Source organism: Rhizobium sp. SRI_017 (assembly GCF_057586295.1).
On sequence record NZ_JBYCZP010000015.1, the window covers coordinates 112,756 to 168,657 of the forward strand.

Annotated in this window: 57 protein-coding genes, 1 tRNA gene and 1 pseudogene (2 of these 59 cut by a window edge); 17 read left to right on the top strand and 42 right to left on the bottom strand. The window is 60.8% G+C overall.

Annotated features, from left to right (window positions below; translation table 11 throughout):
• Nucleotides 1-432 carry the start of a ComEC/Rec2 family competence protein gene (locus AC2YI2_RS26570; protein ID WP_487389542.1) on the bottom strand. The gene continues 1,986 nt to the left of window position 1, outside the view, so only the first 432 of its 2,418 coding nucleotides appear in the window; it begins with the start codon at nucleotides 430-432; its stop codon lies beyond the left edge, outside the window.
• A 301-nt stretch (nucleotides 433-733) separates the two neighbouring features.
• Between AC2YI2_RS26570 and gltA the strand changes: the two genes are divergently transcribed.
• Nucleotides 734-2,026, top strand: coding sequence for a citrate synthase (gene gltA / locus AC2YI2_RS26575; protein WP_487389543.1), 1,293 nt, complete (start codon nucleotides 734-736; stop codon nucleotides 2,024-2,026).
• Between the two features lie 30 nt (nucleotides 2,027-2,056).
• Here gltA and lpxB read toward each other — a convergent pair whose 3' ends face one another.
• The 14 genes from lpxB to AC2YI2_RS26645 form a co-directional block, all read right to left on the bottom strand.
• Nucleotides 2,057-3,211 (bottom strand): lipid-A-disaccharide synthase, encoded by a 1,155-nt coding sequence (gene lpxB / locus AC2YI2_RS26580; RefSeq protein WP_487389544.1) that lies wholly within the window; start codon nucleotides 3,209-3,211, stop codon nucleotides 2,057-2,059.
• The gene (locus tag AC2YI2_RS26585) at nucleotides 3,208-4,083 is read right to left on the bottom strand and encodes an LpxI family protein (protein ID WP_487389545.1); all 876 of its coding nucleotides are present in this window, start codon (nucleotides 4,081-4,083) and stop codon (nucleotides 3,208-3,210) included. Before AC2YI2_RS26585 ends, lpxB begins: the two co-directional genes overlap by 4 nt.
• A 6-nt stretch (nucleotides 4,084-4,089) precedes the next feature.
• Entirely contained in the window at nucleotides 4,090-4,902 is an 813-nt protein-coding gene (gene lpxA, locus AC2YI2_RS26590) for an acyl-ACP--UDP-N-acetylglucosamine O-acyltransferase (RefSeq protein ID WP_487389546.1), read from the bottom strand.
• Nucleotides 4,902-5,369 carry a 3-hydroxyacyl-ACP dehydratase FabZ gene (gene fabZ, locus AC2YI2_RS26595; RefSeq protein WP_487389547.1) on the bottom strand — a complete coding sequence of 156 codons (468 nt, stop codon included), beginning with the start codon at nucleotides 5,367-5,369 and terminating at the stop codon, nucleotides 4,902-4,904. The genes lpxA and fabZ overlap by 1 nt, the downstream gene beginning before the upstream one ends.
• The gene (gene lpxD / locus AC2YI2_RS26600) at nucleotides 5,362-6,423 is read right to left on the bottom strand and encodes a UDP-3-O-(3-hydroxymyristoyl)glucosamine N-acyltransferase (RefSeq protein ID WP_487389548.1); all 1,062 of its coding nucleotides are present in this window, start codon (nucleotides 6,421-6,423) and stop codon (nucleotides 5,362-5,364) included. Before lpxD ends, fabZ begins: the two co-directional genes overlap by 8 nt.
• 45 nt (nucleotides 6,424-6,468) lie before the next feature.
• Nucleotides 6,469-8,796, bottom strand: coding sequence for an outer membrane protein assembly factor BamA (gene bamA / locus AC2YI2_RS26605; RefSeq protein WP_487389606.1), 2,328 nt, complete (start codon nucleotides 8,794-8,796; stop codon nucleotides 6,469-6,471).
• A gap of 195 nt (nucleotides 8,797-8,991) precedes the next feature.
• A complete protein-coding gene (gene rseP / locus AC2YI2_RS26610; protein WP_487389549.1) occupies nucleotides 8,992-10,131 on the bottom strand; it encodes an RIP metalloprotease RseP in 1,140 nt (379 codons plus the stop codon).
• A 27-nt stretch (nucleotides 10,132-10,158) separates the two neighbouring features.
• Nucleotides 10,159-11,004, bottom strand: a complete 846-nt coding sequence (locus AC2YI2_RS26615; RefSeq protein ID WP_487389550.1) for a phosphatidate cytidylyltransferase — start codon at nucleotides 11,002-11,004, stop codon at nucleotides 10,159-10,161.
• A complete protein-coding gene (locus AC2YI2_RS26620; protein ID WP_487389551.1) occupies nucleotides 11,004-11,744 on the bottom strand; it encodes an isoprenyl transferase in 741 nt (246 codons plus the stop codon). Before AC2YI2_RS26620 ends, AC2YI2_RS26615 begins: the two co-directional genes overlap by 1 nt.
• Before the next feature lie 77 nt (nucleotides 11,745-11,821).
• On the bottom strand, nucleotides 11,822-12,379 hold the full coding sequence (frr, locus tag AC2YI2_RS26625) for a ribosome recycling factor (RefSeq protein ID WP_487389552.1): 558 nt from the start codon (nucleotides 12,377-12,379) through the stop codon (nucleotides 11,822-11,824).
• Between the two features lie 59 nt (nucleotides 12,380-12,438).
• The gene (gene pyrH / locus AC2YI2_RS26630; RefSeq protein ID WP_487389553.1) at nucleotides 12,439-13,161 is read right to left on the bottom strand and encodes a UMP kinase; all 723 of its coding nucleotides are present in this window, start codon (nucleotides 13,159-13,161) and stop codon (nucleotides 12,439-12,441) included.
• Nucleotides 13,162-13,386: 225 nt separating this feature from the next.
• The gene (tsf, locus tag AC2YI2_RS26635) at nucleotides 13,387-14,313 is read right to left on the bottom strand and encodes a translation elongation factor Ts (RefSeq protein ID WP_487389554.1); all 927 of its coding nucleotides are present in this window, start codon (nucleotides 14,311-14,313) and stop codon (nucleotides 13,387-13,389) included.
• 189 nt (nucleotides 14,314-14,502) lie between these two features.
• Entirely contained in the window at nucleotides 14,503-15,264 is a 762-nt protein-coding gene (gene rpsB / locus AC2YI2_RS26640) for a 30S ribosomal protein S2 (protein WP_487389555.1), read from the bottom strand.
• 186 nt (nucleotides 15,265-15,450) lie between these two features.
• Nucleotides 15,451-16,278, bottom strand: coding sequence for a cell envelope integrity EipB family protein (locus tag AC2YI2_RS26645; protein ID WP_487389556.1), 828 nt, complete (start codon nucleotides 16,276-16,278; stop codon nucleotides 15,451-15,453).
• A 125-nt stretch (nucleotides 16,279-16,403) separates the two neighbouring features.
• Between AC2YI2_RS26645 and AC2YI2_RS26650 the strand changes: the two genes are divergently transcribed.
• From AC2YI2_RS26650 to AC2YI2_RS26670, 5 genes are all read left to right on the top strand, one after another.
• Nucleotides 16,404-16,868: a RidA family protein gene (locus AC2YI2_RS26650; protein ID WP_487389557.1), complete on the top strand. Its 465-nt coding sequence runs from the start codon at nucleotides 16,404-16,406 to the stop codon at nucleotides 16,866-16,868.
• On the top strand, nucleotides 16,868-17,581 hold the full coding sequence (locus AC2YI2_RS26655; RefSeq protein ID WP_487389558.1) for a glycerophosphodiester phosphodiesterase family protein: 714 nt from the start codon (nucleotides 16,868-16,870) through the stop codon (nucleotides 17,579-17,581). The genes AC2YI2_RS26650 and AC2YI2_RS26655 overlap by 1 nt, the downstream gene beginning before the upstream one ends.
• Nucleotides 17,578-18,765 (top strand): GNAT family N-acetyltransferase, encoded by a 1,188-nt coding sequence (locus tag AC2YI2_RS26660; RefSeq protein WP_487389607.1) that lies wholly within the window; start codon nucleotides 17,578-17,580, stop codon nucleotides 18,763-18,765. The genes AC2YI2_RS26655 and AC2YI2_RS26660 overlap by 4 nt, the downstream gene beginning before the upstream one ends.
• Before the next feature lie 92 nt (nucleotides 18,766-18,857).
• Complete coding sequence (locus AC2YI2_RS26665; RefSeq protein ID WP_487389559.1) at nucleotides 18,858-19,295, top strand: HIT family protein; 438 nt, start codon at nucleotides 18,858-18,860, stop codon at nucleotides 19,293-19,295.
• A 52-nt stretch (nucleotides 19,296-19,347) separates the two neighbouring features.
• Nucleotides 19,348-19,776, top strand: coding sequence for a hypothetical protein (locus AC2YI2_RS26670; protein ID WP_487389560.1), 429 nt, complete (start codon nucleotides 19,348-19,350; stop codon nucleotides 19,774-19,776).
• Here AC2YI2_RS26670 and AC2YI2_RS26675 read toward each other — a convergent pair.
• From AC2YI2_RS26675 to AC2YI2_RS26685, 3 genes are all read right to left on the bottom strand, one after another.
• A complete protein-coding gene (locus AC2YI2_RS26675) occupies nucleotides 19,773-20,909 on the bottom strand; it encodes a DUF2336 domain-containing protein (RefSeq protein WP_487389561.1) in 1,137 nt (378 codons plus the stop codon). The two genes, AC2YI2_RS26670 and AC2YI2_RS26675, sit on opposite strands and share 4 nt — an antisense overlap.
• A 94-nt stretch (nucleotides 20,910-21,003) precedes the next feature.
• Complete coding sequence (locus tag AC2YI2_RS26680) at nucleotides 21,004-21,621, bottom strand: flavin reductase family protein (protein WP_487389562.1); 618 nt, start codon at nucleotides 21,619-21,621, stop codon at nucleotides 21,004-21,006.
• 3 nt (nucleotides 21,622-21,624) lie between these two features.
• Nucleotides 21,625-22,200 (bottom strand): nitroreductase family protein, encoded by a 576-nt coding sequence (locus AC2YI2_RS26685; protein WP_487389563.1) that lies wholly within the window; start codon nucleotides 22,198-22,200, stop codon nucleotides 21,625-21,627.
• Between the two features lie 107 nt (nucleotides 22,201-22,307).
• Between AC2YI2_RS26685 and AC2YI2_RS26690 the strand changes: the two genes are divergently transcribed.
• A complete protein-coding gene (locus AC2YI2_RS26690; RefSeq protein ID WP_487389564.1) occupies nucleotides 22,308-23,252 on the top strand; it encodes a hypothetical protein in 945 nt (314 codons plus the stop codon).
• Nucleotides 23,253-23,255: 3 nt separating this feature from the next.
• Here the strand turns inward: AC2YI2_RS26690 and AC2YI2_RS26695 are convergent, their stop codons facing one another.
• Nucleotides 23,256-24,089 (bottom strand): lysophospholipid acyltransferase family protein, encoded by an 834-nt coding sequence (locus tag AC2YI2_RS26695; RefSeq protein WP_487389565.1) that lies wholly within the window; start codon nucleotides 24,087-24,089, stop codon nucleotides 23,256-23,258.
• Nucleotides 24,090-24,190: 101 nt separating this feature from the next.
• Nucleotides 24,191-26,164, bottom strand: a complete 1,974-nt coding sequence (gene thrS, locus AC2YI2_RS26700; RefSeq protein ID WP_487389566.1) for a threonine--tRNA ligase — start codon at nucleotides 26,162-26,164, stop codon at nucleotides 24,191-24,193.
• Nucleotides 26,165-26,424: 260 nt separating this feature from the next.
• Between thrS and AC2YI2_RS26705 the strand changes: the two genes are divergently transcribed.
• Nucleotides 26,425-27,681: a sensor domain-containing diguanylate cyclase gene (locus AC2YI2_RS26705; RefSeq protein ID WP_487389567.1), complete on the top strand. Its 1,257-nt coding sequence runs from the start codon at nucleotides 26,425-26,427 to the stop codon at nucleotides 27,679-27,681.
• 3 nt (nucleotides 27,682-27,684) lie between these two features.
• On the opposite strand, the gene AC2YI2_RS26710 is transcribed toward AC2YI2_RS26705, so the two are convergent.
• Together AC2YI2_RS26710 and AC2YI2_RS26715 are read right to left on the bottom strand one after the other, a co-directional pair.
• Entirely contained in the window at nucleotides 27,685-28,647 is a 963-nt protein-coding gene (locus tag AC2YI2_RS26710) for an MJ1477/TM1410 family putative glycoside hydrolase (RefSeq protein ID WP_487389568.1), read from the bottom strand.
• A gap of 155 nt (nucleotides 28,648-28,802) precedes the next feature.
• Complete coding sequence (locus AC2YI2_RS26715; protein WP_487389569.1) at nucleotides 28,803-29,144, bottom strand: hypothetical protein; 342 nt, start codon at nucleotides 29,142-29,144, stop codon at nucleotides 28,803-28,805.
• A gap of 865 nt (nucleotides 29,145-30,009) precedes the next feature.
• Between AC2YI2_RS26715 and AC2YI2_RS26720 the strand changes: the two genes are divergently transcribed.
• Nucleotides 30,010-32,433 (top strand): putative Ig domain-containing protein, encoded by a 2,424-nt coding sequence (locus AC2YI2_RS26720; RefSeq protein ID WP_487389570.1) that lies wholly within the window; start codon nucleotides 30,010-30,012, stop codon nucleotides 32,431-32,433.
• Nucleotides 32,434-32,529: 96 nt separating this feature from the next.
• On the opposite strand, the pseudogene AC2YI2_RS26725 reads toward AC2YI2_RS26720, so the two are convergent.
• From AC2YI2_RS26725 to AC2YI2_RS26750, 6 genes and pseudogenes are all read right to left on the bottom strand, one after another.
• Nucleotides 32,530-32,949, bottom strand: a pseudogene (locus AC2YI2_RS26725) (N-acetyltransferase family protein); the annotation flags it as partial.
• 11 nt (nucleotides 32,950-32,960) lie between these two features.
• On the bottom strand, nucleotides 32,961-34,184 hold the full coding sequence (locus AC2YI2_RS26730; protein WP_487389571.1) for an adenylate/guanylate cyclase domain-containing protein: 1,224 nt from the start codon (nucleotides 34,182-34,184) through the stop codon (nucleotides 32,961-32,963).
• A 72-nt stretch (nucleotides 34,185-34,256) separates the two neighbouring features.
• The gene (locus AC2YI2_RS26735) at nucleotides 34,257-35,510 is read right to left on the bottom strand and encodes a cyclopropane fatty acid synthase (protein ID WP_487389572.1); all 1,254 of its coding nucleotides are present in this window, start codon (nucleotides 35,508-35,510) and stop codon (nucleotides 34,257-34,259) included.
• A 101-nt stretch (nucleotides 35,511-35,611) separates the two neighbouring features.
• Nucleotides 35,612-36,151, bottom strand: a complete 540-nt coding sequence (locus tag AC2YI2_RS26740) for a DUF1697 domain-containing protein (protein ID WP_487389573.1) — start codon at nucleotides 36,149-36,151, stop codon at nucleotides 35,612-35,614.
• Complete coding sequence (gene yidD / locus AC2YI2_RS26745; protein WP_487389574.1) at nucleotides 36,148-36,528, bottom strand: membrane protein insertion efficiency factor YidD; 381 nt, start codon at nucleotides 36,526-36,528, stop codon at nucleotides 36,148-36,150. Before yidD ends, AC2YI2_RS26740 begins: the two co-directional genes overlap by 4 nt.
• Nucleotides 36,529-36,536: 8 nt before the next feature.
• Complete coding sequence (locus AC2YI2_RS26750) at nucleotides 36,537-36,980, bottom strand: iron-sulfur cluster assembly scaffold protein (RefSeq protein WP_487389575.1); 444 nt, start codon at nucleotides 36,978-36,980, stop codon at nucleotides 36,537-36,539.
• Between the two features lie 329 nt (nucleotides 36,981-37,309).
• Here AC2YI2_RS26750 and folE point away from each other — a divergent pair, with 329 nt between their 5' ends.
• The 3 genes from folE (at nucleotide 37,310) to AC2YI2_RS26765 (ending at nucleotide 39,491) form a co-directional block, all read left to right on the top strand.
• A complete protein-coding gene (gene folE, locus AC2YI2_RS26755) occupies nucleotides 37,310-37,936 on the top strand; it encodes a GTP cyclohydrolase I FolE (protein ID WP_487389576.1) in 627 nt (208 codons plus the stop codon).
• Entirely contained in the window at nucleotides 37,933-38,382 is a 450-nt protein-coding gene (gene hisI / locus AC2YI2_RS26760; protein ID WP_487389577.1) for a phosphoribosyl-AMP cyclohydrolase, read from the top strand. The genes folE and hisI overlap by 4 nt, the downstream gene beginning before the upstream one ends.
• Before the next feature lie 110 nt (nucleotides 38,383-38,492).
• Nucleotides 38,493-39,491, top strand: coding sequence for a patatin-like phospholipase family protein (locus tag AC2YI2_RS26765; protein ID WP_487389578.1), 999 nt, complete (start codon nucleotides 38,493-38,495; stop codon nucleotides 39,489-39,491).
• 24 nt (nucleotides 39,492-39,515) lie between these two features.
• Here the strand turns inward: AC2YI2_RS26765 and AC2YI2_RS26770 are convergent, their stop codons facing one another.
• Nucleotides 39,516-39,950, bottom strand: a complete 435-nt coding sequence (locus AC2YI2_RS26770; RefSeq protein ID WP_487389579.1) for a CBS domain-containing protein — start codon at nucleotides 39,948-39,950, stop codon at nucleotides 39,516-39,518.
• 129 nt (nucleotides 39,951-40,079) lie between these two features.
• Nucleotides 40,080-40,796 carry a rhomboid family intramembrane serine protease gene (locus AC2YI2_RS26775; protein ID WP_487389580.1) on the bottom strand — a complete coding sequence of 239 codons (717 nt, stop codon included), beginning with the start codon at nucleotides 40,794-40,796 and terminating at the stop codon, nucleotides 40,080-40,082.
• Between the two features lie 333 nt (nucleotides 40,797-41,129).
• Here AC2YI2_RS26775 and AC2YI2_RS26780 point away from each other — a divergent pair, with 333 nt between their 5' ends.
• Nucleotides 41,130-41,735 (top strand): PAS domain-containing protein, encoded by a 606-nt coding sequence (locus tag AC2YI2_RS26780; protein WP_487389581.1) that lies wholly within the window; start codon nucleotides 41,130-41,132, stop codon nucleotides 41,733-41,735.
• Between the two features lie 124 nt (nucleotides 41,736-41,859).
• Complete coding sequence (locus tag AC2YI2_RS26785; protein ID WP_487389582.1) at nucleotides 41,860-43,071, top strand: UbiH/UbiF family hydroxylase; 1,212 nt, start codon at nucleotides 41,860-41,862, stop codon at nucleotides 43,069-43,071.
• Here the strand turns inward: AC2YI2_RS26785 and AC2YI2_RS26790 are convergent.
• Nucleotides 43,039-44,001, bottom strand: coding sequence for an AEC family transporter (locus tag AC2YI2_RS26790; protein ID WP_487389583.1), 963 nt, complete (start codon nucleotides 43,999-44,001; stop codon nucleotides 43,039-43,041). The genes AC2YI2_RS26785 and AC2YI2_RS26790 overlap by 33 nt on opposite strands.
• Nucleotides 44,002-44,112: 111 nt before the next feature.
• Nucleotides 44,113-44,865, bottom strand: a complete 753-nt coding sequence (locus tag AC2YI2_RS26795) for a cytochrome c biogenesis CcdA family protein (RefSeq protein WP_487389584.1) — start codon at nucleotides 44,863-44,865, stop codon at nucleotides 44,113-44,115.
• Between the two features lie 197 nt (nucleotides 44,866-45,062).
• Between AC2YI2_RS26795 and AC2YI2_RS26800 the strand changes: the two genes are divergently transcribed.
• A tRNA-Lys gene (locus AC2YI2_RS26800) sits at nucleotides 45,063-45,138 on the top strand.
• 119 nt (nucleotides 45,139-45,257) lie between these two features.
• Here the strand turns inward: AC2YI2_RS26800 and AC2YI2_RS26805 are convergent.
• Nucleotides 45,258-45,884 (bottom strand): hypothetical protein, encoded by a 627-nt coding sequence (locus AC2YI2_RS26805; RefSeq protein ID WP_487389585.1) that lies wholly within the window; start codon nucleotides 45,882-45,884, stop codon nucleotides 45,258-45,260.
• Nucleotides 45,885-45,995: 111 nt separating this feature from the next.
• Between AC2YI2_RS26805 and AC2YI2_RS26810 the strand changes: the two genes are divergently transcribed.
• Nucleotides 45,996-46,649: a hypothetical protein gene (locus AC2YI2_RS26810; RefSeq protein WP_487389586.1), complete on the top strand. Its 654-nt coding sequence runs from the start codon at nucleotides 45,996-45,998 to the stop codon at nucleotides 46,647-46,649.
• Nucleotides 46,650-46,814: 165 nt separating this feature from the next.
• Here the strand turns inward: AC2YI2_RS26810 and AC2YI2_RS26815 are convergent, their stop codons facing one another.
• The 5 genes from AC2YI2_RS26815 to AC2YI2_RS26835 all read right to left on the bottom strand — a co-directional run bounded on the left by AC2YI2_RS26815 (nucleotide 46,815) and on the right by AC2YI2_RS26835 (nucleotide 53,025).
• Complete coding sequence (locus AC2YI2_RS26815; RefSeq protein ID WP_487389587.1) at nucleotides 46,815-47,171, bottom strand: hypothetical protein; 357 nt, start codon at nucleotides 47,169-47,171, stop codon at nucleotides 46,815-46,817.
• A 667-nt stretch (nucleotides 47,172-47,838) separates the two neighbouring features.
• A complete protein-coding gene (locus tag AC2YI2_RS26820; protein WP_487389588.1) occupies nucleotides 47,839-49,905 on the bottom strand; it encodes an FG-GAP-like repeat-containing protein in 2,067 nt (688 codons plus the stop codon).
• 184 nt (nucleotides 49,906-50,089) lie between these two features.
• Nucleotides 50,090-50,290 (bottom strand): hypothetical protein, encoded by a 201-nt coding sequence (locus tag AC2YI2_RS26825; RefSeq protein ID WP_487389589.1) that lies wholly within the window; start codon nucleotides 50,288-50,290, stop codon nucleotides 50,090-50,092.
• 107 nt (nucleotides 50,291-50,397) lie between these two features.
• On the bottom strand, nucleotides 50,398-52,626 hold the full coding sequence (locus AC2YI2_RS26830; RefSeq protein ID WP_487389590.1) for a hypothetical protein: 2,229 nt from the start codon (nucleotides 52,624-52,626) through the stop codon (nucleotides 50,398-50,400).
• Nucleotides 52,627-52,644: 18 nt separating this feature from the next.
• Nucleotides 52,645-53,025: a hypothetical protein gene (locus AC2YI2_RS26835; RefSeq protein WP_487389591.1), complete on the bottom strand. Its 381-nt coding sequence runs from the start codon at nucleotides 53,023-53,025 to the stop codon at nucleotides 52,645-52,647.
• Nucleotides 53,026-53,221: 196 nt separating this feature from the next.
• On the opposite strand from AC2YI2_RS26835, the gene AC2YI2_RS26840 reads away from it, so the two are divergent.
• A complete protein-coding gene (locus AC2YI2_RS26840; RefSeq protein WP_487389592.1) occupies nucleotides 53,222-53,428 on the top strand; it encodes a hypothetical protein in 207 nt (68 codons plus the stop codon).
• 49 nt (nucleotides 53,429-53,477) lie between these two features.
• Here the strand turns inward: AC2YI2_RS26840 and AC2YI2_RS26845 are convergent, their stop codons facing one another.
• The 4 genes from AC2YI2_RS26845 to AC2YI2_RS26860 all read right to left on the bottom strand — a co-directional run.
• The gene (locus tag AC2YI2_RS26845) at nucleotides 53,478-53,708 is read right to left on the bottom strand and encodes a hypothetical protein (RefSeq protein WP_487389593.1); all 231 of its coding nucleotides are present in this window, start codon (nucleotides 53,706-53,708) and stop codon (nucleotides 53,478-53,480) included.
• Between the two features lie 333 nt (nucleotides 53,709-54,041).
• Nucleotides 54,042-54,293, bottom strand: coding sequence for a hypothetical protein (locus AC2YI2_RS26850; protein WP_487389594.1), 252 nt, complete (start codon nucleotides 54,291-54,293; stop codon nucleotides 54,042-54,044).
• Nucleotides 54,294-54,356: 63 nt separating this feature from the next.
• Complete coding sequence (locus tag AC2YI2_RS26855; protein WP_487389595.1) at nucleotides 54,357-54,971, bottom strand: hypothetical protein; 615 nt, start codon at nucleotides 54,969-54,971, stop codon at nucleotides 54,357-54,359.
• Nucleotides 54,968-55,902 carry the 3' portion of a helicase HerA-like domain-containing protein gene (locus AC2YI2_RS26860; protein WP_487389596.1) on the bottom strand. It continues 523 nt past the right edge of the window, so the window shows 935 of its 1,458 coding nt (coding positions 524-1,458); its start codon lies beyond the right edge, outside the window; it ends in the stop codon at nucleotides 54,968-54,970. Before AC2YI2_RS26860 ends, AC2YI2_RS26855 begins: the two co-directional genes overlap by 4 nt.

Sequence of the window (55,902 nt, forward strand, 5' to 3'; positions counted from 1 at the left end):
GCCAACGCGTGAGGTCTCCCAGACGGCCAGCAGAGCTCCGACAGAGAGCAGTGCAAGCGCGGCGAAGGCGGCGCCCATCACAGGACGGCGATATCGCAGCGCCAGGGCACCAACCGAAAATAGCAGGGAGACGACAGCGATGTAGGCCGCCGACGGCGTCTCTGTCGCCGAGAACCACAAGACGGCACCGACGCCCATGAAAACCGGGCTCCAGTAGAAGAGATGGCCGAACTCGACTTCTTCCGCCACCCAGGACCGCAGCAGGTCGCCGACGCGGCCGATTAGATCGCGTAACCGGCGCGGCCCGCCTGAGACGCGTTCATGGTCGGTGGATGCGTGGCGGTTGAATGCTTCGGGCAGCAGATCAACCGCGTCGGGCCGCTCTCCGCGAACCGGCTTCAGCCTGTCAGCGATATCTCCCGCCCGTACCACGGCTACGCCTCACTGCCGCCGTCTGTGCCCAGGTCTATAGTGCAACCGACAGAGGAATTTGGCAACTACCGGCGGTACTGCGACAAATGGCCTGGAAGGGGCGCAATGTTGCGGAAAGCTTCAAACGATTAAATTTGGCGGCAATAAGATTCTCTTTGATTTCGGTGTATTGCGGTGCCAAAACTGCTGCGGCGATGCAACATTCATCCATTCGTATTGGTTGGCATAAGCACCGAGATATAATAGCAAAATCTCGAGATGGAGCGGTCCCCTCACCGCCCTCGACAGACCGGAGGCACTCATGGCTGATAAAAAAGCGGTTCTCACTATCAATGATACGTCGGTGGAGTTGCCGGTACGATCCGGGTCTATTGGTCCCGATGTCGTCGACATCACGCCGCTCTACAAGAACACGAAGTCCTTCACCTATGATCCCGGCTTCACGTCGACGGCGTCTTGTGAATCCAAGATCACCTATATCGACGGTGATGAAGGCATACTGCTGCATCGCGGCTACCCGATTGACCAGCTCGCTGAGCATGGCGACTTCCTCGAAGTCTGCTACCTGTTGCTCTATGGCGAACTGCCGAACGCCACCCAGAAGAAGGACTTCGACCATCGCGTCACGCATCACACGATGGTGCATGAACAGATGAGCCGCTTCTTCACCGGCTTCCGTCGTGACGCTCACCCGATGGCCGTCATGTGCGGCTGCGTTGGCGCGCTCTCGGCCTTCTATCACGACTCGACCGACATCACCGATCCGCACCAGCGCATGGTGGCGAGCCTGCGCATGATCGCCAAGATGCCGACGCTGGCTGCGATGGCCTACAAGTATCACGTCGGCCAGCCCTTCGTTTATCCGAAGAACGACCTCGACTATGCCTCCAACTTCCTGCGCATGTGCTTCGCCGTGCCTTGCGAGGAATATGTCGTCAATCCGGTGCTGGCCCGCGCCATGGACCGCATCTTCATCCTGCACGCCGACCACGAGCAGAACGCGTCGACCTCGACCGTCCGTCTGGCAGGCTCCTCGGGCGCCAACCCCTTCGCCTGCATCGCGGCTGGTATCGCCTGCCTGTGGGGCCCTGCCCATGGCGGCGCCAACGAAGCGGCGCTCAATATGCTGCGCGAGATCGGCACCGTCGACAAGATCCCGCACTATGTCGCCAAGGCCAAGGACAAGAACGACCCGTTCCGCCTGATGGGCTTCGGTCACCGCGTCTACAAGAACTACGACCCGCGCGCCAAGATCATGCAGAAGACCACGCATGAAGTGCTCGGCGAACTCGGCGTCAAGGACGATCCGTTGCTCGAAGTGGCGATGGAACTGGAGCGCATCGCGCTTTCGGACGAATATTTCATCGAGAAGAAGCTTTATCCGAATATCGACTTCTATTCGGGCATCACGCTGTCGGCGATGGGCTTCCCCACCGAGATGTTCACCGTTCTCTTCGCGCTCGCCCGCACCGTAGGCTGGATCGCCCAGTGGAACGAGATGATCGAAGATCCGGAACAGCGCATCGGCCGTCCACGCCAGCTCTATATCGGCGAGCCGCCGCGCGACTACATGCCGCTCTCCAAGCGCGGCTGAACGACGTTCTTGCAATTGGAAGGAGCTCGGCTACCCCGCCGGGCTTTTTCTTTGCGCATAATGCAGCGCAATCTCGGCCGCGACCGCATTGGCCGGCCTCTCTGTTGTCATCTTGGCATAGACGTCGTCGCAACCGGCAATCACTGCGGCCCGTTGCGGCGTATCGTCTGACAAGCGCTCCAGCATGCGGGCGAGCGTTTCGGGTCGAACGAACTCGTCATAGAATTCCGGGAACACGGGATAACCGGCGACAAGGTTGGGCAGCGCCGCCGACCAGGCCCGGATGCGGTTCAACATCAGACGAATGAAGAAATCGGTCTTGTAGGTTGAGATAGAAGGAATCCCGGCGAGCGCAAGCTCGAACAAAACGGTTCCGGCTGCCGCCAGCGCAGCATCTGCTGTTGCGAAGGCCGCCCACTTCCCGCCGTCTCCGGTCACGATCTCCGTCTTCACTGTCCAGTCGGCAACCGTTTCGCGGATCAGGCGCTCCTGGCCGGGAACGGCGGCGATGACGAACCGGTAGTCGCCGCGGGAAGCGAGGATCGAAGCCGTTTCGCCGAAGGTCGGTAGCAGCCGCGACGCTTCGGTCTTTCGCGAGCCCGGAAGCAGCAGGATCGCCTTCTCCCCCTCCCGAACCTTCCACTCGCGCTGCCTGTCCCGCACCTCCAGCAACGCAGGCAGCGTGCGCAGGCGATGACCGACATAGGTCGTGGGCGGACCGCCGAGCCGCTGCATCACGCCGGGCTCAAATGGCAATATGGCAAGCACATGATCGACAAAGGCCGTCATCCTCGCGGCGCGGTATTCCTTCCAGGCCCAAACGGTCGGGCTGACATATTGCACGATAGGCAGGCCGGGCAGTACCTTTCGCACGCGCTTGGCAACCCGATGGGTGAAGCCGGGGCTGTCGATGATGACGAGCACATCGGGCCTTGCGGCAATCACGGCATCCACGGTCTCGCGAATTCGGCGGATCAGATTCGGCAGACGCGGTATCACGGCCGTGATGCCCATGATGGCGATCTCCTCGAAGTCGAAGAGCGAATTCAGTCCTTCGGCAGCCAGAGCCGGGCCTCCCACGCCGACGAATGCAACGTCACCGCCCGTCAGTCGACGAATTTCCGATGCCATGCCTGCGCCGAGCAGATCGCCCGATATCTCGCCGGCTATAATGGCAACTTTCACCACTGGCCCGCTCCGACCGCCTCGGGGTCGATACCGACGATGAACAGGCCATGCTGGTCAGCGAAGTCGATGACGTCAGGCTGGTCGAGTATCAGGGACCGGCCGGCTTCGAGAGCAATCCCGGCGAGCCCGGCTGCAAGCGCGTGGGTGACCGTCGAAAGGCCTGCCGAGGGCAGATCGACCCGCATATCCTGTTCGGGCTTGCAGAGCTTGACGAGAACACCCCTCCGCCTGGCGGAAATCCTGCCGCGCGTCCGGAGTTCGTTGATCCGATCGATCATCGCATCTGTGCCCTCGGGCCCCTCCATTGCCACGACACGGCCGCCGACCGCAATCACGCCCTGCCCGATATCCAGTTCGCCGAGCAGGCGGGCCGCCTTGATCGACACCGTGATGTCGGCCCGAGCATGCTGGTCGGGCGCGTGTTTACCGAGCGATCCTATCTTCGCCACCAGCCCGGGCGCCACTTCATGGGCGCCGATCACGCGCATGCCCTGGCCCTCCAGGAGGCCGATGGCGGTCGTCAGGACAAGATTGTCGCCGCCATGCATCAGGGTGCCGACGAGTTTCGGAAGCCGCCAGATGGTACCGAGGTTGAGCCGGATCTCGTGCCACGCCGGCCGCAGCCTTACGCCGCCGGAGAGTACGATGCGATCGACGCCTGCCGACCGGGCTTTCGCCTTGAAGCCGGAAATATCGCCGATGCCGACCGCAAAGGCCTCGAAACCCGTCCAGTCGGCAGTGGATTCGCCGAGAAGCGGGAAGATCAACGGCTCTTCGCCATTCACGCGGGCGGCCTCGGCTACGCAAACCGGCAGTTTGCCGCTTCCTGCGACGATTGCCAGCCGGCCCTGCCCCGCCCGCCGGTCCATCAAGCGCTAACCTTTGTTGCGCTTGGGCGAAGAGAGCGCCCGGTCCGCATCGGCGGCGATGAAATCGAGAATCTCGATGACTTCCTTGCAATCCTCGAAGTCGGGACGGATCCTCTCCGCATTGGCGCGCGCCGAACCACCGCCTTCGAAGATCTCCTTGTAGGCCTTGCGGACGCGATGGATCGTCGCCCGCTCGATTCCGGCGCGGCTCATGCCCACGACGTTGAGACCCTCGAGCACACCGGGATTGCCATTGAGCATGCCATAGGGGATCACATCATAAGCAGCGCCGGAGAGGCCTCCGATGAATGCCTGGCGACCGATACGGCTGAACTGGTGCACCGCGGCGCCGCCGCCAATGATCGCGCGATCAGCGACCTTCACGTGTCCGGCGAGAAGCACGGCATTGGAGAGGATGATGTGGCTGCCGAGTCGGCAGTCATGGGCGACATGCGAGCCCGCGAGAAACAGATTGTTGCTGCCGACCACGGTGCGGCCGCCACCATCGACCGTACCGGTATTGATCGTCACATTCTCCCGCATCGTGCAATTGTCGCCGATCTCGAGCGTCGTCTCTTCACCCGCGTGGTGTACGCTCTGCGGTTCACCGCCGATGACTGCCATGGGATGGATCTTGCAGTTCCTGCCGATTGTCGTGCGGCCGGTCACGACGGCATGGCTCAACAGCGCACAGCCGTCGCCGAGCACGACCTTCGGCCCAACATGGCAAAAGGCGCCGATAGAAACATTGTCGCCGATCACCGCGCCGTCCTCGACAAGGGCGAGCGGATGAATACGAGCGGTAGAAGAAATCGTCATTAACCCTTACCTTGCGGAACCATCATGGCGCCAACGTCTGCCTCCGCGACCTTCTGGCCATCGACCAAGGCGTCGCAATGGAACTTCCAGATGTTTCCGCGCTGCTTCTGCTTCGTCACATGGAATTCGACGCGGTCGCCAGGCACGACAGGCTTGCGGAAGCGTGCGTTGTCGATCGTCATGAAATAGACCAGGTTGGTGTTTCCGCTGATCTTTCGGGCACAGATCGCGCCCGCCGTCTGCGCCATCGCCTCGATCAAAAGAACACCGGGCATGATGGGATTGCCGGGGAAATGCCCCATGAACTGGGGTTCGTTGGCCGTTACATTCTTGATGCCGATGGCGGAGTCGTCGCCGTTGATCTCGATGATACGGTCGACGAGCAGAAAGGGATAGCGATGCGGCAGAAGCTTCATGATCTCGAGAATTTCCGCCGTCCCGAGACTGGTCTTCACGTCCTCACTCATGAGCCTTCTTCCCCTTCCTTCGATTGAGCTCGGACTTTGCCAGCAGCTCTACCGAGTCGCGGAGAAAGTCCTTCATCGGTCTCGCCGGGATTCCACCATATTTTCCACCGGCAGGCAGGTCCGTTGCCACGCCCGTCATAGCCGCGAGTTGCACGCCGTCTCCGATCGTGACATGCCCGGCAATGCCGACCAAGCCGCCGATCAGGACACCATTGCCGATCCGTGTACTGCCGGCAATGCCGACGCCGGCAACGATGCCACAATGGCGACCGATCTGGACGTTGTGGCCGATAATCACGGAATTGTCGATCTTGGTACCCTCGCCAATGATGGTGTCGTCCATCGCACCGCGATCGATCGTCGTGTTTGCGCCGATTTCGACCTTGTCCTGGATGATGACACGTCCGATCTGCACAATCTTCTCGAAGCCGCCCGGGCCCGGTGCATAGCCGAACCCGTCCTGACCGATCCGCACACCGCCGTGGATGATGACCCCATTGCCGATATAGCTGCAGAGGATGCTGACCTGGGCACCGATCGAGCAATCGCGACCGATCTTGACGTGGGCACCGATGCTCGCGCCAGTCGAGATGCGCGTGCCGGCGCCGATTGAGGCATGCGCGCCAATAACGGCATAGGGTTCGACCGACACCCCCTCTTCCAACCGCGCCTCCGGATGAACCGTGGCAAGCGGACTGATGCCCGCGCCCGGCACATACTCCGCCGGCGTCATGGCAGCAGGATGAAGCAGCGCCCCTGCACGTGCGAATGCCAGATGCGGATTCTTGGTGAGAAGCACGGCGATATGACTGGGAATCAGCGGCGCCATCGCTTCGTCACAAATGATGGCGGTCGCCCGGCAGGTCTCGAGTTCCGACCGGCTCTTGCGGCTCAGGATATAGCAGACGTCGCCATCCGCGCCGCGATAGATCGGAGAGACCGACCGTACGACGTGGCCCGCCGACGTTGGATCCACCAACTGCAAGTCAAGCGCCCCGGCAAGATCCACCAGGCGCATCCCCTCGTGGGGTGGGAAAAATTCCGAAGGGATCATCTTTCTCCATCCCGGCGCCGACTCAGGCGGCGCCGGTCCGATAAATCAGAACGCGGTAGAGATACCGAACTTGAGGTTCTGAATAATGTCGTGATCCTGCTTCATGATCGGGATCGCATAGTCGACGCGAAGCGGACCAAATGGAGACGCCCAGATCAAACTAGCGCCCGTCGCGACGCGCCAGTCCATTCCGGCGCCCTTCAGCACGCCCTTGGTCGGCTCCTTGACCTTCACGTCGTTACCGAACAGCGTGCCGGCATCGACAAAGAAGCCGCCGCGGAAGCCCGAATCCTGCGGCACGCCCGGCAGAGGGAACGTCGTTTCAGCAGACGCGGTGAAATATGTCGTGCCCCCGATCGGGTCGCCGCGCATGCGCGGACCAATACCGGAGTCGGCAAAGCCGCGGATGTCGTTCGAGTCGAGTGCAAACTGGTCGAATACGTTGAGCGAAGTGCCATCAAGCGAGACGACATGGCCGGCGGACGCCGACAGCGAGCTGACCAGATCCATCTCGTCGGACAGCGTGTAGTAACCGCGAGCACGTGCGCTCACGCGGTAGAACCGCGAGTCGCCGCCGAGGCCAGCAATTTCCTGCGTCAGCGAAGCGAGGATACCTTCATGCGGCAGCATGGTGGAGTCGAGCGTGTTGTAGGTGACCGTATTGGAGACCGACGACTGAAGCCAGGGCGAACCATCGACCACGCGGCGATAGGGCTGCGACAGACGGTAATAGCTGTCCGAGGTATAACGCAGTTCCTTGTAGTTATACCGGAACGTTGTCGAGATATCATTGGTGATCGGTGCTGCCACCCGGAGCGAGAAGCCCTGGTCGGCGTAGGCGTAATTCTCCATGATCGAGCTCGACGACTTGAACAGGTCGAAACCAGCTGCCAGGCGATAGCCGAGGAAATAAGGTTCGGTAAACGAGATCGAGTAGTTGCGGGTCAGTGCACCACCGCTCGCCGACACGCGGATATACTGGCCGCGGCCGAGGAAGTTCTTTTCTTCGATCGACGCTTCGAGAATGAAGCCTTCGCCGCCTGTCGCATAGCCGGCGCCGATACCGAAGGCGCCCGTGGACTGGTCGGCAACATCGACGACAACGACGACACGATCCGGCGCACTGCCCGGCTGTGTCGTCACATCGACCTTCGAGAAATAGCCCAGGCGCTCCAGGCGGCGCTTGGCCTCGGAGACCTGCTCCTGATTATAGGCATCGCCTTCCGCCATGTCGAACTCGCGACGGATGACATAGTCGCGAGTCGCGGTGTTGCCGCGGATTTCGATCCGCTCGACATAGGCGCGTTCGCCCTGGTCGACGACGTAGTCGACGGCAATGGTCTTGTTCGCCATGTCGCGGTTGCCGCGCGGCGTGACGCGAGCGAAAGGATAGCCCTTGGCCGCAACGCGCTTGGAGATTTCCGACATGGAATCCTGCACGTCCTTGGCACGGTAGGTCTTGCCTTCCCGAGATTCGGTAAGCGCCTTGAGTTCTTCCGGATCCACGCCTTCAACGGTCGTCTCGACGGAAATCGGGCCGAACTCGTAGCGCTCGCCTTCATCGACCTGGAACGTCACGACATAGGTGTTCGTCGCCGGATCGAGAACAGCGTCCGACGACAGCACGCGGAAGTCGGCATAGCCATGATTGTAATAGAACTGGCGCAGTGCCTCTTCATCGGCACGCAGCTTTTCTTCCGAATAGATGTCGCGACGCGTGATGAACGAGAGGAGACCCGATTCCTTCGTGGCGATAACCGAATGAAGGCGGTAGTCGCTATAGGCGTTGTTGCCTTCGAAATTGATGACGTCGATCTTTGTGCGGCCACCTTCATTGATCACGAAAGCGAGGTTCAGGCGGCCATCACCGACCGCAACCGTCTGGGTGGTAATTTCCACATCCGAACGACCGATTTCGGCATAGGCATTGCGCAGGGCCTGCAGGTCCGCCTCGACGAGGGATTCGCTGTAAGGTCCGAGCGGCTGGGTCTTCACGAGAAGACGGAGTTTGTCGTCCTTAATCTTGCGGTTGCCGTTGAACACCACCTGGTTGATCAGCTGGTTCTCGTTGACGACGACAACGAGCGTGCCGCCGGAGACACTGATTCTGACATCCGAGAACAGGCCCGTCGCGTAGAGCCGCTTGATCGACTGGTCGATATCGGCGTTCGAGAAACTCTTGCCGGGCGAGATCGTCAGGCTGGAGACGACTGTATCTGCGCCGGTGCGGTCAGCGCCGCGAACCGAAATATTGCGGACCACCGCTGCCTCAGCGGCGACGGGCGAGACCAGCACCATTGTTCCGGCAGATGTCAAAACACCGGCGGTCATCGCAATGGCAGACGCCGCGTTCAGAAATCTCGAACCATTCATAAACTTCACACCCTTTTCCCGCTACCCGGACAGCACTTTTAGTGCCTTTCCGGGCCACTCCGCCGTTTTAACCGCTTTTCCCTTACAAGCAAGTGAGTTGGTTAAATTCTATTTACTTCGTTCGGAAGCGTGACGGAATCGCCACGCCAAGACCGAATTAAGGTAAATATTTCCTTGCCTTGTAATAGTCCGTTATCACCCGAGCCAGCCGGTTATGTTTCTCGTAATGTCGTTCCAGGTCACGAAGACCATCAGAGACAAAACCAAAAACATGCCGACCCTGAAGGCTATTCCCTGGGCCGTCTCCCCGACCGGTTTTCCCCTCAGTGCTTCAACCGCATAGAACATTAGATGGCCGCCATCAAGTACCGGGACCGGCATCAGATTGAGCAATCCGATCGATACCGACAGAACGGCCGCAAGATGCAAAAGCGCAATGATTCCAAGTGTCGCCACCTGCCCTGCCGCCTGCGCAACCGCGATCGGACCACCGAGCTGGTCAGCCTTCATGCGACCGGCGAAGATGTTGCCGATATAGCGGAAGGTGCCCGTGACAATGTGCCCCGTCTCCTTCACCGCTTCGACCGCAGCTCCCATCGGCGTAAAATGCACGACGCGCAGATTGCTGGCGGACTTGCTGGTCAGGATGCCGATGATGCCGAGCTCGATCCGGTTGCCGAAACGATCCTTGATCTCGGTGAGCTTTGGCGTGATCGGCACGTTGATCTCGTTGCCCTGGCGCCGGACTGTCAGCACCATCGGCACGCTTGGCCGTATGCTGACATAGCGCTGCACGTCGTCGAAGGTCTCGATCACGTTGCCGTCGATGCGCAGCAGCAGGTCGCCGGGAATGATGCCGGCCGCTGCCGCGGCACTGTCCTTGCTCACCTGGACGACAACGGGATCTGCGACATACTTGCCATAAGCCGTGAAGATCCCGGTGAGAATGACGATCGCGAGCAGGAAATTTGCGGCCGGGCCGGCCGCGACCGTCAGCGCCCGCTTCCAGAGCTTGGCGCCGGTGAATGTCTTGGCGCGCTCTTCAGGCGGCAATTCGTCGAGCGCCTCGAAATCAGGTGTGCTCGCAGCATCGGCATCGCCATAGAATCGCACATAGCCGCCGAGCGGAATCGCCGAAACCTTCCAGCGCGTGCCGTGTTTATCGGTGAAGCCCCAGAGTTCTGGTCCGAATCCGAAGGAAAAGGCGAGAATCTTGATTCCGCTCCAGCGGCCGACAAGATAGTGGCCCATCTCGTGAATGAAGACGATCAGTGAGATCACCAGCAGAAACGCCGGCACCATCAGCACCCATTGATTGCTCAGCATTCCACTCATGTCAGACGGTCCATATGATTTCGGTGGCTATTTGCCAGATATAATCTCGCCCGGGGCTGACCCCAAATGACCAGAGACGGCATTGAAGGCGAGCGTGCCGATAAAGGCAAGAAAACAAGCGAAAACGAGCCCATCGACCCGGTCCATGACGCCGCCATGGCCCGGAATGAGATGGCTGGAGTCCTTGACCCCGAACTTGCGCTTGACGAACGATTCGAAGAGATCGCCGATCTGCGAGAAGATCGACAGCAGTGCGGCGATCACGACGTGACCATAGGTCAGGTCGAAACCTGCCACCACAACGACGATGCAGCCAGCGATGATACCCGCAAGGGTGCCGCCGATGGCGCCCGACCAGGTCTTGCCGGGCGAGATGGGCGGCGCGAGCTTCGGCCCACCGATGGCGCGACCGACGAAGTAAGCCAGGATGTCGGTCGCCCAGACGATCGCGAAGATGAAGAGGATGCCGATCAACCCGGCTTCGCTCGATCCCCGCAAGGCAGTCAGGGAAACGCCCGACAGACCTGCATAGAAGATGCCGCCGGCCAGCCAGTAGCTCTTGCTGCGCACGGCCGCAATGATGATCGCGACGACCACGAAAGCGACCAGAATCACCAGGCTGCTGAAATAGCCGCTGTTGGCGCCGCGAAACAGAGTCTCGACTGCCACGACGACGACGCTCGCCCAGCCGAATGCGGTCAGCCGACTCGAAAGCTTCTGTTGGCCGGTGATCGACGTCCATTCATAGAAGATCAGCAGCGAGATCGCAGCGGCGACAAGCGCGAACACCATCCCGCCGATCCAAGTGGCAGCCAGCACGATTGCGGCCAGCACGGCGGCGGACATAATCCGCAACTGCAATTCCCGGCTCATCAGGAGACCGCCGCGGCGACGGACTTCACGCCACCGAATCGGCGGTCGCGGCGCGCATATGTCTCAAGTGCAGATAGGAAGATTTCCCGAGTGAAATCCGGCCAGAATTCCGGCACGAACAGCAGTTCGGCATAAGCCGCCTGCCAAAGCAGGAAGTTCGACAGCCGCTCTTCGCCTGAGGTGCGGATCACGAGATCGGGATCGGGCATGCCATAGGTATCGAGTTGGCGATCAAGCGCCACGGCATCGATGTCGGTCGCCCTGATTTCGCCGCTTACCACCTTGGCAGCCAACTTCCGTGCCGCGCGTGCGATCTCGTCCCGCGCGCCGTAATTGAAGGCGATGACCAGTGTCAGCCCGGTATTGTGGCGCGTCGTCTCCTCCGCCTCAAGCAGCAGCGGAAGAATATCACCGCGCAGATTTTCGCGAGAACCGATGACGCGAATCCGCACATTCTCAGCGTGAAGTTCGGCAAGGTCCCGACGAATGAAGGCCTTGAGCAGCCCCATCAGGTCATTGACCTCTGTCTCGGGCCGCGACCAGTTCTCGGAGGAGAAGGCAAAGAGCGTGAGATAGGAAATGCCAGCATCGCCCGCGACGCGGACGACTTCGCGCACAGCTTCGACGCCCTTGCGGTGCCCCATGGTTCTCGGCAGCCCGCGCTGCTGTGCCCATCGGCCATTGCCATCCATGATGATGGCGACGTGCTGCGGGATGCGAACCGGATGTCCGTTGATCATTGAGGTTCCGTCAGGCGAGAAGTGAGTTCTTTCAGCCAGGCAAGCGCTCAAATTGAAGCTGCCGCCTTTCGAAAGTCCTACACTTGCATGATTTCTCTTTCCTTGTCCTGAAGCAAGCGATCGATCTCGGAAATCGTGTCGTCGGTGAACTTCTGAACCTTGTCCGAGGTCGAACGGCTGTCGTCCTGACTCATCGACCCGTCCTTTTCGGCCTTTTTGAGGCTATCCATGCCGTCACGGCGAACATGGCGCGTAGCGACCTTGGCCTTTTCCGCATATTCATGCGCGACCTTGACCAAGGACTTGCGGCGTTCTTCGTTGAGTTCCGGCAGCGGAATGCGCATGTTCTGGCCTTCCACGATCGGGTTGAGGCCGAGATGGGATTCGCGGATCGCCTGCTCCACGGCCTTGACCATCGAACGGTCCCAGACCGAGACCGACAGCATGCGCGGTTCCGGAACGGTGATATTGGCGACCTGGTTCAGCGGCATGCGCGAGCCATAGGCTTCCACTGTAATCGGGTCCAGCACGTTGGCCGAGGCGCGGCCGGTGCGAAGGCTGGCGATATCGTGCTTGAAGGCATTCACGGCGCCTTCCATGCGGCGCTTCACTTCATTGAGATCAAAATTGGCCATGGTCCCACTCCTATTCCGGCCTTGACCCGGCATCCACCGGGAATCGAGCCGTTTCTATGTCAATTGTCCTTGACGATGGTGCGGCGGCCGCCGCCGGTCAAGATTTTCGAGAATTCGCTCTTTTCATGGATCGAGAAGACGATGATCGGAATATGATTCTCGCGAGCGAGTGCCACCGCAGCCACGTCCATGACGGCGAGGCCTTTTTCCAGCATCTCGGTATGCGTCAGGCTGTCGAAGCGAGTCGCATGAGGGTCCTTCTTGGGATCGGCAGAATAGATACCATCCACTTGGGTGCCCTTGAAGATCGCTTCGGCACCCATTTCAGCTGCACGCAAGGCTGCGGCAGAATCGGTCGTAAAGAACGGATTGCCGGTGCCGCCGGCGAAGATCACCACGCGGCCGAGCGATAAATGATAGAGCGTTGCGCGCTGCGAGAAGCTCTCGCAGATCTCCGGCATTGCGATCGCCGACAGCACCACCGTGTCGATATTGAGCTTGCGCAGTGACGTCGCCAGTGCCAGCGCGTTGATGACCGTCGCCAGCATGCCCATGTGGTCGCCGGTCACCCGGTCGCCACCCTTGGAGGCCACGGCAACGCCGCGGAAAATGTTGCCGCCGCCGACGACCACGCCCACTTCCACGCCGAGCGCCCTCGCCTCGGCAATATCCGCCGCGATCCGATCGGCAACGGCAACGTCGATCCCGAAGCCCTGGCTGCCCATCAGGGCCTCGCCGGACGCCTTCAAAAGTACGCGTTTGTAGATGGGGCTGGCTGTCATGGTCTCTCCCGTCACTTTGGGTCGGCACGGGCGGCGCCCGGCGGGGATGGCAGCGACGCTCTGCTGACTTTCGACGGCAAGATCGACTGTAGCCGGAAAGCACAAGCGGCGCTGGGCGCACCGCATGCAGGAATCGAATGCACTGGCAGTCGGCGATACACGAAGGGCACCGCGTTGTCACGCGATGCCCCGAGTTTTGTGCGCCTGTTCAACAGACGTGTATAATTACTTCTTGACGGCAGCTGCGACTTCAGCAGCGAAGTCCGTCTCTTCCTTCTCGACGCCTTCGCCGAGCAGGAGACGGGCCATGCCGGTCACTTCGATCGAGGCGCCAGCCTGCTTCTCGGCGTCCTTGATCGCCTGGCCGACAGTGATGTCGGGGTTGATCACGAAAGCCTGGGAGAGCAGCGCGACTTCTTCGAAGAACTTGCGCATACGGCCGTCCACCATCTTCTCGATGATGTTGTCCGGCTTGCCGGAGGCGCGCGACTGTTCGATGAACACATTGCGCTCGCGCTCGGCGACAGCGGCGTCGACTTCTTCCGGGCGGATCGCCAGCGGGTTGGTGGCAGCGATGTGCATGGCGACCTGACGGCCGACCGACCACAGCACTTCCTTGTCGCCGGCCGACTTCAGCGCAACCAGCACGCCGAGCTTGCCGATGCCGTCGCCGGCAGCGTTGTGGATGTAGGTGGCGACGGTGCCTTCGGAGACTTCGAGCAGTATCGAGCGGCGCAGCGTCATGTTTTCGCCGATCGTCGCAATCGCGTCCTTGATGGAGTCGTCGACCGACTTGCCGGTCGCCGGGTAGTTGGCGGCGGCGACAGATTCGACCTTGCCGTCGGTGCTCAGCGCCACAGCGGCAATGCCGCGGACGAGATCCTGGAATGCTTCGTTGCGGGCAACGAAGTCGGTCTCGGAATTGATTTCGACGACGACAGCCTTGTGGCCGCCAGAAGCGATGCCGATAAGGCCTTCAGCCGCAGTGCGGCCGGACTTCTTCTCGGCCTTAGAAATGCCCTTGGCGCGCAGCCAATCGACCGCGGCTTCCATATCGCCGGCGGTTTCGCTCAGCGCCTTCTTGCAATCCATCATGCCCGCGCCGGTACGCTCGCGCAGGGTCTTCACCATTTCAGCCGTGATAGTGCTCATTTCAAACCTCTTTATGTCCGGATGTGCCGGACGCTTGCCCGGACTGCCAGCTCCGGCGTTTCCGCGCGGAGTGTATCGAGATGCGTAACAGTCATGTGACAGACAGACGCATCCCAGAAACTTCAAAGGGCAAAGGCCGCTATCCCTGAGGTCGCAGCCTTTGCCCCGCGAATGGTCGAACGCTTGCCGTTATTCGGCGGTGGCGATCGCTTCTTCAGCAAGCGGCTCGGCGGCAGCGCCGAGATCGACGCCCGAAGCGCCCTGCTGACGGGAGATGCCGTCGAGAGCAGCACGAGCGAAGAGATCGCTATAGAGCGCGATGGCGCGCGAAGCATCGTCGTTGCCAGGGATCGGATAGTCGATCAGATCAGGATCGCAATTCGAGTCGATGATTGCGACAACCGGAATGCCGAGGCGCTTGGCTTCGTCGATCGCGATCTTTTCCTTGTTGGTGTCGATCACGACCATGAGATCGGGCGTGCCGCCCATGTTCCTGATACCGCCAAGAGCCTTTTCAAGCTTCTCGCGTTCGCGCTCGAGGGTCAGACGCTCCTTCTTCGAGTAGCCGGACGCTTGCGAGGACAGGATGTCGTCGAGCTTGCGAAGGCGGGCGATCGAGTTCGAGATCGTCTTCCAGTTGGTCAGCATGCCGCCGAGCCAGCGGGAGTTCACGAAGTACTGGGCCGAACGCTTGGCCGAGTCGGCGATCGGCTCGGAAGCCTGGCGCTTGGTGCCGACGAAGAGCACGCGGCCGCCACCGGCGACGGTGTCGCTGATGACCTTGAGGGCCTGATGCAGCAACGGAACGGACTGTGCGAGATCGATGATGTGAATGCCACCACGGTCACCAAAGATGAAAGGCTTCATCTTGGGGTTCCAGCGATGCGTCTGGTGACCAAAGTGAACGCCTGCTTCGAGAAGCTGGCGCATAGAAAAATCGGGCAATGCCATGCCTTGTTATCCTTTTCCGGTTGAACCTCCGTGAAGCTTGAAGCGGGATCGAAACCCTGCCACCGGGTGGAACCAGCCGGATTTCTCCCGGCAAGCCCCAGACTTCACGTGTGGAATGGCCGCGGCCTTAAACCGGAAGTGCTGAAAACGCAAGTCCGGACCACGAAAAAACTCGGAAACGCCGGCTTATTGGGCCGGGCACTTCGATTCCGGCAGAAAATCAAGCTTCACCAGATGACCCGAGAGAGCGAAGTCACCATAGTCCATGGTGAGATCGCGCGAGACGCCGTTGTCATAGAGCTTGAACGACATGCGGTAGGTCGGCAGGCCGTCCACCTTCTCATCGTTGAAATAGGCGATCGTCACTGGCCAGGTCTTCTCGTCCTTGAGCTTTCCGGCCGACTTTGCGTCCGGATCATCAGGCAGAACGCTCGTCTGAGAGCCGACGATCGTTGTCGTGAACACGGTCTTGTCGCCATTGTCGGACCCGTCGAAAACGCGCGCCTCGAAGAAATGCTTGCCGGACCGAGCCATCTTGATCACTTCGAGCATGTGCTCGGTCGGGAAGCGGCTCGGCTGGAGGTCGACCTGCTTTTCGCTTGGCGATGTCAGCGCAACCGTGATCTTGTCCTTCTGATCTTCGGCCAAGCCCTGCACCTCCTTGTCCAGCCGGTCATCGGTATAGGACTGGGATTCGAATTCAAATCTCCCGCCCTTGATGTCCTCGAAGGTCGTGCTGCGCTGGTCGGAGAGACGTTTCTCTTCGCCGACTTCCGTCTCGGTAACGAAGCGGAAATTGACCTTATAGCCCTCGCATTCCGAGCCCGTGAATTCATAGACCATTCGGCCAAACATCGACTTGATGCCCGCCTTTTCGGCAGCGTCCTTGAGCTGAAGATCATAGACGGCGCGGTGCGGCACCAGCCCGGAAAGCCCTTGCGCCATGGCTGCCGTCGCCACGCCGCCAAGAATCGTCGCATTGAGGGTCAGAAGGATAATCCGCTTCAATGCCATCCAATTCTCCTGTTGCACCGGGCTCTAATGCCGCTAATGAGAGTCGGCAGAGTAACCGTCATGAAAGTGGCGAAATATCTGATCCGTTCGACCGACAAAAGAAAAATCTTCCGGGAGAGTTCCTCATGAGCACTGAAATCGACGGCAAACTGGCTTCCCTGGGCATCGTGCTACCGGCCGCAGCAGCGCCTGCAGCCAATTATGTGCCTTATGTGCTCTCAGGCAACATGCTCTATATCTCAGGCCAGTTGCCGATGGAAGCAGGTGCGCTTGCCGTAACGGGCCAGCTCGGCGCTGGCGTCCATACGCCCGAAGGACAGCGTGCAGCGGAACTCTGCGCCGTCAACATCCTGGCGCAGGCCCAGGCGGCACTCGGCGATCTCGGTCGCATCAAGCGCGTGGTGAAGATTAACGTCCTCGTCTCGTCCACGCCTGATTTCTACGAGCATCATCTGGTTGCCAACGGTGCCTCCAACCTTCTCGCCCATGTTCTCGGCGATGCCGGCAAGCATGCGCGCGCCGCGGTCGGCATGGCGGCGTTGCCGCTCAATGCCGCCGTCGAGATCGATGCGGTGATCGAGGTCGCCTGATGCATGCCGAACTCGAGGCGCTGATCCGCCAGCCCGTCGCCCATCGCGGCCTCCACGACGGCAACCACGCCATCTGGGAAAACACGCTTTCCGCCTTCGAAGCCGCAATTGCGGGCGGCTTCGCCATCGAATGCGACCTGCAATATGCCGCTGATGCCGTTCCCGTCGTCTTCCATGATGACGACATGGAACGGCTCTGCCGGATGAAGGGCGACGTGCGCGCCAAAACCTCGGGCGAACTTGGACTGATGTCGATCGGCAGCACCAAGGACAAGGTGCCATCGCTTCCCAAGATGCTCTCACTGGTCCGCGGTCGCGTGCCCATCGTGCTCGAACTCAAGGGCCGCGACGGTGATGACGACGGGTTTGCGTCCTCCGTCATCGAGCTCATCGAAGACTACGAGGGGCCATTGGCGCTGATGAGCTTCGACCACTGGCTGCTGCGCGACCTCAAGGAAATTGGCACTCCCCGACCGATTGGCCTCACCGCCGAAGGTACCAAACCCGAGGATTTCATCGTCCATGAGCAGGCCATGTCGCTGGGCCTCGACTTTATTTCCTACAACATCATGCATTTGCCCAACGACTACATTACATTGCAGCGCAGCAAGGGCCTGCCCGTCATCACCTGGACGGTGCGCAATGCCGCTCAACAGGCGCATAGCGCGGCCCATGCCGAGCAAATCACCTTCGAGGGCTTCGACCCGGCATAGGATTGGCGTTGGATATCAGCATCGTTTCCTCGTTCAAGGAGATCCGGCCCGAGCGCTGGGCAGCGCTTGCCGGAGCCTCAAAGACAAATTTAGAAAACCCTTATAACCCATTCACATCACACGCCTATCTGTCTTCTCTCGAAGAGTCTGGTTCGGCCACTCCGAAGGCTGGATGGCAAGGGCGGCACGTGCTGATCGAGGAAGACGGCGCGCTCGTTGCCGCCACTTTCGGTTACGCCAAGAGCCACAGCCAGGGCGAATATGTCTTCGACCACGGCTGGGCCGACGCCTTCGAACGCGCCGGCGGGCGCTATTATCCGAAGCTACAGCACAGCGTCCCCTTCACGCCCGCCACCGGCCCTCGCCTCCTGACCATCAACGGTGGCGATCGGCCTCGTCTCATGGCGGCACTTGCCGAAGCGGTGAAGGAAGAAACCCGCTCTCTCGGCCTGTCTTCCGCCCATTTCACCTTTCTGCCCGACGGGGAATGGGAAGTGTTGGAGGCGCACGGCTATCTCCACCGTACCGACCAGCAATTCCATTTCGCCAATGCCGGTTACGGCACGCACGAGGATTTCCTCGAAACTTTGGCCTCCCGCAAGCGCAAGGCGATCCGGCGCGAACGGCGTGAGGCCTTGTCGAACGCCATCTCGATCGACTGGCTCACGGGCAGCGACATCACGGAACCGATCTGGGACCAGTTCTTCGCTTTCTACATGGATACCGGCAGCCGCAAATGGGGCCGGCCCTATCTCACGCGGGACTTCTTCTCGCTGATCGGCGAGCGCATGGCCGACGACATCCTGCTGGTGATGGCGAAACGCGAGGGGCGCTACATCGCAGGCGCGATCAACTTCATTGGCTCGGATGCGCTCTATGGACGTCACTGGGGATGCGTCGAGGACCATCCCTTCCTGCATTTCGAGGTCTGCTACCACCAGGCCATCGACTTCGCTATCGCCCGCAAACTCGATCGCGTCGAAGCTGGCGCACAGGGCGAACACAAGCTCGCGCGGGGTTATCTGCCCGTGACCACGCATTCTGCACATTTCATCGCCCATCCGGGCCTGCGCCGCGCCATCGACGACTATCTCAAGCATGAGCGTGCCGATGTCGAAGCCGTTGGAAACTACCTCCGCGATCATGGCCCTTTCCGCAAGAATCTGGTCGAAGAGCAGGATTGATCCAGAAGGCCCGCGCCGGGCATTCGGCTGAAAGACTTGAAACGAAAGAGTTTCCGGTTCACCTTAGGCCAAACACTGCGGGAGAGACATCCATGCACGGGACGCCATACGAACCGGACAACATCTTCGCCAAGATCCTGCGCGGCGAGATCCCCTGTCATGCAGTTTATGAGGACGAACATACGCTTGCCTTCATGGACGTGATGCCGCAATCGAATGGCCATACGCTCGTCATTCCCAAGGTCCCGTCCCGCAATCTGCTCGATGCCGACCCGACCACTTTCATGTGGTTGATGCCCACCGTGCAGAAGATCGCCCGCGCCGCCAAGCGCGCCTTCCATGCCCATGGAATCCAGGTTATTCAGTTCAACGAAGCGCCTGCCGGCCAGACCGTTTTCCACCTGCATTTCCACGTCGTTCCGATTTATGAAGGCGTCGAGCTTAAGCATCACAATCGTTCGCATGAGGATGGCGGTCAGCTCGCGCACAATGCCGAACTGATCCGCGAGGCCATGAAATTCAGTTCATGAAATAACCACGATCGGGTGCGACCCCGGGTCCACTGATCGAAGGACCGACGCCATGAAGGCAGCATTCATCGTGATGAGCATTCTGGGCTGCGACGACGCGGGTGCAACATGCACGCCCATCGCGCAGGTGGAGCAGCAGTGGCAGACAATTGCCGCCTGCGATGCGGCATCTGAGACCCATCTTGCGCGCTACACCAACGTCAACCATCCGATGGTGGTCGCTGTCTGCCAGACGGCAAACAGCACCGCGCTGGCCGATTCCACCGAGGATGCTGCTGAATTCGAGACTGCGAGCCGCTCGGTCGCGCCTGTTCCGCAGCCGCCGCTCAGTGACGAGCGCAGGAAGGGTATCACTGCCCGAGCGCTGGAGTTGATGACGAAATCATTGCCGACGACCCGGGGGCTGAAGGAAACCGTGACCTATCCGGTTCACGTCGTGACCGACACCTATTCCTGGGTCGCTCGTAAGATCACCAACTAGGCTGCAGCTAGCGCAAGGAACGACGCATAGGCACGCGCCGACTGGCGATGTTCGGTGATGTGCAGCCGCTCCACCATGTCGATTAGTTCCGAAGCCTGGCCATCCGCCCTGCCTGCGGCGCGGAAGCCCGCGATCAACTTGGTAGCAAGACCGCCGAACAGCCCGTGGCCGAGACCCTCGGCCTTGCGCCAGAGCATAGTGGCCTCGACAAAAATCTCGGAAATGTCGCGGTTGAGGCCGGCCGACTCGAAGAGTGCCCGAACAGCGTGGAATCGGCCGTCGGTTACGATCGAGCGCACGCGCCGATCTTCCATTCCCGAGAGATTGACGATCGACGTCGTGAAGAAGTCGAGCCGCCCCATGCAGAGTGCCTGCATGAGGAAAGCCGGCGTCAGGCGTCCATCGCGCCTGAGGTGCTCCACCAGTTGCGGCATGTCTTCGGCCGGTGCGTTGCCTGCCAGCACGACGGTCGCGGTATCGCAGGCCTCGCGTTTGATCCATTCGAGTCGACGCTCGCCGACGATCTGCCGGACGAGGTCGCAAGCGCCCAGCGACTCAGAGACACCGACGGCGAGCTGATGCCGCGCATCGGTCGGAAGCTCCTCGCGCTCGAGCAGCATTTCGCGGATCTGCGGCTGGTCAGAAAAACGTTCAGTGATCCGACGAAGGCTGCCGCGCCCGACGATTGCGCCTGGATTGTCCAGCATCGATTCGATTTCGGGCGCATCGCCGACTTCGGCGATGGCAGCGCAGACCGGCAGGCTGACGATGAAACGCGAGGCGATGAGTACGCGGGTGACCGAGTCGCCACGACCCGCGAGATCGACGAGGTCGACGTCCGAGAGAACCGGTGAGCGGGCGATGATCTGGCAGGCGATCTGCGGCTGGTCATGGGCAAGAGGAAGAACCAATGCGCGCGGCACGTCCTCGGCATCGGCAATCGACTCTGCCAGCGCTAGTCGCACTTTCGGCGAGGGATCGTCGAGCAGCCAGGTCATGGCCATAAGTGCCGCTTCGCGCTCCTCGGCATTCATGTCGGAATGAAGCCATGCCCGCCCCAGTGCATTTGCTGCCCGGGCCCTGTCACTCGTCTTTGCTGTCTCTGCCCACCGAAGAAAACTCTGGATGATCACGGTGCGCCGCCCTCACTCTAAACTCTCTGAATCGAGGCTAGAGGGAAATCGTTTAAGATTCGTTCACCATGTTCATTTGCAGCGCGTTAACCGGCTAAGAAACGTCTGTCGGCGGTTTCGGTCGTATCAATTCGAAGACTTCGCTTGCCTCGGAATAGTCCATGTAGCCCATGCGGCCGACTGGCTGGGCCAGCGACATGTCGAGGCGCCCGTCGCGGATGACGCTTTCATCGATATGAATGCCGACGACCTCGCCGAAGACCATGTAGGATTCGGTGCGATTGCCGTGCCGGTCGCGCGGGCTGATGATCTCGGTCACGATGCATTCCATCGCAACAAAGGCCTCGCCGACATAGGGTGCGTCAACCAATTCGCCGAAGACGGGTGTCAGCCCGGCGATCTCGAATTCGTTCTCCCCATAAGGCACGGCCACCGACGAGGCATTGACCTTTTCGATGAGATTGCGACTCGCCAGGCTCGTCGTAAAGACACCGGTCTCCTCGGCGTTGCGGGCGCTGTGCTTGCGCCCGCCGGATGAGAACATCACGATCTTGGGATCGTCGTCGACGATATTGAAGAAGGAATAGGGCGACAGGTTGAGCGAGCCATCCCTGCCCTTAGTCCCGATCCAGCCGATCGGCCGAGGCGTCACGATCGCCTTGAACGGATCGTAGCGCATGCCGTGGTCCCTGGTGTCGGCGCGGTAGAACATGCTTCAATCTTGCCAGGTGACGATATCGGCCAGGACCGGCCGCGGCCGCTCGACGACAGGAAAATCGGTCGAGCCGATATGGATGAAACCGGCCACCTTCTCGCCCGGCTCGACGCCGAGAACGCGATGCGCCCGCTCGTCGAAGGCCATCCATTCCGTCAGCCAGTTCGACACATAGCCAAGCGCATTGGCCGCCATCACCATGTTGAGGCACACAGCGCCTGCCGACATGATCTGCTCCCATTCCGGGATCTTCATATGCGGACCGGCTCTGGACACGACGGCGATGACGACAGGCGCGCGCAGGAACCGCGTTTCTTCGACCTCAATCATCTCCGCGCTGAGATCCGGCTTATCCCCCTTGGCGATCGCGGCCAATTCGTCTGTGATCCGCTTGCGGGCATCACCGGTCATGACGATGAAACGCCAGGGCGCCAGTTTACCGTGATCGGGGACCCGAGTCGCAAGTGTCAGGATTTCTTCAATTTCCTCCTTCGAGGGACCTGGTTCCTTCATCTGGAAGGCCGGCATCGAGCGGCGGGTTTTCAGATATTCGATCAGCTTTTCGTTGCGCGGCATTCGATCCTCGGCATGCTCTGAAGTTCTGTCTTGAATTTGCCCCAAGCTTGCGGGACAAGTGGGGCGCGCCAAATCAAGAGTCAACCCATCATATTTGCGAGCGAGCGTTGCCGCGTAGCCTTTCCGCACTTGCTGCATTCGTTGCCGCCGCCCTGATTGCCCAGACGGGCATTGCGCGCGCTCAGGATCCGTTTTCGCTGACCGATCCAATCCAGCAGTTCAACGACCCCAAGCTCAACAGTTTCTCGCCGGTGATCGCGCAGCCGACACAGCCGGTCAAGCGCAGCAAGATGGTTCATCTCGAGGCAAAACTCGCCGAAGGCAGCGAGCCGATGAAATACGGCCTCTCCTGGCGCATCTTTAGCCCGATTCCCGGGACCGATGGCAAGCTGCCGATGATCGCTTCGTCCGAAGGCGGGTCCACATCCTTCGATCTCGACCCGGGCGACTATTTCGTCCATGTCGCCTTCGGCCGTGCGGGCGCCACGAAGAAGCTCAAGATCTCGGCGTCGACAGAACCTGCAACACAGACGCTGGTGCTCGATGCCGGCGGCATGGTGCTCAACGCCATCTCGGGTAACAATGTCCGCATTCCGCCGGACGAACTGTCCTTCGAGATCTATGCCTCCGAGGTCAAGGAAGACGGCGAGCGTGGCCTCATCATGGACAATGTGAAGCCCAATGAGGTGGTCCGCCTCAATGCCGGGACCTATCACGTCGTTTCCGATTACGGCAAAGTCAACGCCACCATCCGCGCCGACATCAAGATCGAGGCGGGCCGGCTGACGCAGGCCGTAATCCAGCACCGCGCCGCAAAAATCACCTTGAAGCTCGTGTCACAGGCCGGTGGCGAGGCGATTGCCGACACGGCTTGGTCGATCCTGACGGCAGCGGGCGACTCGGTCGCGGAAAGCGTCGGCGCTTTCCCGGTCGTCGTGCTGGCAGAAGGCAACTACACCGTCGTCGCGCGCCACAAGAACAATATCTACCAGCGTGATTTTACAGTGACGTCCGGTCGCAACCAGGACGTCGAGGTCATGCTGAGCAGGTAGCGCTCAGGCCGCCGGTACGCGCGGCGCAACGCCGCCCAGGGAAAATACCGTGTCGTAAAGATATTGCAGCATCACCTTGCGGTCGGTGAGCGAAGCGATGTCTTCCCATGCGATCACCGAGCCGATGCTCGACGAAATCGTCTTGCCCGACAGACGGCAGAATTCGCGGATCAGCAACGAAAGCCGCAGCGTCAGCGAGAAGCGGCTGGCAAGATGGAACAGCCGTCCATTCTGGCCCTCAAAATAGACCGGCAGCACGCTAGCCTTGGCCGACTGGATCAATTTTGCCGGGAACATCTTCCATGGCAGGTCCTCGGCTTGCCCAAAACCCTTGGGGGCAGTCGCCACGCCGCCGCCGGGGAAAATCACGATGGTGACTCCCTCCTTGAGCAGCTTCAGCGCCTCATTGCGTGTCGCAAGGTTTATGGCAAGCGCTTCCCGGGTCTCCTCGAAGGAGATCGGCAGGGAATAGGGCCGCATTTCCGGCACCTTCAAAAGCTGATCGTTGATCAAGATCTTGAACGGACGGCCGAGTTGTTCGGCCAGGGACAGCACCGCGATGCCGTCGGCGATGCCATAAGGGTGGTTGGCGACCATGACGATCGGGCCTTCCGGCAGATCCTTGGGCGGCCAGTTGCCTCGAACCGAGAGGTCTATGTCAATGAGTTCCAGCATGCGTGAGAAGACACGGTCGGACTTGCCGACCACCTCATTGCGCCAGATCTTGTAGACCTCGATATATTTGTTCCGTCCCGAAAGGTTTTCGATGGAGCGGATGACGAGCCGCTTCAGCAGCGGGTCGGTTTCATTGGCGTAGGACAATTCCTTGAACTTCACGGGGGTCACCCTTTGGGAGCCTGATCACGAAGGCCATATGAAACCATTGTAAAAGTTTGAAGACAGCCGCCAGTTCCACAGCGGCTGTCTACATCGATATTTTACGCGGCGTCGAGCGCGCGCTTGACATCCGGCGGCGTTGCCTCGTCCACAAGGCTCGCAATCGCTTCCGATAGGCTCATCGACGTCTGGTTCTGCGAGCCGAGGCGGCGGATGTTGACCGTGCCCTCTTCCGCTTCACGCTTGCCGCAGACGACGATGACCGGAACCTTGGTTACCGAGTGCTCACGGACCTTATAATTGATCTTCTCGTTGCGGAAGTCGGTTTCCACCGAAAGCCCTGCGCGCCGCAGCTTCTCCGCCACTTCTGCGCCATAGCCATCCGCCTCCGACGTGATGGTCGCGACGACGACCTGGAGCGGCGAGAACCAGAGCGGCATATGGCCGGCGAAATTCTCGAGCAGGATTCCGAGGAAGCGCTCCATCGAACCGCAGATGGCGCGATGGATCATCACCGGCTGGGTCTTTTCGGAATTGGCGTCGATATAGAAGGCGCCGAAACGTTCCGGCAGGTTGAAGTCGACCTGGGTCGTGCCGCACTGCCATTCGCGGCCGATCGCGTCCTTCAGCGTATATTCGAACTTCGGACCGTAGAAGGCGCCCTCGCCCGGCAGGATGCCGGTCTTGATGCGGCCGCCCGACTGCGCCTCGATGGTCTTCAGCACGTCCAGCATAACCGACTCGGCGCGATCCCAGAGCGCGTCGGATCCGACCCGCTTTTCCGGACGAGTCGAGAGCTTGACGATGATCTCGTCGAAGCCGAAATCCTCATAGACCGACATGATGAGGTCGTTGATCTTCAGGCACTCGGCCGCCATCTGCTCATCGGTGCAGAAGATGTGGGCGTCGTCCTGCGTGAAACCGCGGACACGCATCAGGCCGTGAAGAGCGCCCGAAGGTTCGTAGCGATGGACATTGCCGAACTCGGCATAACGGATCGGCAATTCGCGATAAGATTTCAGGCCATGCTTGAAGATCTGCACGTGGCCCGGGCAGTTCATCGGCTTCAATGCAAAGACGCGCTCGTCGTCGGTATCGTCACCGGCGACCGTCACCTTGAACATGTTGTCGCGATACCAGCCCCAGTGACCCGAGGTTTCCCAGAGCGACTTGTCGAGCACCTGCGGCGCGTTGACCTCTTCGTAGTCGGCGGCAAGGCGGCGGCGCATGTAGGAGACCAGCGACTGGAACACCCGCCAGCCCTTGCCGTGCCAGAAGACGACGCCGGGGCCCTCTTCCTGGAAATGGAAGAGATCCATTTCGCGACCGAGCTTGCGGTGATCGCGCTTCTCGGCTTCCGCAAGTTTGTGGAGATAGGCGTCCAGTTCGGCCTGTTCGGCCCAGGCCGTGCCGTAGATGCGGGTCAGCATCGGATTGTTCGAGTCACCACGCCAGTAGGCGCCGGCCACCTTCATCAGCTTGAAGGCCGTGCCAATCTGCCCCGTCGAGGCCATATGCGGACCGCGGCAGAGGTCGAACCAGTCGCCCTGGTAATAGATCTTGAGGTCCTGGCCTTCGGGGATCGCGTCGACCAGCTCGACCTTGTAGCTCTCGCCCTTGTCCTTGAAGACCTGCTTGGCCTTGTCGCGCGACCAGACCTGCTTGGTGAAAGCCTTGTTGCGGCCGATGATCTCCTTCATTTTCTTCTCGATGACCGGCAGGTCCTCGGGTGTGAAGGGCTCGTTCTTGGCGAAGTCGTAGTAAAATCCGTTCTCGATCACCGGGCCGATCGTGACCTGCGTGCCGGGCCAGAGCTCCTGCACGGCCTCGGCCATCACATGGGCCGCGTCATGACGGATGAGCTCGAGCGCACGCGGGTCGCTGCGGGTGACGATCTCGATCCGGCCGGTCCGAACCGGGTCGGAGAGATCGGCGACTGTGCCATCAAGCGCGATTGCGACCGCCTTCTTGGCGAGCGACTTGGAGATGGATTCGGCGACGTCGAGGCCGGTCGTACCGGCAGCGAACTCGCGGATGGAACCATCTGGAAATGTAAGGGAAACAGGCTGGGACATTGTCACATTCTCCTATCCAATCCCGCCAACCAATGCGGGTGGTATGACGATTAGGCCGGATGGCCCGGCCGCGAACGGGCGCGTGATACGGGATTTCCCGGCGCGAGTAAAGCATCCGCCGCCCGGCTTTCCAACCTGGCGCAACCGTCCACGGGCCACGGTTGACTTGACGCATCCGCGTCGAGACTGAATACCTTTCAGTACCTGTCCGGAGGAGCGAATGATTCACCGGACAAATCCGGAACGCAGCGGAGGAACGCATGGTACGCGGCGCCGTATTTGGCAAGTTTCCGACAGACCCGGCCGATATCCGGGAACGTGCGCGGCTTGCTGCACTGGAAAAACTCGACATTCTCGACAGCCCGCATGATGTATCGCTCGACCGGATCGCCAGGCTGATCATCCAGATATTCGGGGTCGACCAGTCAGTGGTGTCCTTCATCGATTCCCATCGGCAATGGTACATGGCCTCGGAGGGCATGCAGCGCAGCGAGGTGGATCGCCAGGAATCGTTCTGCAGGCACACGATGGCGGGACAGGAGCCTCTGGTGGTGCGGGATGCGAGCGTGGATCCGCGCTTCGCCGAGAGCCCGCATGTCACCGCTCGGGGTGGTGTCCGCTTCTATGCGGGCGCGCCGCTGAGGACGCGGGAGGGCCACAATGTCGGAACCGTCTGCGCGATCGGCAGCAAGCCCCGCATGTTCTCCGCGGCCGAGGAGATGATCCTGATGGATCTGACGCAGCTGGCGATGGACTTCATCGAGCTCAGACGGCAGGCGACGACGGATGGCTTGACCGGCGCGCTGAACCGCCGCGCCTTCCGCGATGAGAGCGAGCGCGCCATTGCGCTGGCGGCGCGGCATCGCACCAATCTCGCGGTCATCGGCTTCGACCTCGATTTCTTCAAGCGGGTCAATGACACATATGGCCATGCGGCCGGTGACGAGGTGCTGGTCGGCGTGACCGGGGCGGTCAGGGCAACGCTGCGTTCGGGCGATATTTTCGGTCGGACGGGCGGCGAGGAATTCTGGATCATATTGCCGCATACCGATCGCGAAGGGGCGCTGGCGGTGGCCGAGAAGCTGCGCCAGGCGATCGCCGAACTGGCCTTCGAATTCGAGGGCAAACCCGTCGGCATTACCGCGAGCTTCGGGCTCACGCGGCTGTCGCTGATCGCCAAGGACCTCGACACGCTGATGGCCCAGGCGGATACCGCGCTTTACAGTGCCAAGTCGGCGGGGCGGAACCGGCATTCGATGTGGGAGCCGACGCCGGAAGGCGGGCAAGGGGCGCGGCGGCGGGTGCTGAAGGCCGGACAGATCCTGTTCAACGACCGCCGGTCGGCGATCGATTGCACGATCCGCTCGCTCGGCGAGGATGGCGCCGGCCTCGATGTCGTCACCGCGACCGGCATTCCCGAGCACTTCACGCTGCTGATCCGCTCGGACGGCTTCGAGACCAATTGCCGGGCGGTAGCCCGCGCCGAGCGTCACCTTGAGGTGACGTTTACGGCCTGAGGCTCACATCACGAGATCGGCTGCGGCCATCGCATCGAAGGGCGGCCCCATCACGTCGAGCTCCCGGCTTGGCGCGGCATAGGGGATGAAGCCGTCCTCGAGCGCCGCCTTCTCGAACTTCGCGATCCGCTTGTCGCCGGTGATGTAGTCGGTCACATAGACCGGGATACCTTGGTCGAGAAAGTCGCGCTGCAGCACCTTGATCGTCTGCTCGTCGGGCTTGAACCGGTTGTTCTCGTCCTTGTCGCCGCCGCGGAAATAGAGATCCTCGATGCCGATGCCGCCGATCACCTCGTAATAGGCTTCGATCCGCGCGGTGTCCTCCTGCTTGCCGCCTATGAGAGCATCGACGATCCAGGCGCCGTTCTGCGGGATCAGGAAGAAATCCGGATTGGTCTCGCGCGCATGCTCGGCCATCTCCACAGCGAAATCGACCATGCGCTGTGCTGCCTGCTTCTCGTTCTTGGGATCGCCGGGCTCGCGCTGGCTGTCCTTGATCTCCTCGCCCCAGAAATAGTAGGCGTCGACGATATCGAGATAGGCAGCGTCGAAGCCCTTGGCGACAATATTGTCAAGTTCGCCGGTGCCGTCCTGGTTGAAGATGATGTCCTGCCAGTCGTCGTCCCAATAGCGGACCTTGCGGCTTTCCGGCCAGTCGGGGTTGAGCGGGCCGAGCCAGTCCGGCGCCGCGTCGGTGAGCTTGCCGTCCGCCTTGCCCGTCGTCGTCCAGTTCTTGTCCCAATAGTCGCGGAAATCGCTGGCCTCGCCGATCGAGACATAGGCCGCGAGGATCGAGCGGCCGCCCTTGATCTCGGCCACCTCCGCCTCGGAAAACTGCCTGGCATCGGTGCCGTCGCGCGAGGGATCGATGACCAGCATGTCATGCGGCTGGGCGGCGAGATCGTCGACCTTGAGGCCGCCCTTGGCCTGTAGCTGGTAACCCCAATTGGAAGCGGTGACGGCCATGGTTTTCCTCCGAATCTCCTGTCGCGACCCTACCGACTTTAGCAGCCGGCGATGGCGAAATTTCTACAGGACTGCGTCGGCCCATGTCTCTTAGACCATGGGTGGAGGGTTAAGGAGTGGTTGCGGACCGTGCTCGCGGGGCGCGCCTTCATGGCTCAGGCGCCCTTCTCGTCGCCGGCATCCGCATAGGCCGCCTCCACCTCCCCGATATAGACCCTGTGCTCCAATAGCCACGCCTGATGCAGTTCGTTGCTCGAAATGCAAGGCGGGAAGGTGGGGTGAAAGGTCCTGGGCTTGTGGCTGCCGGTACAACGACGGCTGCGGCGGCAGCGCGGCAGGCGGCAATGGCGCCAGCAATCCAGGCGCGTGCAGATATAGCGAATCTGTGGCTGGAAGAGTTCGATGAATTCCTCCTCCGTGCCGTTTTCGTAGGCCTCCAAGACCTCCCGCGTCATGAACATGGGCGGCAGGGGCTTTTCGCGTTTCGACTGGTTCATGGGCACGCCTCTTCGTTGCCGCGCGGGAAAACCCGCCGGGGTTTGGCTGAATGGGTTCCGGAGAGTCCGCACGAAGGCGTCGCCTCAAGGTATGGGGTAAAGTGGCTCCGCCTTCGCGCGAACCTTGGGCGTTCTTCGGAAGCGGCCCGCGCTTCCTTCAGGTGCGGTCCCGTCTCGCTGCACGAAGGTTTGCCTTCGCTTGCATGGAGGACCCAAACCGGCGGCGGGGCATGCCACCGGGGGAGACATTCGACGACGGGTTTTGTCCCGCCGAAGCGTCCCGCACCTCCCTCACCCGGCGCCGCACGTTACGGACCAGCTGAAGGCGCCCGCTCCCACCCGTACCGAACGTCTTGCGATACACTCCGTGGCGGGAACGGGGGCATGATGGCATGGGTCGGGAGGGCGGGGATGAAAATGAAGCGAGAAAAATTATAAGCAATTGATAACACGAAAGAAAAAATGAACGGATACAAGAAATTTTCCCCGCCACTCGAAAATGTGGTATAGGCCGGCCAGCGCCGCCTTAACACATTTCGTGGCCCTCACACCTTCCCGTAAGAGTCGGAAGTCGCTGGATATCTGAGCAAGGATTGCTTCGCGTTCTGAGCTTGTGCTTCGGATTTCCTGGGGTGGCTCCCACTGCGGCGCCTCGCAATTCAACCGCAAATTGCACCAGAAATAGTCAAAGCACCTCCCTATTCAGTTGAAAAAATTCCACATATTTTGCGGTCGAACTCAAAGTCATACGGCTGTTCAACGTCACACCCGGGATCGCGCTAAGGCGCCTCGCGGGCGAAGGTGAAGACTTGACCCCTGACAGCAGGCGCCAGCCGCCGACCGAATTTATTGATGGAGCATTGCCATGGCCACCTTTACCGTCACCACCCTCGCCGACAGCGGCACCGGCTCGCTGCGCGACGCCATTGCCCTCGCAAACGCCAACGGCGGTGCCGATACAATCACCTTCGACGAGAGCCTCGCCGGCGGAACGATCAATCTATCGAGCGTCCTTGGCGTCACGGACGGTCTGACAATCGTTGGCGATATCGACGACGACAACGCGGCCGACATCACGCTCGACGGCGGCGGGAACACGCAGATCATGGATGCCAGCGCGCAGCTCATTATCGACGGGCTGGTCATGACAGACGGGTCAGCAACGGCCGGCGGTGCGATCTCCGCGACAGGCTTTCTGGGGATCGTCAATTCCGAATTCAAGGACAATGTCGCTCAAAACGGCGGCGCCATTTACTGCCAGGACCTCGTGGTTGAGGATTCCACATTTTCCGGCAACACCGCGACGTTCGGCAACGGCGGCGCGATCTACAGCACGAGCGACATACCGATTAGAAACTCGTATTTCACGAACAACTCGGCAGCCGGCGATGGCGGTGCGATACGGGCAAACTTGTTGACCACATATGCCTCGACTTTTGCAGAAAACGTGTCCGGCGGCGACGGTGGAGCATTATGGGCGTTCATGGTGACCGCCAACAACACGACCTTCTATCAGAACGCTGCGACATCCATGGGCGATGCCGCATTTGCCACTTCCTACGTCGAACTGAATGATGCCACCGTCATCGGTCACGCTTCGTCTGGCAGCGTTTTTGCCGCCCACAATTACCTTGTCGATAACTCCCTCGTCCTGGGTAATACAGGCATCGCCTTCGCAGACTCGTTCAGTGGTGTGGCGGGCTTCACATTGTGGTTCACCGGGTTGAACCTCCTCGATGACGACCCGAATATGAGCGGCGCGGCGACCGCGACGCTGCTGGAAGTCTTCGGCACCAACACACCCGTTCTGGCCGACAATGGCGGCCCGGTCCAAACGATCGCGCTGGATCCCGTCGCGTCCAATCCGGCGATCGACACCGGCGGGGCCAGGGACGATGCGCGCCTTCTGCCGGCCAACGACGTCCCCGGACTCGGCACGACCGCAGGCGACATCGGCGCCTACGAATATTACACACAGGCAGTCAGCGTCGATTCAAGTTCGGCTGACGGCATCTATTGGCTCGGCCAGACCATCAATGTAACGGTCAAGTTCGACCAGATCGTCACGGTGAGTGGCACGCCGACTCTGCTGCTCGAGACCGGCACGACGGATCGCGAGGCCTCCTATGTCAGCGGATCGGGCACGAACACGCTGACCTTCCGCTACACCGTCCAGTCCGGCGACACGGCCTCGGACCTCAATTTCGCATCGACCTCGGCCCTGTCCTTGAACGGCGGCACGATTTCCGGACCGCTGTCCGATGCATCCCTCCTCAGCCTGCCCAGCCTTACAGGCGCCAAGTCGCTTGCAAGCCAGGCCACTATCGAGGTCCGCGGCATCGCTGCCCCCGCGTCGCCTGTGGTCACGAGTGCGATCTCCGACCAGTCCGCCAAGGAAGACACCGCTTTCAGTTTCGTGGTGCCATCAGGCACCTTCACCGATGCGAACGGCGATACGCTGACCTACAGTGCGACGCTGGCCAATGGCAGCGCCCTGCCCTCCTGGCTCAGTTTCAATGCCACGACACGCACCTTCTCCGGCACGCCCCTCAACGCCAATGTCGGCGCCATCACCGTCAGGGTCACGGCTGCCGATGGCATCACCGGCACCGCCTCGGACGAGTTCACGATCACCGTCGCCAACACCAACGACGCCCCAACCGCTGTCGCGCTCTCAGCCAGCACGATCGCCGAAAATTCCGCCGCCGGTACGGTCATCGGCAACCTATTGGTCACCGACCCCGACGCGAGCGACACTGCTACACTCTCGCTTGTGAGCAGCGCCGGCAACCGGTTTGCCTTGGTCGGCAACCAACTGGTCGTCGCCGAGGATGCCAAGCTCGACTTCGAGGACAAGCAGTCCTATTCGATCACCATCCGCGCCACCGATGCGGCCGGCGCCACCACGGACCAGACCCTCACCATCGCCATCACCGACATCGACGACACCGTGATCGGCGGCAAGGGCAACAACATCCTCGAAGGAGGCGACGGTGACGAGCTTCTCGACGGCAAGGCCGGCAATGACCGCCTGACCGGCGGCGACGGCGCCGACACCTTCATGTTCGGCAAGGGCTATGGCCGCGACACGATCACCGATTTCGACCCCACCGAAGGCGACATCATCGACCTCTCGGGCGCGGTGGGGATCAAGAACTTCAGGGACCTGATCAAGCACCATGTCGAGGATACCGGCAAGGACCTCGTCATCACGGCCAACGACGGCTCGCTGCTGGTCCTCAAGGGCGTCGACGTCGATGATCTCAGCAAGGATTGTTTTTTGTTCTGATGCGGACGATCTGGCGTCACGGCTCGTCGATCATCGGGCAATCGCATACCGCTTCTTGATCCTATCCACCAATGCCCCATGGCTCAGCGGCACCTACTCGACCCGGTGATAGGTTTCGAACCCCATCTTCTCGTAATAGGCCAGGCCGTTGACATTGTCGGCGCGGATGGTGGCGTTGATGGCCTTGAGACCGAGGCCCTCGGCCACCTTTCGCGTGGCCGGGAAAAGTGCGGTGCCGACGCCCTTCATCCGCGGTGCCAAGCGGGCGAAGGTGGCAATATCGACCCAGCCCGGCGGCGGATCGCCGAACAGGCTGAGCGACTGGAAGCCGAAGAGTTTCCCGCTGACTTCGGCGACGTGGCATACGAGCGCATACTGGCCGGATATGAACCAGTCGTCGAATTCGTCTGCGGCCAGCTCCGTCTCCAGGGCCGTCGTGCCGCCGGCGCGGATGATCTCGTTGAGGAGCCCGGCGAGTTCGGCGGCGTCTGAAGGGGCAGCCTTTCGGATCAGCATTCGGTCTGTCCTCAAACAGGAGTTGAAGGGCTTTTGTCGGTGCCTTTGCGCCCGACCAGGAACCAGGTGCGCATCGGCCCCTTGCCTTTCACCTCGATCAGGCCGCGCTCGGTGAAATCGAAACGATCAACCAGCAGCGCATGGGTCGTCGGTGAAACCTGGATATGGCCGATCTCGCCCGTCGATTCCATCCGCGAGGCCGTGTTTACCGCATCGCCCCAGACATCGTAGAAGAATTTGCGCTTTCCGACGACGCCGGCGACCACGGGGCCTGTTGCTATGCCAACGCGCACGGGCATCGGTCGGCCGAGCGGATCGGCAATGCCGGCCATGGCATCGCGGGCCGCCAGCGCGAAATCGGCGACCTGCGCAGCATGGTCGGCAAGCGGCTCGGGGACACCGCCGACGACCATGTAGGCGTCGCCCGAGGTCTTGATCTTCTCCAGGCCGTAGCGCTCCACCAGTGCGTCGAAGCGGTTGTAGACCTCGTTGAGGAAGCGGACGAGCCGGTCTGGTGTGGTGGCGCCGGTCAGCGCAGTGAAGCCGGCCATGTCGATGAACAGCACGGTAGCTTCGGGATAGGCGTCGGCGATCTCGGCTTCGCCGGCCCGGTCCTTGAGCCGCTCGGCGATGGCGGGCGGCAGGATGTTGGCCAGCAGCGTGTCCGAGCGGTCGCGTTCGCGCTCGACCAGGGCCTCCGCGCGAGCCGCCTGTCGCGCGACATAGAAGACGACCGCGAAAGCGGTCGCCATATTCAACACGACGTTCAGTGTGAAATTGATCTGCAGCGCCTCAAGCGGAAGGTCGCCGGTGCTGTAGGGCATGGTAACGTTGAGGTAGATCGCGAGGATGGCGCCGAGGATGGCCAGCAGTGCCGCGACCCAGGTCCGCTCGACGCCAAGGACGAATATGCTGACCGGAGCCACCAGCAGGAAGCCAAGCGAGACTCCATCCCCGGTTCCGACGGTCAGCACGATGCGAGTCGCCTGCACATAGACGAGGAGGATCAGCGCGACCGGCGCCGCAACTGGTCCAAAGCGATGCAGCAACGGCACCAGTGCGGTGCAGATGGCGATCAGGATCGTGAACCTGTCGGGATCGGTCGGCCGCTTGATCGCGAACATCGCTTCGCCAAAGGCAACCAGCCAGGCCGTGATGTTGACCACGCGAAGACGGCGCGCGATCTTTTCCGGATAGCGCCCGGTGCCATAACGAAGGTTCGGAAAATATCCCAATCTGCACCCCCGGAGGCGAAGATTGCGCGGTTTCCATGACAGCGTCAATAACGTGGTCGATCGAGCCGCGTGTCAGAACTGCACCGGCTCCATCTCCGGCCGGCCGGCCTCGAATGCCCTAAGCTTTTCCTCCGCCTCGGCAATGTAGTTGCGGTCGAAAGGCACGCGGTCCTGATGGCGGGCAATCTGGAGCTGGAGGATGAACAGGCGGTCGTGGCGGAAGGCGACTTCCGACGCTGCGAGATAGAACTCCCACATGCGGAAGAAATTCTCGTCATAGAGCGCGACGGCGTCGGCGCGGCGGGCAACGAAGCGCTCGCGCCAGGCCCGCAGCGTCCAGGCATAATGCATTGGCAGGACCTCGATGTCCTTGATCAGCAGGCCCGCCTTTTCGACCGCCGGCATGACCTCGGCGATCGACGGGATATAGCCGCCGGGGAAAATGTATTTTTCGATGAAGGGGTTGGTGGCGTAGTTCGGCTTGGTGCGGGCGATGGTGTGGAGCAGCATCACGCCCTGCTTGTCGAGGACTTTTGCCACCTTCTTGAAGAAGAACCGGTAGTTCGACACGCCGACATGCTCGAACATGCCGACCGAGACGATGCGGTCATACTGGCCCTTGAGGTCGCGGTAGTCCTGGAGTTCGAAGCGGACTTTGTCGGCGAGCCCCCGGCGGGTCGCCCGGTCGCGCGACACCTTGAGCTGTTCTTCCGACAGCGTGATCCCTGTCACGTCAACGCCGGAACTCTCGGCGAGATACATCGCCATGCCGCCCCAGCCCGAGCCGATCTCCAGCACGCGGTTGCCCTCTTCGAGCAGCAGTTTTGCGGCGATATGGCGCTTCTTGGCGAGCTGGGCGGCATCGAGGCTGATGTCGCGGGGCTCGAAATAGGCGCAGCTATATTGCCAGTCGCTGTCGAGAAAGAGGTCGAAGAGCTTGGCGCTCAGGTCGTAGTGATGGGAGACGTTCTGCTTGTTACGATTGATGGGCAGACGGTTCTCGGCCTGGTTGACGAGGATGCGCCAGATTCCCTGCGCGATCATGCGCGGAGTCGCGGCCTTGCGGATGCCGTTGCGGGCGAAGAGCGAGAGCAGGTCGAAGATATTGCCCGCTTCGAGCACCATGCGGCCTTGCATGAACATCTCGCCGAGCGCGAGCGCGGGGTCGGTCGCCACCGCCGTCTCGGCTTCCGGGTCGGTGAAGCGCAGCACGATCTCGGATTCGGAGCCATCGCCATAGGTGACCGACGTACCCGAGGCGCGGACGAGTTTGAGCACGCCCTTCTGTACGATCTTGCCGCAAAAGTCTTCGATGCCGGATGCCATGCGCCCTCGCCCGTTTCTCAAATCCCGCCCGGACTTTAGCGGGTTCGGATGAAGGGGCAACCCTTGGGGCAGGCAATAATCGGCCGGATGCGGAACGCGGCTCAGCCGAGCATCTCGCCGAGCCGCTTCACCGTGTTCCAGTTGCGCGCCGTGCCCACCCCGCCCATGCGCTTCGGCGTCAGCTGTCCGGCGAGTTTCGACAGGCTGATCTGGCCGGGATAATGCACCCAGACATGGCCATCGACGATCGCGACGCGTTCGCCATCGGTCTGGTAGGGGCGGAGGAAGTCGGCGAGGTCGGGGCGGAGCGGATCGCGCATGATGCGGATGCCGACGCGGTCGGGCTCGGCTTCGGCCTCGGTGAGGAAGGGATTGGCGGCGACGAGGCGTTTCCAGTCGGCGGATGTCTTGACGATGATGTCGACATGCTTGCCGTGGAAATCCGCGAAGGCCTTTTCCAGCTTGCTTTCGATCGAGGAAACGGCGGTTCTGTCGGCCTCGAAGATCAGGTTGCCAGTCGAGACCAGCGTACGGACGTTCTTGTAACCAAGTCCTTCGGCGATCGACCTGAGGTCCGACATCACGACGCGACGCTTGGCATCGATAACGATCGAATAGAGCAGCGCGACATAGCCACTCACGTCGCCCGCTCCGCCTTGGAGACGCGCCAGTAGCGCCACGGCATGTACCAATGGAATTCAGATGCCAGCCTGTCTGGCACGGGATCGAAGCCCCATGTGCCGCCCGGGCCGCAGCGCACGAAACGGAAGAGCACCATCCAGAAGCCCGGCCAGAGGCCGTGGCGGGCGACCGCTTCGTAGCCATATTCAGAACAGGTCGGCGTGTGGCGGCAGCTATTGCCGATCAGGCTGGACAGGGTGACCTGGTAAAGGCGGATGAGCCCCATGCCAAGGAGGCGCGGCGGCGTCTTGGGGAAGGGTCCGGACCAGTTGCGAGTCGGTCCGGTATAGCCATCAAGGCGGGGCTTTTGGTGGGAGCAGTCGGGGGATTGGCACATGCCGCCCCTCACCCCGCTTCCGCCATGCGCTTGGCCTCGATCTGGTCGAGACAGTCGACCACGGCATCGAAGGTGAGCATGGTCGAAGCGTGGCGGGCTCTGTAGTCGCGGACAGGGAGCAGGTAGCGCATGTCCTCGAAGCGCCCGGAAGGCCCCTCGCCGCCGTCCTTGAGCATGGCAAGCATGTCGGCCTTGGCCCGGCGGAGTTCGGACGCAGTGGCGCCGATGACATGGCGGGCCATGATCGAGCTCGAGGCCTGGCCGAGTGCGCAGGCCTTCACCTCATGGGAAAAGCCATCGACCGTGTCGCCATCCATGGTGAGCCAGACCTTCACCCGCGAGCCGCACAATTTGGAATGCGCCTGCGCATAGGCATCGGCAGCCTCGAGCGTGCCGGTCAGCGGAATATTGCCCGCAAATTCAAGGATTTTCGAATTGTAGATATCGTCCATCACTATGTCCGGCCACCGTAAAATTCCATGGGCTCAGGCGAGCCGGGTATGATTTTCCACGTATCACGGAAAAACATCAAGGCCACCCTTTGCCAGCCTCTTGGCCTTCCTATATGTTATGTCGCGATGGGGTGACAGTATTGCAAGTGCAAACGCGTTGCCTGTTGTTTGGGAAACCGTGCGGAGGCACCCGTCACTGAGACGACGGAGCCGATGCCCCGGAACCCGCCAACGGAACCCATGCCTGCAGGGACAGGTGAATGGCCAGCGGCGAGTCGTCCGATTCTTGTACTTCCGGTCCACGGGGCCGGAGACAGAGAGGCCATTGAATGGATGCCGTAGTCAAGCAGTTCCAGCGCGATGACGCGAGTGTGAAACGCCCCAGCCAGAAAGAGGCTGAGGAAGCGGTTCGCACGCTTCTGCGCTATATCGGTGATGATCCTGACCGCGAGGGTCTTCGTGACACGCCGCGCCGCGTGGTAAAATCCTATGCCGAGCTTTATGGAGGTTACGAGCAGGATCCTGAAGAGGCTCTCGGCCGCACTTTCGAAGAAGTAGCGGGCTACGACGACATCGTTTTCGTCAAGGATATCCCGTTCTTCTCGCACTGTGAGCACCACATGGTGCCGATCATCGGCAAGGCGCATGTCGCCTATCTGCCCGATGGCCGCGTGTTGGGGCTTTCCAAGATCGCCCGCACGATCGACATCTTTGCCCGCCGGCTCCAGACGCAGGAGACGATGACGGCACAGATCGCCAATGCCATCGATGAGATCCTGCAGCCCAAGGGCGTCGCGGTGCTGATCGAGGCCGATCACATGTGCATGGCGATGCGCGGCGTGCAGAAGATCGGCTCGTCGACGATGACAACGACCTTCACCGGCACCTTCAAGCATGATCCACGAGAACAGGCGCGCTTCATGTCTATGCTGCGCGGCTACCACTATCCCGCATGACGATCGCCTTTCCAGAACCGTCCAGTGATAAGGCCGCGCTCGAAGAGGGCGCGGCCTTTTCGCCGAAATTCGATGCACATGGGCTGATCGCGGCCGTCGTCACCGATGCCGGGGACGGCGCTATTCTGATGCTTGCCCACATGAATGCCGAGGCGCTCTCGCTGACGCTGGAGACAGGCATTGCGCATTACTGGAGCCGTTCACGAAAGTCGATCTGGAAGAAGGGCGAGAGCTCGGGCAATCTCCAGACCGTCACGGAAATCCTGACCGATTGCGACCAGGATGCAATCCTGCTCAGGGTCGAGGTCGCCGGACACGCTGCAACATGCCACACCGGCCGCCGCTCCTGTTTTTATCGTGCAGTGCAAGTAGAAAATGGTGCAACGCAACTAAAATCGGTGGATGATCATAAACATTTCGACCCCTTGGAAGTCTACAGCAAATAGGCATCTGCCTTAATTCTGCCCAATAGCCCATCGTGTTTTACTTTTTTTAACGTCGCTGTGCATCAATAGAGACCCATAAACGTTATCCAGCTGAGACAGGATTTCGTAGCATGCTGAACTGGAATTTTACCCGCTTGACCGAGCAGGCCCCTTCGTTGGAAAACGGGGTCTCGACAGTCGCAGGAACACCTGGTCAGCCCGCAGACACCAACATCGTGACCCAGCCAAAGCTCCCTAAACCCAAACTCGCCCTCGCCCTCGGCGGCGGCGCCGCACGCGGCTGGGCTCACATCGGTGTGCTGAAGGCTCTCGACGAAGAGGGTATCGAAGTCGGCATGATCGCCGGCACCTCGATCGGCGCACTGGTGGGAGGCTGTTATCTTGCTGGCAAGCTCGAGGAACTCGAAAGTTTCGCCCGGTCGCTGACGATGCGCCGCATGGCGGCGTTGCTCGACTTCACGATCGGCGGCGGCGGCCTCTTCGCCGGTATGCGCCTCACCAAGCGCATGCAGGAGCACCTGGAGGGACTCGACATAGAGGATCTCGACCGCAGGTTCGTGGCGGTTGCGACGGAGATTCGTACCGGCCATGAAGTCTGGATCGACTCTGGCAACCTCATCACCGCGATTCGCGCCTCCTACGCCCTGCCGGGCATTTTCGAACCGATACAATGCGGCAATCGGCTTCTGGTGGATGGCGCTCTCGTCAACCCCGTGCCGGTGTCGGTCTGCCGTTCCTACGAGCAGCCGCTCGTCGTCGCCGTCAACCTGCACTACGATCTCTATGGTCGATCTGCCGTGGTCAAGCATGTGGCAAGCCGGCAGACGCCGCTCGAAAGGCAGCTCGAAAGCCAGAGCGATCTCGGCAAATCCAACCATATGGGGCTGACGGGCGTGATGGTCGAAGCCTTCAACATCATTCAGGATCGTATTTCACGTGCACGCCTGGCAGGCGATCCACCGGACCTGGCATTGCAGCCCCGGCTATCTGATATCGGTCTTTCGGAATTTCACCGTGCTGCCGAGGCGATCGAACGCGGCTACGAAGAGGCAAAGGCCAAAATCGGAGAAATCAAGCGCATGCAGGACGCCGTCAGGGCCGGCTGGTAGCGGGTCCTGCATGAGCCGACAGGGTCAGCCTGCGATATAGGCCTTGATCTCTTCAGCCTCGAATTCGATCTCGCGGATGCGTGCCTTCACAACGTCGCCGATCGAAACCATCCCGGCAAGCTTGCCATTTAGTTCCACGGGAATATGGCGGCACCGCTTCTCGCTCATCAGCGACATCAGAGCATCGAGGGTTGTATCCTCCCCACAGCGATGAACATTCGATGTCATCACCGTCGAAACCGTCTTGCCGAGAGCATCAGCACCGCCTTTTGCGACGGCATTGATGATATCGCGTTCGGAGAGAATTCCCTTGATCTGCTCATTCAAGCCGAGAACGACGAGCGCACCGATCCTGTTTTCATTCAGCGTGCGGGCGGCGTCCTGCAGCGTGGCGTCCGGCCTGATCGTCAGGACGTTACGTCCCTTTTCATCGAGAATTGCCTTCACATGCATGCACATCTCCTCTGTGGTCGTGGATGTAGAGCATGTCGGCCCGTCCGGCCCGGTACAGCAGCCGACGAATGTATGGTGCTCTCGAAAAACGGCGAATGCAAGAAGAAGTGATCGCTTATATTAATGCCGGCCGTATCAACGGCGAAGCGGCGGGTCGAAGAGCCCGAATGTCAGATAGCCGAACAGGAATCCGCCCAGATGCGCTTGCCAGGCGACATTGCTGGACGGGTCGACTCCGGCGATCACCACGTTGAACAGCAGCCAGATCGCAACGAAGACCACGACGGACCGCTGAGTAAGTGCCTCGATCATGCCGAGGCGCGGCGCGTAACGAGCGGCGGTGATGCGCCGCGAGCCGAGCAACGGCACCACGAAGCGGCAGCTTGCCCCCGCCATGGCCGAAACCACGCCGGACGCGCCGACGAGGAAGCTGACCTCGAAGGCGGTGAGCACTGCCAGGAAGAAGGCGCTGGCTATAGCTGACGTGATCCACAGCACGGTGAAGCGCAGCGCCCCAATTCTCGCGGTCAACGGCGTCGCGAAAATCACCAGGAAGAGTGCGTTCGATCCGAGATGCGCCCAGCCGCCGTGAAGGAAGGAGTAGCCCACGGGGCCAAGGAAATAGCCGAGTGCGCTCTGGTCGCCGATCGGATGGAGGTAACGCGCGGGAATGAAGGCGGCAACGGAAACGAGCCATTCATCAAGATCGGGAGTCAGGATATACGCCCGGATGGCTTCGATGACAGCCAGGATCGCGACATAGACCAACAGGACGCCTGGTATGTTGAAGATCGGCTCGCGCTGCGGCGGCAGGCCGCCTTGGCGGTCCGTCTTGCTTTCTGCTTGCGTCAAAGCCTGTGTCTCCGGTCCATCAGCGGCACGTCTTAGCCCATGACCCGGCAACAAAAAAGACGCCGCCCAGCATTTCTGCGGGACGGCGCGACTAGGAGACGTGGAGATCTCTTCTGTCAAATCGAAGTGTGCTGATGGACGATACTCCGATCGGACATTTGTGCCACCGCTACCCGGCGCACGCAACGGAAACCAACTGTTAACGTTAATTGTCGGGAGCCGTGGTTAACCAACCCAAATGGCATGGAATTCGCAGCTTCAAAAACAAGCGGCACTGGAATCAGCCATGATCCGCCCAGATCCCCCAGGGGATCGAAGGACAGGAATACGCTAATGCAACACAAGACCACTGAAACGGTTTTCCAGTATTTCAACGGGTTACGGGGCGACAGAACCGCCCCGTTGCGTAGCGAGATCGATCCTGCGGCTCTCAAATCGGTGCTGCCGGATCTCTTCATCCTGGAAAAGGGCCGGGATGGAATCGTCCGATTTCGGCTGGGCGGCACACGCGTCTGTCTCATACTGGGACGGGAGATGCGCGATCGTGCCTTTATGGATATCTGGGATGCCGCGGTCCGCCACCGCATGCGCCTCGCTGCGGATGCCGTCATCGCCAACCAGTCGGCACTCGAGATCGCTGTGACCGCGATCGACGACGACGGCAACGCGCTGTCACTGGAAATGTTGATGCTGCCGTTGTTCTCGCGCGTCGATCACTGCGACCGCATCTTCGGGTCCCTGGTGACGCTTGAAAACACCCCGCTTATCGAAGGCTTTATCAGGCAGCTGGAGCCGGCGGATCTGGCTTTCGTGCCGGTCGAAACGCCGCGCGTGCTTGCCGGGTCGCCCGCGGCACACAGCGTCGCAACCGTCGGCTTCGGCCAGTTCCTCAACCGCGCTTCTCATCTGCGTGTCTTCGAGGGCGGCCGCCGAGACTGATTTCGCCGCCCGGCCCCGCCGCCGGCCCGCTGACAGATCGTCGCGGCCGGCGCACTGCATTTGAAAGGCTTGAGGAAAATCTCTATCATCGGGCGAAATGACTGCACCAAAAGGGATTTCCACCATGACGCAACATGAGATCGCGATTGTCGGTGGCGGCCTTGCCGGCCGGATCGCGGCGCTGGCCTTTGCGCGGCAAGGCTTCGACACTGTCCTGATCACCCCTGATGATGGACGCTTCGACCAGCGCACGACCGCACTGATGGACCAGTCGATCACCTTTCTTGGCACGCTTGGCCTCTGGGAAAAGGTGCGGCCTGCGACGGCACCGCTTGCAACGATGCAGATCATCGATGCGACCGGACGACTGCTGCATGCGCCGACGGTGAATTTCCGCGCCGCCGAGATCGGGCTCGACGCCTTCGGCTACAACATTCCCAATGCCCCGTTCCTGTCCATTCTGGGCGATGAGCTTGCGACGCTGCCCAATGTCAGAAAGATCTCGACCAGCGTCGCACGGGCGGAGCTGCAGGGCGAGAGTGCGCGCCTCATCCTCGCCGACGGGTCCGAGATCGAAGCCGGCCTCGTGATCGCGGCTGATGGCCGCAAGTCGCTGATACGGGAAACGGCCGGAATCGCCGTCGACAGCAGAAATTATCCGCAGACCGCGGTCGTGCTCAATTTCGCCCATGAGCGCCCGCATGCCGGCGTCTCGACTGAATTCCATAACCGTACCGGTCCCTTCACGCAGGTGCCGCTCCCCGGCAATCGCTCGAGCCTCGTCTGGGTGGTGACACCGGAACAGGCGGTCGACATCCTGCAGCTGCCGGCGGAGACGCTCAACCGAAGGGTGGAGGACCAGATGCAATCCATGCTCGGCAAGATCACCGTGGAGGGCGCGCCCCAGGCCTGGCCGCTTTCGGCCATGACGGCGCGCCGGTTTGGAATCGGCCGGGTCGCGCTGATCGGCGAGGCGGCGCATGTCTTCCCGCCGATCGGGGCACAGGGCCTCAATCTCAGTCTGCGGGACATCGAGACGGCGCTTGAACTTGCGACAGCGGCACGGGCAGCGAATGGCAGTCTCGCGATCGGCGAGGCCTATGACCGGCGCAGGCGCGTCGATGTCGTCAGCCGCACGGCGGCGATCGACCTGGTCAACCGCTCGCTGCTGTCGGGCTTCCTACCGGTGCAGATGCTGCGCGCCGCCGGCCTTCACATGCTCTCGGCCATCCCGCCGCTCCGCTATCTCGCGATGAACGAGGGCGTGGCGCCGGGCCGCGGCTTCAGGCTTTTCCCGCAGTTCCTAAGGGAAGAGATCCGTCGGAAACGCGCCTGACTTGATGAGATAGAGCAGCCCTGAGACGGTGACGACCGAAATCACCGTCGTGATCAGCACGGTTGCGGAAGCCCGCTCCTGCCAGGTGGAATATTGCTGGGCGATGACGAAGACATTGGTCGCCGTGGGCAAAGCCGCGAGCAGAAGTGCTGTGGCGACCCAGACATCGGGATAGTGGCCGGTCAGGCTCAGGTAGACATACATCAGGATCGGCAGCACGATCAGCTTGGCCGGCACGATATAGGGGATCTCGACCGGAACGCGCTTGAGCGGCCTGAGCGCGAGCGTCACCCCCATGGCGAAGAGCGCGCAGGGCGCGGCCGCCTGCGCCAGATTGTCGATCATCGTCTGCAGCACCAGCGGCGGCTTGAAGCCGGTGCCGGCGGCGAGGAAACCGGCAGCCGTTGCGATGATGAACGGATGGGTCGCGATCTTCACCGCCACATCGCGCGCCAGCACCAGGGGGCGCCGGCTGTCGCGGCCATCGAAAGCCATGAAGGCCGGCGCGACGGAAAAATGCACCAGGTTCTCGAAGGCGAAGATCAGGGCGAGCGGCAAAGCCGCAGCCTCGCCAAACGCGGCGAGCGCAATGCCCGGCCCGAGATAACCGATATTGCCATAAGCGCCGGCCAACCCCTGCACCGTCGCCTCGCCAATTGTGCTGCGCGTACCAAAGCGGCCGAGCGCGAAGACCATCGCGAAAATCGTATAGGTCGCGGCCAGGCTCGTGAGGATGAAATCGAAGCGTGCCAGCTCCTCGAGCGGTGTCTTGCCGATGATCTTGAAGAACAAGGCCGGCAGCGCGATGTAGATGATGAAGATATTGAGCCAGCCGAGTGCCTGTTCGTCCAGCTTCCGCCAGCGTGCCGCGACATAGCCGAGCAGGATGAGCCCGAAAAACGGAAGGACGAGGGAGGAGATTTCGGCCATGGCATGCTTTTGCAGTTTCGCTGGACGACTGTCCAACTACGTGGAGTGATTTCCGGGCGCAAGCGCCCCACCCGCACCAAACGTTCGAAACAGCGAATTTTTCCGAGAAGATTAACCGATCTTCATCAGAATCGGGAACGTCTGCTGAAACCAGATCGCAACATCGCTGACATAGCCGAAGATGAAGGCGAGCCCGGTCAGCACGAGCAGCGCGCCGATGATCTTTTCCATCACGCCGAGATGGCGGCGGAACCGCGAGAGAAAGGCTGTGAAAGCCCCGGAGAAGCTCGCTGCGAGCCAGAAGGGCACGGCCAAGCCCAGCGAATAGACGCCGAGCAGCGAAGCCCCCTGCCCGACCGTCTGCTGCGAAGCGGCGACCGCCAGGATGGCGCCGAGAATCGGCCCGATGCACGGCGTCCAGCCGAAGGCGAAGGCGAGGCCCATGACGTAGGCACCCGTCAGCGTTGCCGGTTGTCCCGTGCCCTGGAAGCGCGCCTCGCGCGACAGCAGTGGAATGCGGATCACGCCGAGGAAATTGAGCCCCATCACGATGATGATCGCGCCACCGATCTGGGCGAGGATGTCGAGATGCGTCCGGAGCAGCATGCCGATCGAGGTGGCGGATGCGCCGAGCGCGATGAAGACGGTGGCAAATCCGAGCGTGAAGAAAAACGACGAGAAAAGCACCGCGCGCCGCGACGCGACGCCGGCATTCGCCGCCGCATCGGGATTGCGGAATTCCTCGACGGAGACGCCGGCCATGTAACAGAGATAGGGTGGCACCAGCGGCAGCACGCAAGGCGACAGGAACGAGAGGGCGCCGGCGCTCAACGCACTCAGATAGGAAACCTCCGCGACTGCCAATCTGTGCCCCTCGAACCAAGCTTTTCGATCGCATGCCATATCCAAGCGCCCGCGACTAGGCCAGTCACCTTTTCTTGAGGCGTGGATATGCCGCATTTATTCGCGGCGTCCCGCTTTTGAGGGTTGACCCTGCATGCCCACTTCCCTATGTATCGCCGCGTTTCCGGAGGCGGTTCAACCGCCATTTCCCGTCATGGGAGAGCGTAGCTCAGCCGGTAGAGCAACTGACTTTTAATCAGTAGGTCATGGGTTCGAATCCCATCGCTCTCACCAAAAAAATCAATATTTTCAGTATGATACGGGAACGCAATACTCATCGCCTTGGAAATTCTTCACTCAGGGTTCCGCCAGGGTTCCAATTCTGCGGCTTTTATTGCAATCGCTACGCCGCTCTATCGACTCGCCAGAAACGGTTCGCCAGGCGTACCGCCGCCCCAAGCTGTTCCATCGCGCCATACCAAATAAGCTTTGTCGGTCCAGAGCACCCACACTGACGGAAACTGCTCGGCAGCCTCGGTGGTCGCGCCTGCGAGTTGCAGCCGGTTCTCTTTATGAAGTAGGCCGTAGCTGGAAGTGCCCAAGTAGATCAGCAAATCCGCCCCTTGCGGGTAATGCTTCGCGACCTTTTTTCGGACCGCATCACCAAGCATACCCGGTACCATCTCGGCTTCCGCGCGCCATTCTTCCACCGGTACATGCCGGATCCCCTGCCCTGGCTTGAATTCCACCCCGCGTTTGCGCCCTGGCCGTATTGCTTCCGTGACCTCGAGCCGAAGGATGCGATCGTCGAACCAGACCTCTATGTCAGGCCAGACATCCACCAGGACACGCACCTGTCCGCCGCCAATGGCGCGAGAGAACGTGGCGGCAATCCACGCCTCCTGCAGCAGCTTGACCTGCGGTTGATTGAAATAGGTGTCGCTGTCCACCTCTTCCGTGATCGCCAACACGTCGGCCGGCGCATGCCACTCGGCGAGCCACGCGCTCAATTGCCGAATCTCGTCCTTCGATTTACGCACGACATCTCCGCGGCGCGCTCGTTGCTAACCCGGAATTGTGCCGGAGCCAGCGCGGAAAATCTCTGGAAAATTGCGGATCGACATAGCTTTCGTGCCATCATATGACCGCGCATGAAAGAAAGTGATCGACGCCCCATCGTTCGCCTGGCGCTGACCCGCGCGGAGCTCGCCCTTTCTATCGGCATGAGTACGAGCTCGATAGACAAGATGGTCGAGGAAGGCGCACTGCCGCCGCCTCGCCGGTGGCACACTCGGAAGCTTTGGCTGGTAACTGAAGTAGAGGCGGCGCTTCTCGATCTTCCAATAGATGATCATGGCAACGTTGAAACTGGGGGAGAGCCACCCGAGCGTAGTCAGAGGAACGGCGTCGATTCGCGTGAGGTTGAAAGGGCGAACCATTATCTTTCCCTGTCACCGGAAGAGCAGCGTGTAGTGCATCAGCAAGAGAGGGAGGAGTGGAACGCCGCCGTCCTGGCGTCGCCGCTCAGCACCGCGGAGAAGACCGCCCTAAGAGTGCTTTCTCCGCTGGGTATCAGTGGTAAAGTTAGATTTGCTGATCTGAAGGGAGTGCGTTCCGACGCCATCGAACGCCTTAAGATTCGTGGCTTTGTCGAATGGAAATCAGCATATCAGCTTCCGGAAGGCCGCGAACATCTTTGGCTTACCTCCCCCGGTTTGACGGCGTGGGAGCATGTCGCGCGGACGTCGCAACTCAGGTTCAAAAAAGGGCAATCGCAGAAGCGCACGGTAAAGCGTTTCCTATGATCCGCGTTGAGATGACCTTCTAGGCCTGGGGGACGTATACTACGCTGCGCAGGAGCGTGGCGAGGTCGCCACCTCTAAGGATGGCAGCCTTGGGCGTTCCAGTGGAGAACGCCCCGCAACAGCGGCGGACATTGGCATCTCCCGCAAGCGACGCCGAGTAGGCGATCATGACGACCGGGGAGTTCGCTCGCCGTCGTTTGCGTCTTCAAAGCCCTGTTCGATCTCGGTGAGCTTCTCATTATCAGCCGGCGGGGGTGCGCCGGGCGTGCCGAAGTTCGGCCCCTGATCTGCGCTCTGTTCTGCCTGCTCGATCAGCTCCTTATCCACTGAAGATTGATCGGGGTGATTGCGCTCTAATTCGGTCATCTTAGCCTCCTGTTTCAGGGCTGAAACGCTGCTCCGATGAGCGCGGTTCCGGTGCCGCGAAATGGCCAAGCCACGGGCATTTCGGAAAAGGTGGGATTTTCCCACCAGGTTCGGCAACTCGCGCGGCACCGGGGCGACAAGGCCAAATTCGTCCATTTTCGCGATTTCCGTCGGTTCGAGAGTTTCCTTGTGATCCCACTGGTCGCGGAGCCCCACTGCGCCATTTTGGAACCCGATTTCCCTTTCAAATCAACGCGAGGTGAAAATGAGAGGACTCCCCCTATAGAAAACTAATTTGCGGCAGTATCCGGGGTGCTGCGCCCCGCGGGGCAGTGAGGCCTTATACGGTCCCTAAAGTGCCCTCGTTCGCCGCGCCTGGGCGCGCCTGTGAGAGGCATGCACATCAACCATCATGTTCGTCATCAGCAGGGCCGCGCGTGCCCTTGCCCATCTGTGAGGCGAGCGCCTGTCTGGCCCGTGGCCTTGGCATGCCATGCCCTATCATCGAGGGTGAGGCGCATGTGGTGCGAGCTGCGAGCCCATGCCCGTGGTGCAAGGCCAGCCCGTGCCATGCCCCTGCCCTCACACATGATCAGCGAGGCCGGTGGCCTGCGAGCTGCTACGGGTGAGAGGGTGAGGTGGACGCATGCCATTCACATGACCATGCACCACACGCGAACCGAAAGCCGCAAGGCTATAGGCCTATCGATCTACGTCGCATTGATGTGGGTACGATGTTGCGTGGCATCCCATGGTGCATGCAGGCGTTTCGATTTCAGTAGGGCTTTGCCGTATTGGATGAAGCCGGGAACTATGCCCCGGCCTAAAGAACGAGATCAGTCACGCTGATCGCGCCTATGCCGGCCAGCTCAATCTGGAAGTCGGCAATAGCATCGCCATCGACGTCTCCTTCGAGAACCCTACCAGCGTCCGCGCCGGATCCGGTCAAATACCACCGCAGTTCACCGCCCTTGCCGGTGAAGGTAGCGCCGTCCTGGGTAAGGAAGGTGAATGCGTCGTCGGCCGCTGTACCCGCGATCGCATCAATCCCGGAAAGATCAATGCGGTCATTCCCAGATTCAAAGTCCTCAATGAGATCGCGCGTGGTCGCCGTCACGCCGCTGTCGGTAGCTGCTAGATAGACGAAAGTATCAGAGCCTTTGCCGCCATTGAGCGTATCAGCACCGCCGGCGCCGGTGATGACATCCTCGCCCCCGTAGGCATCAACTGCTTCGTTGCCTTCACGCAAGACAATCGTTTCCGATCCGTTGAAGCCATAGACGTGGGTGCCGGCGGCGAACCCAAACACTCCACTCGCTTTGCCTACCTCAAGGTAATGATCAAGTGCCGACTCGAAGCCCGCGCCCTTCAGCATCTTGGCGCTGCTTTCCATCTGGCCAAGGTAATAGGCTTCGTTGAAGCCCGCAGCGCCATCCTTGGCCGGATTTTCGGTCGTACGGCTACCAAAGATGCGCTTCGTGCCAAGGTAGAGGCTCTCCGAGAACTTATCCCACTCGTAAAACTCTGTGTAGTTGCCCTGCGGCCGTACGAGCACGTCCATGATGCCGTCTTCGTTGGCGTCGACGTATTCCCCAAACTCGCCAACCCATGGACGGTCGCCGGATGGCAAATACTTCTGAGGAAGCCGGTCAAAATTCCCTGTGCCGTCGTTGAGGAAAACCCGCTCAGCTTCGGTAATCCCTCGCTTGTTTTGGTCAGACCAGGGTACAAAGATATCCAGATGGCCGTCACCATTCCAATCGACAAGTTTCACGTCATTCAATAGGCCTCTGGTGAAAGTCCATCCCCTGATCTCGATATCGAGCTTCTCGAATCCGTTTCCGCCGGCGGCCGAAAAAATCTCGAGGAAATTTCGGGGTGGTGCCTGTTCGGTAATCATGCCATTCACCCGAACGATCTCGTGGGCGTGGTGAATTGCAATGACGTCTTCGACGCCATCTCCGTTTACATCGCCCGTCGCGCCGAAATGCAGGCCATTATCAAGGTATTCTTCGCCATTGCTGTCAACGCTGATGCCGAAGGTCGCTGTCCCGCCGGTCCAGCTTATCCCTTCCTCGATACGGGAAACGAGTTGGAAGGTCTCAATTGTAGTCTGGACACTTCCGTCATCATTTAACTCCGTCAGATGCATCATTCCCCCGTAGGGTTCGGTCCAGAAATGGGCACCAAAATCCGCGAGTTCTACTTCACCGTCGCCATCAAAATCACCGGAGAAAAAGAGATTGCCACCGACACCCGCGACGATCTTTTGAGTGAATGTTCCGTCTGTTTCTTGGAAGTAGAAGGCGGTTGAGGCATCGTCGCCGTTTGGCGGCCAGCAGTAGACAGCGAAGTCCGTCAAACCGTCTCCGTTCAAGTCGTCGGCTACAGACTGTCGTCCCCATCCGCTGAAATCGAGGTCAACGGATTCGAAACGTCCGTTTGCAGAGAATAAGGCAGATTGGGCATTCGGAAAATCCCATGGGTTGTTCCGTCCATCCTCGTTTGTGTTGGTCAAGACAATGTCGTCGACACCGTCTCCATTGAGATCGGCTACTGCCGAATTCATAGAGTATCCGTCAGCGATGCGCCCTTGATCAGGCAAGAGGGATGTCCCGTCTTTGAAGCCCTTTTTGCCCGCGCCGAGGAGGAGTACCAGTTGTCCGTGGGCTTCCTCCTTGGCTGGTTCTCCACCTACAGAGTAATTTTCCGCAAAATAGCTGATAAGCATATCCTGCTTACCGTCACCATTGAAATCGCCATAGCGCGTCTGGTAGTTGGAAATAACCGCGTGCTTGGTCCCAAGTGTGGCTTCAGTGTCCTTAGAGAAATCCTCTAGATACTTCCGCGTGATGTTGCCCGACCAAGCCAACTTGAAGAACTTAGACATTCTGTACCCCCCGTGTGCATCAGAGCCTACGTGAGATATTTCAAGATGTCATCCTCCACAGGTAGAGGAAGAGGCAATATGAGCGACGGCCGACCAAGCTGCAGGACCACGCCATGACGCCGATCTCTGCACCGGGCGCGGCACGCGCGGGCGCCCGTAACCCATAAATTTATTGGTCTCGCTGTCAGGCTTGGCTCGCCGGATCATCTGCGGGATCTGGATCCTGCTCGAGCGCTGCTGCGCTGGCGCTCACTGCGAGACCGAGTGCTGCTAAGGTCTCCTTGGCGGAGAACCCTTGCTCGTTGGCTGCTGCAACAATATCAGCGACTTCCATCTGAACAAGTTCCTCAAGTTGCTTCGCGCGTCCTTCGTCTTCCTCCGCCATGGTCTCCTCCAGTGGAAAGGCCGACCAAAAGGGCCGGCCGAGCACGCTGATACTGCATGCGTGCAAACTTAGATTCAGAACGCCGATCGAGGGGCGTTCGTTCCTGGCTACGGCTTCACCCCGTGATCGCTGAAGCTGCGGCCCAGGGCCTTGGAGACAGACGTGGTTGCAGATGCTGCTGACGCGTTGATTCCGGACAGACCCGCCTTGATCGCGTTCACCAACCGTAGCGTTTCCGCCAGCGCCGCATTGTTGACCTGAGGCGTTGCCGTTACCGATAAGGCATCCTTGATCTGACGGCCGACAGAGTCAGCCTCAGTAGCCGCCGCATTCGCACCGCCCATGTCGACCTCTGCCGAACGCTTCACGCTGTTGGTGGTCATGTGGTCGAGGTTGGGATACCAGCTGCCCGGCCGCGGGCCGAGCCCGGCGCCGGCGGTGTGCATGCCCCCTTCAAAGCCTCCCGGGAACTCCGAACGAAGGCGGCGATCGCGCTCCTGGTCCTGAAGGAAATTCGGATTGGCCTTAAGGACGCTTTGATAGCCGGCGTGCGGAACATCGTTGAGAGCTTGGTAGGTAGTGATCCCTGCTCCGACCGGACCAGCCACACGCATGCCGGCTGCCGCGAGCCAGGGCATGGCGTCCTTAATCTTTGAGAGCCATCCGCCCTTTTTGCCGTCTGCCAGGTTGTCGACGACGCCCTGGCCGCCGAGGCTGGCGGCAGCCGCCTGCAGGGCGAAAGCAGCGGTGTTGAGGTTGGTGCCTGCGGTCATCAGGCCCCAGATTGCAGCGGTGACCTTCCATGCCGCGAAACCGCCGGCCAGCCCAGCGCCGGCAAGGAGGGCTTGGGCACCGCCGTCCTGCTCTCTCAAGGCTGTTGCGAAGCGCTGCAGGCCGCCTGTGAGCGAGTTCAGAATGCCGACCGCCTCTGGCATGCCCCTGATCGCCGTCGCCAATTCGCGCCAGCTCTCGGTAAAACCCTTCCATGCGACGAAGGGATCTTTCGCGAGCGCGTTGTCAGCTGCGGCCGGGCCCACCGCATTCGCATACTGCTCCAGCAGGCGGTCAACCTGCGCCTGCTGAGTGATCATCCTGGTCAAGAGACCAGAAGCATTGGTGTTTCGCGTGAGCTGCGCCACCTCCTGCGTAACGGCGGTCTCATCGTTTGTATCGACACCCTGCTTCTTCAGCGATGGGATCAAGACTTCCTTGACCCACTGATAGGGGTTGGTGCCGAACATGTCCGCCTTGACGAGGCCGTTGTCGTCGCGGATGCCGATATCTTTCTGGCGCTGGATGTTCTTCTTGCTCGCCACGGCATTGGAACCGATGACGAAGGCTTGGTAAGCGCTCGACAGCGCGGTACCGAAGCCCTCCGGCGTCATGTCCTGCATGAATGCCGGCGAGACATTGGCCAGAAACTCGGTCGACAGCCCGGGCACGGCGATCTTGCCACGGCGTGCAAACTGAAAGAGCTTGCCGACGTCGAAATCCTTGTCCTCGATCTGGGCGGCGCGGATCATACCGGCGATAATGTCCCGGGTGGCATCGATCCCGAGCTGGCCGTCTTTGTTCTTGCCGGCGTTGTCGATTCCGCGGAGCAGATTGCGGAGCTCATCGGGCGCCGCGTCCGTGCCCTTAGTCGTCTGCAAGGCGACATAGCCCCGCACCAAGTCCGGCAAGATGGAAAGCCCACGATCGATGCTGCCCATCATCGACTGAGAGGCGCGAGCGAGCTCCATGACATTGACCAGTCCAGCGCTCGGAAACTGCGTGGTGAGCCGGTCAGCTTCCGCTGCGATGCGAAGCCGGTCTGCAGGCACGATGTTCGCATTCTCTTGCTTGAAGATCTCCTTCTGGAGTTCCGCGCTGGCATTGATGCCACCGCGAACGGCGTTGGCGCCGCCATACATTAGCGTACCGATGGTGCCGTAGACCGCCATGTCCTTGGCCGCCTCTTTCCAGCGAGAATGCATCCGGCCGATATTGGTGTCTGCGTCCTTCGCCGCCGCCGCAAGCGCTGAAAACTCGCTCGTCGCCGCCAGTTTGAAGTTGCTCTTCTCAATCGACTGCATTGCCTTAGAGAGATTTCTCGAACTCATCGAGGTGTGCAAGGAATCCCAAGCCACCCGGAGCTTGTCGATATCGGCCGACGACGTACCAAGTTTCCGGAGGCGCTCTTCGAACTGGCCGCCCCAGCTTGTCTGATTCATCCGCTGAGCTGCGCGCTGAATCTTGTCGATCGAGGTATCGAGGTTATTCGCGGTCGACTTGGCCTTGCCGCTCATCTCGTCCTTGAGACGGAGAACGAGCTCGCCGATGAATGTCCGTGCCATGGTCGCTACCTCCCTGCCTTACTTCGCGGGCTCGGCGGCGGCGTCGAAAGCGGCGGCGGCCTGGTGGAGCGCCTTGAGGCGCTTCGGCGTGAACTCCTGCGCCGCTTCGTCGATCGTCTGCTGATCGTCGGCGTCGAGGACATTCCAGACCTCGATCGGGCAATCGACCATCGGGGGAAGGATATCGCCCTCGCTCGTGCGCAGGGTCTCGAGGTAGTCACGGACCTCCTTGCCGGATGCCCGGCGGATCTTGATCTCGGTCCACGTCTTGCCGTCAAAGTCGACCGGCCATTCAAGGGGGATCATCTTCTCGCGCGGGACGTCGGTGACGAACCTAGCGATCGGTGCGGGCGCCGGCTCGGCGACCGGCTGTTCGGTGATAGTGGTTTCGTCAGTCATGAAGCGCTCCTTTGATCTAGGCAAAGGGTATCAGGCGCGCGCGGGGCACAGAATTGGACATGGATGGAAATCGTTGCCCCGCGGACCGGCATCAAACCCTCGTTTTCGACGATCAAGTTACCAGTCGAACCGAACTGCGGGGATTGGCGTTGAGCGGCATTCTGTGCCCACGATTGAAACGCGAGGAGATGATTAGATGGACGGGACATTGATCGACGAAGAATATCGCGCCGGATACATCGCCGGCTTCCGATCGGTCCGGAAAGACGATGTTGCTGACCCGGATGTACCAGCAACGCCGTTCATCCAGGAGGGTCAAACGGCGCGTGACGTTGGCTGGAATGTAGGACGTCTGCACGGTCTCGATGCGACAGTTCCGGATGACCCCCAAGACGCCGGGTGACGAGGAGAATTAGCCTTAACCTCCTCATAGACTGGAGGATCTCGGGAACCTATGCCCGGTCGATCGCCATGAGGATCTCGTTCATGCTGTCCACCATGTCGTCGGCTTGTTCGAAGGTGAGGCCGAAAAGCATCCGGTCATCCCATACCGCGGGCAGGTTCGTTACCTGATCCATCACAGTCCATGTACCATCGTCTTCGCCAGCAATAGCGAAACGTGGACCAGCGTGGCTGAAATCGAACAGGTCGATATCGAGCCAGTTTAACGGGCTGTCGGACATCATGTGATCCAGTTGGGAGTACGGCCCAATACATCAGTCAGCCGCGACTAGCAAGATGACTGGCGAGGCAGCGCAGTGCTTATCATTTGATTCACGCGCTTGATGCATGCTGAATAAAAATTGGGAAGTAGATTGATGATGCCCAACAAATTCGACCAGAAGGCAAATCCGACTTTCGATTCACTTAGGGCGCCAGCGGATAGTAGGCCACGCGAACGAATGCCGCTCTGGCTCGCAGTCGGCACGCCAGTGGCGGCCGCGGTAATTCTGTTTTTGATTTTCTCTTAGTCTGACGGCGCCGCCGAGGCGATATACACCGATACGGCCGCTGTGCTACTTTTCGAATGCTCTCATTACTGCCAGGACTTGCCCAGCGGCGTCCAGATGCCTGTGATTTTCAGGCGACCACTCGGTGCAGCCCGCGACCGCCGCCGCCATTGCCAGGCGCTCGGTTTTCGTCATCCGTCGTTCTCCGCTCGAGCACAGTAACGCCGTCGATCGCCCCATACCGATCAGCGCGCCGGCCTTCGCCACCTGCTTACCATTGAAGCCCACGGCTTGCATCCATTCCCGAAACTCGTTCATGCCGACCTCGCAAAATCAACGAGGCCGCAATAGCAGATTTAGGTTGTGATTGGGACAACGATATCAGGCAGTCGTCGCGGCAGACGCGGCGAGTTCGGGATAGGCTTCGAGCACGGCCGCTTCGATCCGCTCTCGGAGTAGATATTCCAGCTGCAGCGGTTCCGCCCGGTGTTCGAAGTGATCAGCAAGGCTGGCCTGGTCGACGAGGTGCTCCCGGGCGAATCGCGCCAGTGCGCTCAGAGGTAGCTCGCTCTCTGAAAGGCCAAGCAGGTCGCGGCCTTGCTCGGCACGAGCGTGGTTGAGGGCAGCATAGGCGCGGCTCCGGAGATCCTCGATCGGGATCATCGTGACGTCGATCGGGACCACGGCGAGATCGTCGGCCAGCTTGTCGCGCAGAATCTTAATGCTGCCGTCATCGATCATCTCGCGGAGCCGGTGAGCGTCGGCGGCGCGCTGCAGGCCAGCGATCACTTCTGCCCGCCGCTCGGCGCGCTCGACGCGCCGCAGCAGATAAACCCTCATTGGCCGATCGACGTTTTTGAACGGGCTGACAGCGAGAGCATCTGGTGGACCGAGGTGTTTGCGCACCATCACGTCGGTCCACCCACGGTCAGTGATCAGCTTGTTCAGGGAGATGATCGGCGGGTACTCGAGGAGCACGATCGGCTTTTGGTTCATGTCAGCACCGCCCTGACAACGAGGACACAACAAGCGGCGATCGCCGACCAGGTCATGAGCCCGCGCCAAGATGCAGGGCGCCGCGCCGGCGCTGCTCCGCTCAGATCCGGCAGGAATTTTCTGAAATCGCCCTCCTGCCAACCGCCCTTGAAGTCCTCTTCAGGAATGCCGCGCTGCCGGCGCATCCGATTGTTAAAGCCGTGAACCGCCTCCGCCTCGGGAAGCTCGGCGCCATAGCGCTGGCGCAGCGGAGAGGCATCGACGATCGCCCGGCGCTCGAGTTCGGAGATCGGGCCGACCTGGCCGGACGGCGGAATGATGCTCACGCGTTCAACGCGGGTCGGAATGCCCGCGTCATCGAGCACGGAAACGAACGCCTCGCCGACGCCGAGCGCGGTCAACTCGCCCTTGACGTCCACCCCTCTGTTTTCGCGGAAGGCCGCCGCGGTGGCGCGGACCAATTTCATCCCGGCTGGCGTGAATGCGCGGAGCGAATGGGCAATGCGGTTGCCGAGCTGTGCGAGCACCGTTTCCGGTACATCGGCCGCGCTCTGGGTCACGAAGAACACCCCAACGCCTTTCGACCGGACCAAGCGCACCAGACGCTCAACCTGCTGTATGAGCGGCTTGGGGGCGTCCGTGAAAAGCAAATGTGCTTCGTCGAAGAAGAAGGCGAGCTTCGGCTTGTCGAGATCTCCGACCTCCGGGAGGACTCGGAAGAGCTCGGTCAAGAGCCACAGGAGGAAGGTCGCATAGAGGCGCGGGCATTCAAGCAGCCGATCGGCATGGAGAAGGTTGACCACCCCGCGGCCGGCGTCGTCCGTCCGCACCAGGTCAAGAATGTCGAAGCGAGGCTCTCCGAAAAGGCGGTCACCTCCCTGCGCCTCAAGAGCAAGAATGTTGCGCTGAATGGCGGCGATGCTGGCGGCCG

Bases quoted from the DNA above. Each gene is read 5' to 3' on its own strand.
- AC2YI2_RS26710 (WP_487389568.1), bottom strand. From the start codon at position 28,647: ATGGCCGTCACCGCTTCCAATTGGGGTTACCAGCTACAGGCCAAGGGC.
- hisI (WP_487389577.1), top strand. From the start codon at position 37,933: ATGACGATCGCCTTTCCAGAACCGTCCAGTGATAAGGCCGCGCTCGAA.
- AC2YI2_RS26855 (WP_487389595.1), bottom strand. From the start codon at position 54,971: ATGAACCAAAAGCCGATCGTGCTCCTCGAGTACCCGCCGATCATCTCC.
- AC2YI2_RS26655 (WP_487389558.1), top strand. From the start codon at position 16,868: ATGCATGCCGAACTCGAGGCGCTGATCCGCCAGCCCGTCGCCCATCGC.
- AC2YI2_RS26615 (WP_487389550.1), bottom strand. From the start codon at position 11,004: ATGAGCCGGGAATTGCAGTTGCGGATTATGTCCGCCGCCGTGCTGGCC.
- AC2YI2_RS26705 (WP_487389567.1), top strand. From the start codon at position 26,425: ATGGTACGCGGCGCCGTATTTGGCAAGTTTCCGACAGACCCGGCCGAT.
- AC2YI2_RS26840 (WP_487389592.1), top strand. From the start codon at position 53,222: ATGGACGGGACATTGATCGACGAAGAATATCGCGCCGGATACATCGCC.
- AC2YI2_RS26770 (WP_487389579.1), bottom strand. From the start codon at position 39,950: ATGTGCATGCATGTGAAGGCAATTCTCGATGAAAAGGGACGTAACGTC.
- AC2YI2_RS26620 (WP_487389551.1), bottom strand. From the start codon at position 11,744: ATGATCAACGGACATCCGGTTCGCATCCCGCAGCACGTCGCCATCATC.
- pyrH (WP_487389553.1), bottom strand. From the start codon at position 13,161: ATGACAGCCAGCCCCATCTACAAACGCGTACTTTTGAAGGCGTCCGGC.
- AC2YI2_RS26665 (WP_487389559.1), top strand. From the start codon at position 18,858: ATGCACGGGACGCCATACGAACCGGACAACATCTTCGCCAAGATCCTG.
- AC2YI2_RS26850 (WP_487389594.1), bottom strand. From the start codon at position 54,293: ATGAACGAGTTTCGGGAATGGATGCAAGCCGTGGGCTTCAATGGTAAG.
- lpxA (WP_487389546.1), bottom strand. From the start codon at position 4,902: ATGACGATTTCTTCTACCGCTCGTATTCATCCGCTCGCCCTTGTCGAG.
- AC2YI2_RS26750 (WP_487389575.1), bottom strand. From the start codon at position 36,980: ATGGACGATATCTACAATTCGAAAATCCTTGAATTTGCGGGCAATATT.
- AC2YI2_RS26815 (WP_487389587.1), bottom strand. From the start codon at position 47,171: ATGGACGAATTTGGCCTTGTCGCCCCGGTGCCGCGCGAGTTGCCGAAC.
- AC2YI2_RS26650 (WP_487389557.1), top strand. From the start codon at position 16,404: ATGAGCACTGAAATCGACGGCAAACTGGCTTCCCTGGGCATCGTGCTA.
- AC2YI2_RS26830 (WP_487389590.1), bottom strand. From the start codon at position 52,626: ATGGCACGGACATTCATCGGCGAGCTCGTTCTCCGTCTCAAGGACGAG.
- fabZ (WP_487389547.1), bottom strand. From the start codon at position 5,369: ATGAGTGAGGACGTGAAGACCAGTCTCGGGACGGCGGAAATTCTCGAG.
- AC2YI2_RS26785 (WP_487389582.1), top strand. From the start codon at position 41,860: ATGACGCAACATGAGATCGCGATTGTCGGTGGCGGCCTTGCCGGCCGG.
- thrS (WP_487389566.1), bottom strand. From the start codon at position 26,164: ATGTCCCAGCCTGTTTCCCTTACATTTCCAGATGGTTCCATCCGCGAG.
- rpsB (WP_487389555.1), bottom strand. From the start codon at position 15,264: ATGGCATTGCCCGATTTTTCTATGCGCCAGCTTCTCGAAGCAGGCGTT.
- AC2YI2_RS26810 (WP_487389586.1), top strand. From the start codon at position 45,996: ATGAAAGAAAGTGATCGACGCCCCATCGTTCGCCTGGCGCTGACCCGC.
- frr (WP_487389552.1), bottom strand. From the start codon at position 12,379: ATGGCCAATTTTGATCTCAATGAAGTGAAGCGCCGCATGGAAGGCGCC.
- yidD (WP_487389574.1), bottom strand. From the start codon at position 36,528: ATGTGCCAATCCCCCGACTGCTCCCACCAAAAGCCCCGCCTTGATGGC.
- rseP (WP_487389549.1), bottom strand. From the start codon at position 10,131: ATGAGTGGAATGCTGAGCAATCAATGGGTGCTGATGGTGCCGGCGTTT.
- AC2YI2_RS26765 (WP_487389578.1), top strand. From the start codon at position 38,493: ATGCTGAACTGGAATTTTACCCGCTTGACCGAGCAGGCCCCTTCGTTG.
- AC2YI2_RS26670 (WP_487389560.1), top strand. From the start codon at position 19,348: ATGAAGGCAGCATTCATCGTGATGAGCATTCTGGGCTGCGACGACGCG.
- gltA (WP_487389543.1), top strand. From the start codon at position 734: ATGGCTGATAAAAAAGCGGTTCTCACTATCAATGATACGTCGGTGGAG.
- AC2YI2_RS26820 (WP_487389588.1), bottom strand. From the start codon at position 49,905: ATGTCTAAGTTCTTCAAGTTGGCTTGGTCGGGCAACATCACGCGGAAG.
- AC2YI2_RS26585 (WP_487389545.1), bottom strand. From the start codon at position 4,083: ATGGACCGGCGGGCGGGGCAGGGCCGGCTGGCAATCGTCGCAGGAAGC.
- AC2YI2_RS26735 (WP_487389572.1), bottom strand. From the start codon at position 35,510: ATGGCATCCGGCATCGAAGACTTTTGCGGCAAGATCGTACAGAAGGGC.
- AC2YI2_RS26845 (WP_487389593.1), bottom strand. From the start codon at position 53,708: ATGTCCGACAGCCCGTTAAACTGGCTCGATATCGACCTGTTCGATTTC.
- tsf (WP_487389554.1), bottom strand. From the start codon at position 14,313: ATGAGCACTATCACGGCTGAAATGGTGAAGACCCTGCGCGAGCGTACC.
- AC2YI2_RS26835 (WP_487389591.1), bottom strand. From the start codon at position 53,025: ATGACTGACGAAACCACTATCACCGAACAGCCGGTCGCCGAGCCGGCG.
- AC2YI2_RS26780 (WP_487389581.1), top strand. From the start codon at position 41,130: ATGCAACACAAGACCACTGAAACGGTTTTCCAGTATTTCAACGGGTTA.
- AC2YI2_RS26825 (WP_487389589.1), bottom strand. From the start codon at position 50,290: ATGGCGGAGGAAGACGAAGGACGCGCGAAGCAACTTGAGGAACTTGTT.
- AC2YI2_RS26720 (WP_487389570.1), top strand. From the start codon at position 30,010: ATGGCCACCTTTACCGTCACCACCCTCGCCGACAGCGGCACCGGCTCG.
- lpxD (WP_487389548.1), bottom strand. From the start codon at position 6,423: ATGATCCCTTCGGAATTTTTCCCACCCCACGAGGGGATGCGCCTGGTG.
- AC2YI2_RS26680 (WP_487389562.1), bottom strand. From the start codon at position 21,621: ATGTTCTACCGCGCCGACACCAGGGACCACGGCATGCGCTACGATCCG.
- folE (WP_487389576.1), top strand. From the start codon at position 37,310: ATGGATGCCGTAGTCAAGCAGTTCCAGCGCGATGACGCGAGTGTGAAA.
- AC2YI2_RS26790 (WP_487389583.1), bottom strand. From the start codon at position 44,001: ATGGCCGAAATCTCCTCCCTCGTCCTTCCGTTTTTCGGGCTCATCCTG.
- AC2YI2_RS26645 (WP_487389556.1), bottom strand. From the start codon at position 16,278: ATGGCATTGAAGCGGATTATCCTTCTGACCCTCAATGCGACGATTCTT.
- AC2YI2_RS26685 (WP_487389563.1), bottom strand. From the start codon at position 22,200: ATGCCGCGCAACGAAAAGCTGATCGAATATCTGAAAACCCGCCGCTCG.
- bamA (WP_487389606.1), bottom strand. From the start codon at position 8,796: ATGAATGGTTCGAGATTTCTGAACGCGGCGTCTGCCATTGCGATGACC.
- AC2YI2_RS26715 (WP_487389569.1), bottom strand. From the start codon at position 29,144: ATGAACCAGTCGAAACGCGAAAAGCCCCTGCCGCCCATGTTCATGACG.